At 38.8% G+C, this 57671-nt stretch carries 54 protein-coding genes and 1 riboswitch; of the genes, 34 read left to right on the forward strand and 20 right to left on the reverse strand.

The annotated features are described in order from the left end of the window. The first annotated feature begins 314 nt into the window (after positions 1–314). Together B0169_RS14385 and B0169_RS14390 are read left to right on the forward strand one after the other, a co-directional pair. Positions 315–1985, forward strand: coding sequence for a hypothetical protein (locus B0169_RS14385; RefSeq protein ID WP_077286976.1), 1671 nt, complete (start codon positions 315–317; stop codon positions 1983–1985). Positions 1986–2059: 74 nt separating this feature from the next. Then, on the forward strand, positions 2060–4753 hold the full coding sequence (locus tag B0169_RS14390) for a TonB-dependent receptor plug domain-containing protein (RefSeq protein ID WP_077286980.1): 2694 nt from the start codon (positions 2060–2062) through the stop codon (positions 4751–4753). 168 nt (positions 4754–4921) lie between these two features. Here B0169_RS14390 and bfr (B0169_RS14395) read toward each other — a convergent pair whose 3' ends face one another. The 4 genes from bfr (B0169_RS14395) to B0169_RS14410 form a co-directional block, all read right to left on the reverse strand. Further along, positions 4922–5389 (reverse strand): bacterioferritin, encoded by a 468-nt coding sequence (gene bfr / locus B0169_RS14395; protein WP_077286983.1) that lies wholly within the window; start codon positions 5387–5389, stop codon positions 4922–4924. Between the two features lie 38 nt (positions 5390–5427). Further along, positions 5428–5892 carry a bacterioferritin gene (gene bfr, locus B0169_RS14400; protein ID WP_077286986.1) on the reverse strand — a complete coding sequence of 155 codons (465 nt, stop codon included), beginning with the start codon at positions 5890–5892 and terminating at the stop codon, positions 5428–5430. A 152-nt stretch (positions 5893–6044) separates the two neighbouring features. Next, a complete protein-coding gene (locus B0169_RS14405) occupies positions 6045–6239 on the reverse strand; it encodes a bacterioferritin-associated ferredoxin (protein ID WP_077286989.1) in 195 nt (64 codons plus the stop codon). 668 nt (positions 6240–6907) lie between these two features. After that, positions 6908–7321: a hypothetical protein gene (locus B0169_RS14410; protein ID WP_077286992.1), complete on the reverse strand. Its 414-nt coding sequence runs from the start codon at positions 7319–7321 to the stop codon at positions 6908–6910. Positions 7322–7476: 155 nt separating this feature from the next. Here B0169_RS14410 and B0169_RS14415 point away from each other — a divergent pair, with 155 nt between their 5' ends. From B0169_RS14415 to arsJ, 3 genes are all read left to right on the forward strand, one after another. After that, a complete protein-coding gene (locus B0169_RS14415; RefSeq protein WP_077286995.1) occupies positions 7477–7827 on the forward strand; it encodes a metalloregulator ArsR/SmtB family transcription factor in 351 nt (116 codons plus the stop codon). A gap of 121 nt (positions 7828–7948) precedes the next feature. Then, complete coding sequence (locus B0169_RS14420) at positions 7949–8974, forward strand: ArsJ-associated glyceraldehyde-3-phosphate dehydrogenase (protein ID WP_077286997.1); 1026 nt, start codon at positions 7949–7951, stop codon at positions 8972–8974. A gap of 30 nt (positions 8975–9004) precedes the next feature. Beyond that, complete coding sequence (arsJ, locus tag B0169_RS14425; RefSeq protein ID WP_077286999.1) at positions 9005–10246, forward strand: organoarsenical effux MFS transporter ArsJ; 1242 nt, start codon at positions 9005–9007, stop codon at positions 10244–10246. 20 nt (positions 10247–10266) lie between these two features. Here the strand turns inward: arsJ and B0169_RS14430 are convergent, their stop codons facing one another. Together B0169_RS14430 and B0169_RS14435 are read right to left on the reverse strand one after the other, a co-directional pair. Next, a complete protein-coding gene (locus B0169_RS14430) occupies positions 10267–10896 on the reverse strand; it encodes a sulfotransferase (RefSeq protein ID WP_077287001.1) in 630 nt (209 codons plus the stop codon). A gap of 134 nt (positions 10897–11030) precedes the next feature. Continuing rightward, positions 11031–11774 carry a substrate-binding periplasmic protein gene (locus tag B0169_RS14435; RefSeq protein WP_077287003.1) on the reverse strand — a complete coding sequence of 248 codons (744 nt, stop codon included), beginning with the start codon at positions 11772–11774 and terminating at the stop codon, positions 11031–11033. Between the two features lie 310 nt (positions 11775–12084). Here B0169_RS14435 and B0169_RS14440 point away from each other — a divergent pair, with 310 nt between their 5' ends. The 6 genes from B0169_RS14440 (at position 12085) to B0169_RS14465 (ending at position 17345) form a co-directional block, all read left to right on the forward strand. Further along, positions 12085–12861, forward strand: a complete 777-nt coding sequence (locus B0169_RS14440) for a DUF3450 domain-containing protein (protein ID WP_235838582.1) — start codon at positions 12085–12087, stop codon at positions 12859–12861. Positions 12862–12873: 12 nt separating this feature from the next. Beyond that, complete coding sequence (locus B0169_RS14445; RefSeq protein WP_143323559.1) at positions 12874–14274, forward strand: MotA/TolQ/ExbB proton channel family protein; 1401 nt, start codon at positions 12874–12876, stop codon at positions 14272–14274. Positions 14275–14277: 3 nt separating this feature from the next. Further along, positions 14278–14805 (forward strand): MotA/TolQ/ExbB proton channel family protein, encoded by a 528-nt coding sequence (locus tag B0169_RS14450; protein ID WP_077287008.1) that lies wholly within the window; start codon positions 14278–14280, stop codon positions 14803–14805. A gap of 81 nt (positions 14806–14886) precedes the next feature. After that, the gene (locus B0169_RS14455; protein ID WP_077287011.1) at positions 14887–15300 is read left to right on the forward strand and encodes an ExbD/TolR family protein; all 414 of its coding nucleotides are present in this window, start codon (positions 14887–14889) and stop codon (positions 15298–15300) included. 122 nt (positions 15301–15422) lie between these two features. Then, positions 15423–15968 carry an energy transducer TonB gene (locus tag B0169_RS14460; RefSeq protein ID WP_412842143.1) on the forward strand — a complete coding sequence of 182 codons (546 nt, stop codon included), beginning with the start codon at positions 15423–15425 and terminating at the stop codon, positions 15966–15968. Positions 15969–16031: 63 nt separating this feature from the next. Then, a complete protein-coding gene (locus B0169_RS14465; RefSeq protein WP_143323560.1) occupies positions 16032–17345 on the forward strand; it encodes a tetratricopeptide repeat protein in 1314 nt (437 codons plus the stop codon). 241 nt (positions 17346–17586) lie between these two features. Here the strand turns inward: B0169_RS14465 and can are convergent, their stop codons facing one another. Further along, positions 17587–18189, reverse strand: coding sequence for a carbonate dehydratase (can, locus tag B0169_RS14470; protein ID WP_077287020.1), 603 nt, complete (start codon positions 18187–18189; stop codon positions 17587–17589). Positions 18190–18332: 143 nt separating this feature from the next. Beyond that, the gene (locus B0169_RS14475) at positions 18333–18500 is read right to left on the reverse strand and encodes a DUF2897 family protein (protein ID WP_077287023.1); all 168 of its coding nucleotides are present in this window, start codon (positions 18498–18500) and stop codon (positions 18333–18335) included. Between the two features lie 267 nt (positions 18501–18767). Between B0169_RS14475 and B0169_RS14480 the strand changes: the two genes are divergently transcribed. After that, positions 18768–19934, forward strand: coding sequence for a methyl-accepting chemotaxis protein (locus B0169_RS14480; RefSeq protein ID WP_077287026.1), 1167 nt, complete (start codon positions 18768–18770; stop codon positions 19932–19934). An 89-nt stretch (positions 19935–20023) separates the two neighbouring features. Here B0169_RS14480 and B0169_RS14485 read toward each other — a convergent pair whose 3' ends face one another. From B0169_RS14485 to B0169_RS14510, 6 genes are all read right to left on the reverse strand, one after another. Further along, the gene (locus B0169_RS14485) at positions 20024–20815 is read right to left on the reverse strand and encodes a substrate-binding periplasmic protein (RefSeq protein WP_077287028.1); all 792 of its coding nucleotides are present in this window, start codon (positions 20813–20815) and stop codon (positions 20024–20026) included. Positions 20816–21046: 231 nt separating this feature from the next. Further along, the gene (locus B0169_RS14490) at positions 21047–21913 is read right to left on the reverse strand and encodes a cobalamin-binding protein (protein WP_077287031.1); all 867 of its coding nucleotides are present in this window, start codon (positions 21911–21913) and stop codon (positions 21047–21049) included. A 30-nt stretch (positions 21914–21943) separates the two neighbouring features. Continuing rightward, positions 21944–22549: a cob(I)yrinic acid a,c-diamide adenosyltransferase gene (gene cobO / locus B0169_RS14495; RefSeq protein ID WP_077287034.1), complete on the reverse strand. Its 606-nt coding sequence runs from the start codon at positions 22547–22549 to the stop codon at positions 21944–21946. A 5-nt stretch (positions 22550–22554) separates the two neighbouring features. Then, on the reverse strand, positions 22555–23562 hold the full coding sequence (locus B0169_RS14500; protein WP_077287038.1) for a FecCD family ABC transporter permease: 1008 nt from the start codon (positions 23560–23562) through the stop codon (positions 22555–22557). Beyond that, entirely contained in the window at positions 23559–24389 is an 831-nt protein-coding gene (locus B0169_RS14505) for an ABC transporter ATP-binding protein (protein WP_077287179.1), read from the reverse strand. Before B0169_RS14505 ends, B0169_RS14500 begins: the two co-directional genes overlap by 4 nt. Before the next feature lie 227 nt (positions 24390–24616). Further along, positions 24617–24756: riboswitch (cobalamin riboswitch) on the reverse strand. Between the two features lie 210 nt (positions 24757–24966). Beyond that, on the reverse strand, positions 24967–27033 hold the full coding sequence (locus B0169_RS14510; protein ID WP_077287041.1) for a M13 family metallopeptidase: 2067 nt from the start codon (positions 27031–27033) through the stop codon (positions 24967–24969). A gap of 382 nt (positions 27034–27415) precedes the next feature. Between B0169_RS14510 and B0169_RS14515 the strand changes: the two genes are divergently transcribed. From B0169_RS14515 to lolE, 3 genes are all read left to right on the forward strand, one after another. After that, positions 27416–28636 (forward strand): lipoprotein-releasing ABC transporter permease subunit, encoded by a 1221-nt coding sequence (locus B0169_RS14515; RefSeq protein ID WP_077287044.1) that lies wholly within the window; start codon positions 27416–27418, stop codon positions 28634–28636. Positions 28637–28697: 61 nt separating this feature from the next. Then, a complete protein-coding gene (lolD, locus tag B0169_RS14520) occupies positions 28698–29471 on the forward strand; it encodes a lipoprotein-releasing ABC transporter ATP-binding protein LolD (RefSeq protein ID WP_077287181.1) in 774 nt (257 codons plus the stop codon). After that, positions 29472–30737, forward strand: coding sequence for a lipoprotein-releasing ABC transporter permease subunit LolE (gene lolE / locus B0169_RS14525; RefSeq protein ID WP_077287047.1), 1266 nt, complete (start codon positions 29472–29474; stop codon positions 30735–30737). Positions 30738–30819: 82 nt separating this feature from the next. Here the strand turns inward: lolE and B0169_RS14530 are convergent, their stop codons facing one another. After that, complete coding sequence (locus B0169_RS14530) at positions 30820–31335, reverse strand: DUF2062 domain-containing protein (protein ID WP_077287051.1); 516 nt, start codon at positions 31333–31335, stop codon at positions 30820–30822. Positions 31336–31351: 16 nt separating this feature from the next. Between B0169_RS14530 and B0169_RS14535 the strand changes: the two genes are divergently transcribed. The 8 genes from B0169_RS14535 (at position 31352) to B0169_RS14575 (ending at position 41617) form a co-directional block, all read left to right on the forward strand. Then, positions 31352–33967: a DNA internalization-related competence protein ComEC/Rec2 gene (locus B0169_RS14535; RefSeq protein ID WP_077287054.1), complete on the forward strand. Its 2616-nt coding sequence runs from the start codon at positions 31352–31354 to the stop codon at positions 33965–33967. 175 nt (positions 33968–34142) lie between these two features. Beyond that, a complete protein-coding gene (msbA, locus tag B0169_RS14540; protein ID WP_077287057.1) occupies positions 34143–35906 on the forward strand; it encodes a lipid A export permease/ATP-binding protein MsbA in 1764 nt (587 codons plus the stop codon). A 23-nt stretch (positions 35907–35929) separates the two neighbouring features. Next, on the forward strand, positions 35930–37015 hold the full coding sequence (lpxK, locus tag B0169_RS14545) for a tetraacyldisaccharide 4'-kinase (protein WP_077287060.1): 1086 nt from the start codon (positions 35930–35932) through the stop codon (positions 37013–37015). A 60-nt stretch (positions 37016–37075) separates the two neighbouring features. Then, positions 37076–37255: a Trm112 family protein gene (locus B0169_RS14550; protein ID WP_077287064.1), complete on the forward strand. Its 180-nt coding sequence runs from the start codon at positions 37076–37078 to the stop codon at positions 37253–37255. A gap of 41 nt (positions 37256–37296) precedes the next feature. Next, positions 37297–38061, forward strand: coding sequence for a 3-deoxy-manno-octulosonate cytidylyltransferase (gene kdsB / locus B0169_RS14555; protein WP_077287067.1), 765 nt, complete (start codon positions 37297–37299; stop codon positions 38059–38061). Positions 38062–38602: 541 nt separating this feature from the next. Then, complete coding sequence (locus B0169_RS14560) at positions 38603–39367, forward strand: AzlC family ABC transporter permease (RefSeq protein ID WP_077287070.1); 765 nt, start codon at positions 38603–38605, stop codon at positions 39365–39367. Next, on the forward strand, positions 39367–39684 hold the full coding sequence (locus B0169_RS14565) for an AzlD domain-containing protein (protein ID WP_164474806.1): 318 nt from the start codon (positions 39367–39369) through the stop codon (positions 39682–39684). Before B0169_RS14560 ends, B0169_RS14565 begins: the two co-directional genes overlap by 1 nt. A gap of 496 nt (positions 39685–40180) precedes the next feature. Further along, positions 40181–41617, forward strand: a complete 1437-nt coding sequence (locus tag B0169_RS14575; RefSeq protein ID WP_202971832.1) for a zinc-binding metallopeptidase family protein — start codon at positions 40181–40183, stop codon at positions 41615–41617. Positions 41618–41703: 86 nt separating this feature from the next. On the opposite strand, the gene B0169_RS14580 is transcribed toward B0169_RS14575, so the two are convergent. Beyond that, positions 41704–42801, reverse strand: a complete 1098-nt coding sequence (locus B0169_RS14580) for a 1-acyl-sn-glycerol-3-phosphate acyltransferase (RefSeq protein WP_077287076.1) — start codon at positions 42799–42801, stop codon at positions 41704–41706. A gap of 505 nt (positions 42802–43306) precedes the next feature. Between B0169_RS14580 and hpf the strand changes: the two genes are divergently transcribed. The 4 genes from hpf to nudC all read left to right on the forward strand — a co-directional run bounded on the left by hpf (position 43307) and on the right by nudC (position 45765). Continuing rightward, positions 43307–43663 (forward strand): ribosome hibernation-promoting factor, HPF/YfiA family, encoded by a 357-nt coding sequence (hpf, locus tag B0169_RS14585; RefSeq protein ID WP_077287079.1) that lies wholly within the window; start codon positions 43307–43309, stop codon positions 43661–43663. A gap of 206 nt (positions 43664–43869) precedes the next feature. Continuing rightward, a complete protein-coding gene (gene arfB / locus B0169_RS14590; protein WP_077287082.1) occupies positions 43870–44283 on the forward strand; it encodes an alternative ribosome rescue aminoacyl-tRNA hydrolase ArfB in 414 nt (137 codons plus the stop codon). 68 nt (positions 44284–44351) lie between these two features. Beyond that, the gene (locus B0169_RS14595; protein ID WP_235838583.1) at positions 44352–44726 is read left to right on the forward strand and encodes a winged helix-turn-helix transcriptional regulator; all 375 of its coding nucleotides are present in this window, start codon (positions 44352–44354) and stop codon (positions 44724–44726) included. Then, a complete protein-coding gene (nudC, locus tag B0169_RS14600; protein WP_077287088.1) occupies positions 44719–45765 on the forward strand; it encodes an NAD(+) diphosphatase in 1047 nt (348 codons plus the stop codon). Before B0169_RS14595 ends, nudC begins: the two co-directional genes overlap by 8 nt. 77 nt (positions 45766–45842) lie before the next feature. Here the strand turns inward: nudC and B0169_RS14605 are convergent, their stop codons facing one another. After that, a complete protein-coding gene (locus B0169_RS14605; RefSeq protein WP_077287091.1) occupies positions 45843–46619 on the reverse strand; it encodes a peptidylprolyl isomerase in 777 nt (258 codons plus the stop codon). Positions 46620–46889: 270 nt separating this feature from the next. Here B0169_RS14605 and B0169_RS14610 point away from each other — a divergent pair, with 270 nt between their 5' ends. After that, positions 46890–48668, forward strand: a complete 1779-nt coding sequence (locus tag B0169_RS14610; RefSeq protein ID WP_235838584.1) for a thiamine pyrophosphate-dependent enzyme — start codon at positions 46890–46892, stop codon at positions 48666–48668. A gap of 120 nt (positions 48669–48788) precedes the next feature. On the opposite strand, the gene lepB is transcribed toward B0169_RS14610, so the two are convergent. Both lepB and B0169_RS14620 read right to left on the reverse strand, forming a co-directional pair. Beyond that, the gene (gene lepB / locus B0169_RS14615; protein WP_077287094.1) at positions 48789–49454 is read right to left on the reverse strand and encodes a signal peptidase I; all 666 of its coding nucleotides are present in this window, start codon (positions 49452–49454) and stop codon (positions 48789–48791) included. Between the two features lie 165 nt (positions 49455–49619). Next, a complete protein-coding gene (locus tag B0169_RS14620) occupies positions 49620–50234 on the reverse strand; it encodes a hypothetical protein (protein WP_077287097.1) in 615 nt (204 codons plus the stop codon). 202 nt (positions 50235–50436) lie between these two features. Between B0169_RS14620 and B0169_RS14625 the strand changes: the two genes are divergently transcribed. From B0169_RS14625 to B0169_RS14650, 6 genes are all read left to right on the forward strand, one after another. Next, positions 50437–50949 (forward strand): RNA methyltransferase, encoded by a 513-nt coding sequence (locus B0169_RS14625; RefSeq protein WP_077287189.1) that lies wholly within the window; start codon positions 50437–50439, stop codon positions 50947–50949. Between the two features lie 291 nt (positions 50950–51240). After that, on the forward strand, positions 51241–51450 hold the full coding sequence (locus tag B0169_RS14630; RefSeq protein ID WP_077287100.1) for a cold-shock protein: 210 nt from the start codon (positions 51241–51243) through the stop codon (positions 51448–51450). Between the two features lie 105 nt (positions 51451–51555). After that, positions 51556–52719: a cell division protein ZapE gene (gene zapE / locus B0169_RS14635; protein ID WP_077287103.1), complete on the forward strand. Its 1164-nt coding sequence runs from the start codon at positions 51556–51558 to the stop codon at positions 52717–52719. A gap of 319 nt (positions 52720–53038) precedes the next feature. Then, complete coding sequence (locus tag B0169_RS14640; RefSeq protein ID WP_077287105.1) at positions 53039–53842, forward strand: DUF2884 family protein; 804 nt, start codon at positions 53039–53041, stop codon at positions 53840–53842. Between the two features lie 193 nt (positions 53843–54035). Beyond that, the gene (locus B0169_RS14645) at positions 54036–54806 is read left to right on the forward strand and encodes a tRNA-uridine aminocarboxypropyltransferase (RefSeq protein ID WP_077287107.1); all 771 of its coding nucleotides are present in this window, start codon (positions 54036–54038) and stop codon (positions 54804–54806) included. A gap of 99 nt (positions 54807–54905) precedes the next feature. Then, the gene (locus B0169_RS14650; RefSeq protein ID WP_077287109.1) at positions 54906–55343 is read left to right on the forward strand and encodes a DUF3010 family protein; all 438 of its coding nucleotides are present in this window, start codon (positions 54906–54908) and stop codon (positions 55341–55343) included. Positions 55344–55438: 95 nt separating this feature from the next. Here the strand turns inward: B0169_RS14650 and B0169_RS14655 are convergent, their stop codons facing one another. Beyond that, on the reverse strand, positions 55439–57586 hold the full coding sequence (locus tag B0169_RS14655; RefSeq protein WP_077287111.1) for a M3 family metallopeptidase: 2148 nt from the start codon (positions 57584–57586) through the stop codon (positions 55439–55441). Positions 57587–57671: the final 85 nt, after the last annotated feature.

Raw genomic sequence — 57671 nt, forward strand, 5'->3', positions numbered from 1 at the left:
GAGCAACTATGCTCGGTTTTTTTATACCACTAAATTTTGATGTGAATAAAACTATTGCTTTAACTCGCTAATGTTTCTTTGCCATAGTTCTTTTTTTAAATTTATTTTTTTGTTTAACTTATTGTATTTAATGCCTTTATTTGTCTTTTTGTTTTTTGTTTCTAGCGGGTATGATGATTTTTTTTATTTAATACTGTCATCTGCTTGTCAAACTAGTGAAATAAAAACTACACATTATTTCAACAATTTTGTCATTTTTCCTCCGTACTATTATCGCAAATTTTTTAATAATAAATCTGCGGAGCAGAACTGTAATGAGTATCAAAAATCTATTTAAAGTAAGTGTAATTGTAAGTGCTATGGCTTTAGTTGGTTGTGGTGGTGACATTAAGATTGAGCCAACCGTAAATGATAACAGTGTCGATAACAGCACTAATAACTCAAATAACACCGATGGTGGTACAGACACAGGTGGTACTAACCCTTGTGCAAGCCGTGGAGAGCTTCAAGGCTCATATGATGGTCGTGACTGTAATTATACGGCAGCCTTTGCTAGCAAAAACATTCAAGTTGAAACTGATTTAGTGTTCACTGAATTACCTAATGATGGCGTGCATGTTTTTAATGGCGCACTTCTGATGGGCAAAGACTGTGACACCACTACAGGTTGTACCGTTACTGCAAATGGCCCAACGCTTACGATTTCTGAAGGAGCTAACTTGGCTTTTACTTCAGGTGAAGCAATTATACGTATTGCACGTGGCGCGAAAATCAATGCTATTGGTACCTTAGAAAAGCCAATTACTTTTACATCAGCTAACGCTTATGAGCGCTTAGATGTTGTTGGTGATGGTGCTCAGTTTGCTGACTGGGGTGGCATTATTATTAATGGTTTCGGTATTACTAACCAATGCACAGACGCACAGCGTGCGGCGACAACCTGTAATGTATCAACCGAAGGTGTTACTAGCTACTACGGTGGTAATAACAATGCAGACAATAGCGGGACAATTGAATTTGCAAAAATTTGGTATGCTGGCTCTGGTCCTCGTTCAGGTGGCGAAGGGGATGACCTTAATTCACTGACATTAAACGGTGTTGGCTCTGCTTCAACATTTGATTATATTCACATTCATCAAGGTTTTGACGATGGTATCGAGTTCTTTGGTGGCGCGGCATCAATTAGTCATATTGCTGTAACTGATACACAGGATGACGCTATCGATGTTGACGCAGGTTGGCAAGGTAACGGGCAATACATTTTTGTTAAACACGGCACAGTAGAAACCAAAAAAGAAGTGATTATTCCAGCTGTCGTTGAAGATGGTGTGATTGTTGAAGATGAAAGAATATTCCCTGTCGGCTCAGAAGTTTTTATGGGTAACAACGGTTTCGAAACTGACGGTGAGAAAAATGGTGGTGCAGAATACTCAGAGGCGCCAACATCGAACCCTACATTTGCTAACGTTACTGTAATTACAACGGATGGTAAATCAGTACGCGATAACGACCCTTCACAAGCTTTTAAATTTGATGATGCAATCAAGTCTATGTACTACAACGTGTTGATTGTTAAAGAAGATGGCACGAATGGAACCAACTGTATTGAACATAAATCTGATGGCGAAATTAATGTTGATGCCGTCTCGTTCTCTAACTCTGTTATGGCCTGTGTTAATGAGTTTAAAGGCGAACAAACTTTTGTTTCAGGCCAAGAACCGGCTGCTTTAACGGGTACAGCTAAAGCGGATTGGTTTGATAACAGCGGTGCTAGCGTACGTATAGCTAGCACATCAAGTGTCTTGGCGAATGCCTTTGCTACTGATGTTGATTCTGCAGATATTACGGTTGCTGCCAATGACTTATCTGGTTTAGGTGCCTTCTTCCAAGCGGGCAATTACATTGGTGCAGTATCAGAAGCAGATACCAACTCTGATTGGTATAAGTGGGTTGAAGCCGCTGTTGCAGCAGCAGATCAAGATTAATTAACGCTAATAAGCAATAAGACGCAGCATAGGTTGCGTCTTTTTTTAACTTGATTTAGAAGCAGGATTTAAACATGACAACTCAACATAGACTTAAAAGAGTTTCTCTCGCTGTAGGTCTGGGATTATTAGCCAATATTCCAAATGTGTTTGCCCAAGAAGCACTCGCCGAGAACGAGGTAATGGAAGAAGTCGTAGTAAAAGCAACTCGATTACAAGGAAGTGCCGCGGCGGTTATTGAAGAACGTCGCAACCAAGCATTTGTTGCTGATATTCTCGGTTCAGAACAAATTTCGAAAACTGGTGATAGTGATGCGGCGTCAGCATTAAGACGTGTAACAGGCTTAACCTTAGTTGATGGAAAATATATCTATGTGCGCGGTTTAGGTGAACGATACTCAAGCGCACGCTTAAATGGCGCTAACATCCCAAGCCCAGACTTAACACGTAATGTCGTACCGCTGGATATTTTCCCTGCCAGTATTATTGAAAGCTTATCAGTGCAAAAGTCTTATTCACCTTCAATGCCAGCAGCATTTGGTGGTGGCGCTATTGATATTCGTACTAAATCAGTACCGAAAGATTTTGTTGCTAGTTTTGAAGTGGGTCTCGCTTACGACGAAAACTCACAAGACGGCTTTACTTATGAGCGCCAAGGCAATGGCTTATCCACTGAGCTAAAAAACGGTATTGTGCAATACAAAGGTGATTTCTCGCTACGTAATATTATTTTAACTGATAATTTGGTTGATAATGATACTGCGACTCGTGGTGAGCAAGCCACAACCTTGAATCAAAACTTATTAAAATCACTACCACGTAATATGGTGATGAAAGATGAGTCATTAGATCCCACTTATAATGTTAAAGCGAGCCTGGGCAACTCATTCGATGAAAGCTATTTTGGTGGTCAAATAGGATTTCTAGCCGCAGTTTCTTACGATAATAAATGGCAATTTGCTAATAAAAAGTCGGCAGTGGTAAGTGAAAATTTTTCTGATAACTGTAGTGAAACTTTGCTAACCAATGAGCAGATTGCAAACGCCTGTTATAACACAGTAAAAACATCGCAAGTCACCACTGAAAGTGAGCGCTTAAGTGCCGTGTTTAATCTCGGCTATCAGCTTGATAACCATAAGTTAGCTTGGAGTAATATTTACCTTGAAGATAACGAAGATGAGAGTGTTATCGGTATTATTGAAAGCCCAAATGGCAGTACGGTTGATACCATTTTTGGTAATGGCCAAGCGCAACGTTCACATGAGTTTAATTATGAAGAACGTTCGTTAAAAATCATGCAGTTTACTGGTAAGCATACCTTTACAGACTATGCCGGTTTAGGATTTGACTGGCAATATACTGAGTCGACAGCAGAAACGGATATTCCAACAGATGTTAAGTATAAATTTATTGATACTTACAGTGATGGAGCATATCAAAGCTCGGCAATTACAGGTGATGATAACCGGGTGGTTTACTCTTATTTATCTCTAGAAGATGACGTTAAGTCTTATAGTGGTAATGTGACTCTGCCGTTGTATTTTTCTGATATTGAACTTGAGTTTAAAGCTGGCTATGACTTTTCTGATAAAGGCCGTTATTACACCACATCAAGTTTTACGGTAAATAACGACAGCGGGGTTAAAATTCCGGTCAATAGTGGTGCAGATTCTGTGCTAGGTGTGACAAATTACATTAGTGATGAACTACTTGATGGCAATAGCATTTTGGTTGATTTTAATGAGCCAACAGCGCCTGATGCCGATGACTATATTGCCGGACAAAAAATTGATGCGGGCTACGGTGCTTTTGATTTGATTTATCAAAACACCTGGCGAGTAAGTGGTGGTATTCGTTATGAAGAGTTTAAACAAACGTCACTTGCGACATCGAGTTTAATCTTTAAAAAAGAAGATTTAGGTATTTTCTTTTCAGAAGAAAAAATCGAAAATGGTAGTATCATAGAAGATGACTTCTTTAGTGCTTTATCATTTACTTATATTGGTGGCGATGACTACCAAATTCGATTTGGCTATGGTGAAACCGTGGTACGCCCGGACTTACGTGAAGTAGTACCTGTTGCATACTATGATCCACTAACTGATATTCGCACTATCGGACGAGTTGGCTTGGAAAGTAGCCCGATCAAAAACTATGATGCACGTTACGAGTATTATGCTAATAATGGTGATAACTACTCCGTTGGTTTGTTCTATAAAGATATTGAAAAACCAATTGAGTCAGTACTTTCTATTGGTGACGAAGACTATACTTTGTCATTTGTTAACGGTAAAACAGCTGAAGTTTATGGTATTGAAGCAGAGTGGCTACATGATTTAACGTGGCTAGCCGACGGATTTTTTACTTCAGGTAACATTACTTTGAGTGACTCAGAAGTATCTATTGATCCCGCTTTTGCTGGCAACTTAACCAACCCAAAGAAACGTATGACCGGACATTCAAAATATGTGGTTAACTTACAGCTAAATTATGATGCCGCTAATGGTAATCACAGTAGTTCATTGGTTTATAATGTTTTTGGTGAACGAATTGTTGCGTCAGGTGTTGGCGGTAGGGAAGATGCACTAGAGCAGCCGTTCCATTCATTAGATGCTGTTTATACTTATTACCCAGACTTTAACTCAAAAATCAAAGTTAAAGTGAAGAACTTACTGGGCGAAGATCAAGAAGTGACGCAATCTGACATCATAGTACGTGCGAAGGAAGTTGGTACTATATTTAGTGTCAGTTACACTTATGATTTTTAACTAAGCTAATTTAAATAATAGCTTGCTTCAATCACGCTAAATCATAGTAAAAAGCCAGTTCAAAGAATGAACTGGCTTTTTTATTGCTTTCAATAGTATATGTTTGGTTAAAACATTGAACAGCTAAGCTTTTAGCTAAATAACCAAAGCCCAGGTTAAATACTAAGTTTATAACTGAGATTGAATGTAGTTTTCAAGGCCAATAGTTTTAATTAGCCCGAGTTGCTGTTCTAACCAGAAAGCGTGATCAACTTCAGTATCGTCTAATAGTTTTTCTAGCATCTCACGAGTAACGTAATCTTTTTCTTGCTCACATAAAGTAATCGCAGCTCTAAGCGCAGTCGCGACAGCGTATTCAACGTCTAAGTCACTTTGTAACATTTCAGGTACTGTTTTACCGATATGCAAACCGTGACGTGTCTGCATATCAGGGCTGCCTTCTAGAAATAATATGCGTTGGATTAGCATAGAGGCATGCAGTTTTTCATCATCAAACTCATGACTGATACGTTCAAATAACTTCATGATGCCCCAGTCTTCATACATGCTTGAATGAATGAAATATTGATCCATCGCCGCTAATTCATAAGCGAGCAGGCCATTTAATGCAGATATAACTTGAGTATTACCTTTCATTTTAACTTTCCTTCTAATTGAGTCGACTTATGTCTGCGCTATAGTTGAGCCTGAAGGTATTTTTCAATACCTATATTGTCTATTTGATACTGTTGGGTTTCTAACCAATCTAAGTGCTCTTCTTCGTCGTTCAAAATACTATCTAGCATTTCGCGACTAACATAGTCTTGCTCTTGTTCGCAGACCGTGATTGCGTTACGCACTACGTCAATTTGTGCAGTTTGAAAACGTGTATCACAGCTGATCATCTCTTGAGTATGCTCACCAATAGCAAGGGGGGCTAATTGTTGTAAGTTAGGTAAGCCTTCAAGAAATAATATACGCTCAATAACTTTATCAGCTTGTTTCATATCAAGAATGGATTTTTTATAGCACTTACTGTTCAGTGCATTGATGCCCCAATTTTTATACATACGGGCGTGAAGAAAGTATTGGTTGATGGAGGTGAGTTCACTGGTCAGCACTTTATTTAGTATTGCCAGAACTGTCGGGTTACCTTTCATTAGAGCCTCATATTTAAGATGATTAAATGTTGACTGTAATTATAGGAATAAAAATCAAGAAAGCAAAAGGTATCTAATAAAAAACCTTTAAAAACAAGTGTTTGAAAATAGGAATTGTTATCAGTTGCGATTAATGTTTAGCTAAGGCCTTGTTAACCAACTGCTTTAAATAAACTTTCATCGATAATGGTGTTATCGATAATATTTTGTGCTGTTTTGACACAAGTGCCACATTGCGAACCCAGCGGTAAGTGTTGTTTTAACTCACGCATAGAGCCAACGCCAGCTTCATTGACTAATTGCTTAATTTGATGATCTGTGATGCCTTTGCAAATACAAACAAACATGGTAAAAACTTCGCATATGATTGATAACGCGATTGATAATAGTTCTTATTTGATAGGCTTTCAACCATTAATTTTAACAAAAAAGTAGATCATTGAAATATAAAGAAATAAATATTAGCTGACATAAACTTTAGCTATACGAGTGGATAGTAAACAATTAATTAAGCTATTGCTCAAGAGTGAGTTTTGCCGTTCAACGATAAAATTCAATCGTTATGGTGATGCTTAAGGCAATGCTTAGCGGGCTTATTTAAGTTATTCACTTAATAGAGTAGATCATGAGATTGACTCGTGATAATGACTAAAATTGGAGAGTTCTGATATTGTACATTGTCTTGAATATTAGTGATAAAAACATCTAACATACTTAAAATAAATGATATTAGTTGCAGGGGCTCACTTAATAATTTACTAAGTGCTTTGTTATTACTCGATTAGTAAAAGTTCAGCGTAGAAATTTAAGTTTTTAACAAAGCAATGTTAGAGACTAGGTGCGAGTTATTGGGTGAGAGCACTGTACTGATAGGCGCTTAACTCATAATTTTGTACAGAATCAGCTGTTTTGAATCAGGTATTTCACTTGATGTATGGCAGCAAATAAAACTAACTTGCTGCTTAATCTTGAAGTTTTAACAGCAGAAAATATTAACACCAGAAATTGTATCGCTTTATATCGCGTCGAGTTTTTTACCTAATAGATCTAGCATACTGGCATTTAGTGTTGCTAATTGTAATTGCAACTGTCTACGCTGTTGGTCTGCGGCTTCACCTTTGTCATTCTTGATCCGGCTTAGTTTTTGTTTTACGGCTTCGATTTGCTCTTTAATTTTTTCTAATAATTTGTCGTTGGCGCTGTCTGATGTGCTAGTGGCCTTTTCTGCTTGTGCAGGATCTTGGCGGAACATAGCTAACGCTTGCTCAGATATTGTTACTTTTTCTTCGGCCAGAGCTTTTGATGTCGAGGTTAATTGCTTTTCAACGTACTTCATATGATCGAGAGAGTCATTATTTTTTTCCCGAACCGATAAAGACTGTGTTGGTGCTGATTGGGATGCAGCATTAGTGCTTGATAATGTATTCATATTAAAGGCCTTATTGTCGCTAGTAATGCTATCGGCCGATTAAGCAAAACATAAAGTAATTTTTAAATAATTTATCAAATTCACAATATAACTACTTTCATATATACGAAATATGTTATGTTAATTTTTGTTAATTACTATTTGATGAGCAGACAATGACACCAACAGATTTTTTTAAACATCTCGCCGATGATATTCGGTTGAAAAGTATATTGCTGATGGCGCAAGAGGGTGAGCTTTGTGTGTGTGAACTGATGACTGCGCTTGCTGAGCCGAGCCAGCCAAAAATATCACGGCACTTAGCGGTACTAAAAAATGCCAATTTGTTAGTAACACGTAAACACAAGCAATGGGTTTTTTATACGATTAACCCGAATATACCGACTTGGGCAAGTGAGGTTATTAGCTTAACGTTAGGTAAAAACCAAGCCTTTATTCATGACAACTTACAGGCCTTAGAAAATATGGGCGATAGACCAACACGTATTGCCAGTTGCTGTGTGTAATTTTATGTAGAGACTTGTTTTTACTAAAGTTGTTACAGTGCTTAACAATATATATACAGTACTTAACTATGCCGCGCAGCAGGTTGAAGTATCATTTTGACATACAAATAGGATATTTATCATGACGATTAAAATAGGTATTAACGGTTTTGGCCGTATGGGGCGCTTATCGATGCGTGCAGCATATGATTGGGATGATGTTGAAATTATTAAAATTAATGATCCCGCAGGTAATGCTGAAACTTTAGCGCATCTGCTGAACTTTGATTCAGTTCATGGTATTTGGCAGCATCAAGCTCAAGATGCCGAAGGTGATATCGTTATCAATGGTAAAGCCATTGCCTGTAGCCGTAATCTTAATATTGATGATACCGACTGGTCTGATTGTGATGTCGTTATTGAGGCTTCTGGGGTGATGAAATCTAAAGCGTTATTAAATGCATATTTAGAGCAAGGGGTTAAACGGGTAGTTGTTACTGCACCTGTTAAAGAAGATGGTGTGTTGAATATAGTTATGGGGGTGAATGAACAGGAGTATGATGCGAGACAACATCGTATTGTTACAGCAGCCTCATGCACCACTAATTGCCTTGCGCCTGTGGTAAAAGTGATCCATGAAAAAATAGGTATTAAGCATGGCTCTATGACCACTATCCATGACATTACCAATACGCAAACCATATTAGATGCACCCCATAAAGATTTGCGTCGTGCTAGAGCGTGTGGCATGAGCTTAATTCCAACTACCACTGGCTCAGCTACTGCTATTACCCATATTTTTCCTGAATTAAAAGGTAAACTTAACGGCCACGCTGTCCGTGTACCACTGGCAAATGCTTCGCTAACTGACTGTGTTTTTGAGTTACAGCGAGCCACAAGCGAGCAAGAGGTGAATAATTATCTACAAATGGCTGCTGAAGGAGAGCTGAAAGGTATTTTAGGCTTTGAAGAGCGCCCGCTAGTATCGATTGATTATAAAACGGATCCACGATCATGTATTGTTGATGCACCTTCAACTATGGTCATTAGTGGTACGCAAGTTAAGCTTTATGTTTGGTATGACAATGAATGGGGCTATGCAAATCGCACGGCAGAAATTGCTCGTATGGTGGCAATGTCTGATATAGAAAATCATAAGTTAACTTGATAAGTCGCCAACAAATAGCAGATATTATAGATGAAAACACTTAGCGGGTTACCCACTCAGGTAAAGCAGTATTTAATCATTACCGGCAATTATTGGGCATTCACCTTAACTGATGGTGCTTTGAGGATGTTGGTTGTGTTGTACTTCCATCAATTGGGTTATAGCCCGCTTAATATTGCATTACTGTTTATATTTTATGAAGTTTTTGGTGTTGTTACTAATTTAATTGGTGGTTGGCTTGGCGCTCGTTTAGGCTTAAATAAAACCATGAATATCGGTTTAGCACTCCAAGTGATGGCATTAGCTATGCTCTTGGTACCAAGTGATTTTTTGACTGTGTTTTATGTTATGGCTGCACAAGCTTTGTCTGGGGTTGCCAAAGATCTCAATAAAATGAGTGCGAAAAGTGCAATTAAACTGCTAGTACCGAGAGGTGAAAGTCATAAGCTATATCACTGGGTTGCTTTGCTTACTGGCTCTAAAAATACCTTAAAAGGTATCGGTTTTTTTCTTGGTGGCTTATTACTAACTTGGCTAGGGTTTGCGGGCGCAATTGCCGTGATGGTTATTATGTTGATCATGGTCTGGTTATTTAGCATGATAAAACTACAAGCGGATTTGGGTAAAGCGAAAAACAAGCCGAAATTTAATCATATTTTCTCAAAAAGCAGGGCAATTAATTTACTCTCTGCAGCCAGGTTGTTTTTGTTTGCCGCTCGAGATATTTGGTTTGTTATTGCCTTGCCTGTTTTTTTAGCGGCAGAGTTTTCTTGGTCGCATAGTTGGGTCAGTGGTTTTATTGCTGCCTGGATTGTGCTGTATGGTTTGATGCAAACGCTTGCACCTAAATTAACCCGAAAGCCTTCAGGTCAAGCACCGAGCAGCAAAGATGCGGCTAAGTGGGGGGCAATATTAGTGCTAGTGCCATTGGCTATGGCATTGCTTCTATACTACGGTGTAGCGGCTCAGTGGGTCATTATTATCGGTTTAATCGCCTTTGCGCTTTTATTTGCCATTAACTCTTCAGTACACAGTTTCTTGATTGTCGATATGGCTGATAAAGATGGTGTTTCACTTGATGTCGGTTTTTATTATATGGCCAATGCCTGTGGCCGATTACTCGGTACGGTATTATCTGGCTGGATCTTTCAGGTTTATGGCTTAGTTGTTTGTTTATTTATTTCAGCCATTTTTATTACTTTTGCGGTATTTTTTGCTGCGTTGATCAATCCCCTAAAAAAGCATACACCAGAGCAAACCCAATACCAGTAAAGTGAATGTTTAACTTTTGGTCAATAGGGTAACTTAGTGACTCTACCTTTATTGGTAGAGTCGACTTTTAAGGTGTTTTTGATATCTTTCCATGCGGTAACTTTACCGCCAACATTGAGCTTTGCAAAACTCACATTGTCGACTTTATTTTTATCAATATTTAAAAAATCGAGTAGTTCAGCGTAGCTGTGTTCGGCGCTAACATCTATTGCTAACAATTGGCTTGCACGGTTTTTAAAATACTGCTGCACTTGTTGCTCATGCTGCTGATAGCATTGCGTCAAAAACTCAAAGCTATTGATGTTATCCAAATTATAGGGTTTAAATGTTGCTTTATAACAGCGCTTTATTATCGGGTTAAAGCCGCCATCTTCACGTTCAAGGTTAATATGCATACGATTAAGTAACTGCTTAATCGAAGGTAACCATTTATCCATTGCTCTTGTTAAATAAATAAATTTCGCCTCAGGGTAAGCTTTATCTAAACGTTGATAATCACAAAATGCAGGTGTGTCGGCAATTACTTGTGCTTCGCTAAATGAGCGCTCGGTATAGGCGGTATGGGCGACCTTAAAGCCTAAGTCGAGCATGGCAGCACAGACACTTGTCGTACCGGTTCTAGGCAAGCCAATAATAAAAATTTTCTTCATGGTATGTGTAATACTTGTTAGCTAATAGGCATTGTATTATGCGTTGCAGGGCTGCATGTTCAAGCCGTATCTTTAACGCTGAAAAGATAGGTTTGTTGAGCGCCGATTTACAGCATCTGTTTAAGCATAATGGGTTATTGTTTTTGCTGACTATGCAGTACAGTTTTCTCAGCAGATTGAATTATTTTCGCTAATTGACGGTTATTTTTTAATTGCTTGATCATATTATCAACTTTATTCACTAGCGCTTGATGATCTTTATGGATGTAATGATAAAGCTCTAATTTCGCTAAAGGTCTGCTTTTGTTGATCTCATTTTCTAAGGATAATTTTTTTAACACTTCAATCCCGTCATGATAACTGGTTAGGGCTATATCGACATTACCTTGTTGCAATAACTTAAACATAGCTTCGGTTGAGGGACTATCGGACACTTTAATTAAATTATGGGTGATATTATTGGTATGCTTAACACCTCTCACGCGAGCAATTTTATAGCCAGCTAGATCGCTAGCATAGTTGATAGTAAGTTCACTTTCTTTACGCGTAAATGCTGTAGTAACTAGATGATAATAGGGCGTTGGTACCCGAATGAGGTTTGGATTTTCAGTACCGTAGGTCCAAATACGCATAATTTCACCGGCTTTTTGTCCTGAGTTTGCTTCATATTGCGCACGGTTACCGGAAAAAGAGCTGATATCTATATGCAGACCTAACTCTTGATATATTCGTGTTAACACGATTTTACCAATTTCTTGCTCAATCAGATGTTCAATGGCTGCAAAGTGATAATCTGCATGTGCTTTTGTGCTGACTTTTACAGCAGTGGCACTTGTAGCAGAAGCATACAACACCAACAAACAGCACATTAAGCGCATAGTTTTACCTAGAGTTTTTTCTTTATTATAGACTGAGTAAAGCAACAACCTCAACTATCGATAATAAAAGGGGGGGATTTAACCATACCTCACCTAAACTGACTTGAGCTGAACGACACCAAAGACTTTGAAGCTAAAGCTTAAACGATGAACACCTCGGTACAATTCTCTCATTTCATAAATCTGCAATATTTGTGAAACCCGATTGTCATATTGAAGCATTAAAATTTTGCCAAGTGATTAAGCTGCTGATGTTTTTTTAAACAACTTAGCACTTAATAATTCTCGCTTCTAAAAGGTTTTATGAACAATGAGACAAACTATTTTACCTCAATGTATGCAACTAGCATTAATCGCAGCAGCGATAGCGATGCCTGCATTTGCCCAAGACAGTCAATTAACCGATGTGGTAGCTGCGGGCCAAAAGATAAATCAATCGGCAAACCAATCACAACAAAAAGTCGACGCGATTAATAACAGTATTTTAACGAAACTTCAGCAGTTTAAAACCGTTAATAAAGAGCTTGATGGTTTAAATGTTTATAACAAGCAAATGAATAAACAAATTGAAAATCAACTAAAAGAGCTATCACAGCTTGATGTTTCAATGGAACAAGTCAGCATTATTGAGCGCCAAATATCGCCCTTGATGGCTAGAATGATCAGTACACTTGAAGAGTTTGTTGCGCTTGATATGCCATTCCTTGGCGCTGAACGTAGTGAACGTTTAGCTGGGTTGAAAGCCATGTTAGAGCGTGCAGATATTGCTGTATCTGAAAAATTTCGCCGTGTATTAGAGGCTTATCAGGTGGAAGTTGATTATGGGCGCACTATCGAAGCATATACCGGACTATTAACCGTAGAGGGTGTTGAACGTGATGTCGACTTTTTACGTATCGGCCGAGTGAGTTTGGTTTATCAAACGCGAGATGGTCAAAAGCTTGGTATGTGGCAACAATCTTCGCAATCTTGGCAACCGCTCTCTGGCGAATACCGTTTACCGGTAAATAAAGCCTTACGTATTGCCCGCAAGCAATTAGCCCCTGATTTAATCACTGTGCCTGTGGCACTGAACTCAGCTGAATAAGGAAGGATGAATATGATTTCGTTCAACAGAATAACTTTTATCAAGTCATCTCTACTATCAGTAGCGCTAAGTTCACTACTTGTCGTGATGCCAACGTTTGCACAAGAAACCAATAATTTAGATGAGCTATTGTCGCGTTTGAAGAATGGCCAGATAGCACAAACTAAACAAAATCAGGCTCGAGAAAAAGAATTTAATCAGAAAGTAAATCAGCAAGAGCGTTTACTCAAGCAAGCACAAAGTACCAGGGATCAAGCTATTGCTACGAGTACGCGTTTAGAAACTCAATTTCAAGATAATGAAATAAAGTTAGCTAATAAAACCGAGGCGTTAACCCGCCGTATGGGCGAGCTAAAGGAGTTGTTTGGGGTATTACAGCAAGTGGCGGGAGATACTAAAAGTAAGTTTCAAACATCAGTTGTTTCCGCGCAAATAGCCGGACGAGGTGAGTTTCTCGATGAACTGGCACAAAGTATGGGGTCATCATCTAAATTAGCCTCCATTGAAGAAATTGAGCGTTTATGGTTTGAACTACAGCGTGAAATGACTCAAAGCGGCAAAGTACACACTTTTACTCGTGACGTTGTTATGGCCAATGGTGAAAAGCAGCAAACACAAGTTACGCGAGTTGGCGGCTTTAACCTCATCGCAAATGGTAAATACCTTGAGTATATCGATGAAACAGGCTCTGTTGCCGAATTAATTCGCCAACCATCTGCTCGATACCTTAGTAGTGCTCAGGCATTAAGTTCGAGTAAGAATGAAGCGGTGCCTTTTGCGCTAGACCCAACCGGTGGTTCCATTTTAAGTTTACTTGTACAAGCTCCAGATACGCAAGAACGTATAGAGCAAGGCGGTCCGGTAGGTTATGTTATTTTAGCGATAGGTTTAGTTGGCTTGTTGATCGCACTTGAGCGTTTTGTAACTCTATTTTTGATTGGTGGCAAGGTAAGTCGTCAGTTAAAAAGTGATAAGGCTAATAGTGATAACCCATTAGGCCGAGTGATGTTAGTTAAAGAGCAGAACCCTAAAGCTGACACTGAAACGCTTGAGCTTAAATTATCAGAGTCTATTTTACGAGAAGTCCCGAAATTATCGAGTCGTTTGACACTGATTAAAATTATCTCCGTGGTGGCTCCTTTAATCGGTTTACTTGGTACAGTAACCGGTATGATCAACACCTTCCAGGCGATAACTCTATTTGGCACAGGTGATCCTAAATTGATGGCTGGTGGTATTTCACAAGCCTTGGTGACTACCGTATTAGGCTTGGTTGTTGCTATTCCTATGGTGTTTATTTTTACCTTGTTACATACCCGAAGTCGTTCAATTATCAATCTGCTTCAGCAACAAAGTGCCGGTATTATTGCAGAAAGAGCTGAATGGACGGAGCGCAACGAGCAAGGAGCATAAACCATGATTTGGTTTATCGAATTAATGAATACAATCGGTGAGTTTATTGACACCGGCGGTCAAGTATTAAGCGTTATTGCTGTTGTTATTGCGGTGATGTGGCTGTTAATTTTTGAACGTTTACTCTTTGTGTTTTGGGGCTATCGTCGTGTCAAAAAGCAGCTTAAAAATAATTGGCAAAGCCGAGATGAACAGCACTCATGGCATGCCGAGCAAATTCGCCTAGCGTTAATTGCTCGCGGTAGTGCCATGTTAAGCACCAACTTACCCTTGATTCAAAGTTTAGTGGTGTTATGCCCATTACTTGGTTTATTGGGAACCGTAACGGGAATGATTGAAGTATTTGACGTGATGGCAATTTCAGGCAGTGGTAATGCACGTTCGATGGCTTCAGGTGTTTCTCGTGCAACGATACCGACTATGGCTGGCATGGTGGGCTCACTATCTGGCGTATTTGCAGCAACCTGGCTGCAACGTAACGCTAAGCGGGAAACCGAGCTACTTGAAGATGCTATGGAAGTTGACCACTAATACTGAGCTTAGCTAACGGTCACTAGTTACCGTTAGCTAAGCAATTAGCAACATTGTACAAACTTTTATAAGAGAAAAATTATGCGTTCGCAATTAAATAAAGTATTACAAGAGCAGGAAGAAAGCGAAGAAATAAATATGACACCTATGCTGGATGTTGTCTTTATTCTTTTAATATTCTTTATCGTTACCGCTTCGTTTGTCAAAGAGGCGGGGATCGAAGTTAATCGACCTGAAGCCGCTACAGCAGTGAAAAAAGAACGGGCAAACATCTTAGTTGCCATCAGTGATAAAGGTGAAATTTGGATCAATAAGCGCCGAATTGATGTCCGCGCTGTGCAAGCCAATATAGAACGCTTAAAAGCGGAAAACCCACAAGGTACTGTGGTGATTCAAGCGGATAAAAAAGCGACCACAGATGTATTGATTAAAGTAATGGACTCAGCACGTGCTGCTGGTGTTTATGATGTTTCTATCGCGGCGCAAGAGGCATAGTTATGACAGCAGTAAATATGGCCAATGTCACATCGACACCGTCAGTATTTTTGCAAACCAGTAGTCGGTATTTGTTAGGTTTAATTTTGGCCGTTATCACAACGGTTGGCTTACTTTGGGGTATGCAAGCTTTGATTGCCGGAGGTAGTGAGGTTATGTCTGAGCCACCAAGAGGTAATGTACTTGACTTTATTCGCTTAAAAAAAGAACAACAAGTAGTAAAAAAAGAACGTAAGCCACAAAAGCCGGCAAAACCTAAAACGCCGCCACCGCCTTTGGCGCAACCTCAAATGGCGCAAGCTAACCCCAATGCTCAAGCGGTTGGCAGCAGTTTTAGTGCAGACATTGCACTTGATGGTGGTTTAAGTGGTGGGCTAAGTTTAGAAACGGGAGATGGTGATTACTTACCGATAGTGAAAGTCGCCCCTATTTATCCGCGACGTGCGCAGTCTCGTGGTATCGAGGGATTTGTTATTGTTGAGTTTACAGTGACCAAAACCGGTGCTGTCCGTGATGCCTTTGTCGTTAGTGCGGAGCCAGCGAATATATTTGACAGAGCCGCGTTAGATGCGGCCCTAAAGTTCAAATATAAACCACGTGTTGTTGATGGAGTCGCAATGGAAGTAGCCGGTGTACAGAATAAAATATCGTTTGCCATCGATGGCTAGCCATCTAACTTGCCAACGAAAGCATAACAATGAATTTACAAAAGAGGAGCGCAGAACATGCTAATGAAAAAAATAGCTGTAACCTTATTAAGTGCAGGATTTTTATCTAGTATTGCGGGAATTAACTTCGCTTACGGGCAAGTTATTGATAGCCCAGCAAAGACCCAAGCGGCGAAAGTGGCCAACAAGCGTACCGCTAAAAAAGTGCCAGCTATGCGTAATCGAGTTTATAGCCAACTGGCTCGCGCCCAAAAGTTGGCTGATGAAGGGGTTAAAATTGCCGGTTTTGAGGTGCTAGATGAAGTAAAAGAGCGTATCGATAGTTTAAACAGCTATGAGCGCGCCATGCTCTGGAACTTTTACGCTTTTATGTATTACGGTAACGATGATATTAGCTCGGCGATTGAACATTTTGAGTTAGTTATAAAAGAGCAAGCAATTCCAGATTCTTTATATTTATCTACGCTTTACTCTCTAGCACAGCTATCAATGCAACAGCAGGATTACCCACAAGCATTAACCTATTTACAACAATGGCAAGCGAATAACAGCAAAGCGTTAACCGCTTCACAGCATATTATGTTTGCGCAAATATATTACCAAGACAAACAGTTTGAGAAGGTGATAAAAGCCGTTAAGCAAGCGATCTCGCTCGCAGAGCAAAGCAATGCAACGGTGAAGGAGAATTGGCTGATTTTACAACGTGCAAGTTACTATGAGCTAAAGCAGCCTTTGCAAGTAGTTAAAGTGATTGAACAACTTGTTCGACTTTACGATAAACCTGAATATTGGCTACAGTTGGCTGGCATGTATGGCGAACTAGGGCAAGAAGATAAGCAATTAGCCGTCATGGAAGCCGCTTGGCAAGCAGGTCATATCAGCAAAGAAAGTGATGTAATGACATTGGCGCAGCTGTACCGCTTTCATCAAGTACCTTATAAAGCTGCGGTTTTATTGGAGCAAGCAATCGCTAACGGAACTGTTGTTGCCAGTGAAAAAAGCTTAGCAGCGTTAGCTCAAGCTTATGTTGCAGCCAAAGAAGATGAAAAAGCCTTACCCATTTTAACCCAAGCTGCCGAAATTGCAGACACGGGCAAGTTTGATATGCAACTTGCGCAAGCTTATTTAAATTTAGAGCGTTGGCAAGAGGCGATAACGTCGGCCAATAAAGCCTTGTTACGCGGCGGAATTAGCCGAGAAGGTGACATGTATTTAGTGATCGGTATGGCAAAATTTAACTTGCAAGCTTTTGATGATGCACTAATTGCTTTTACTCAAGCGCAGAAAATTCCCCAATCAGCAAAAACAGCAAAGCAATGGTTTCATTATGTTGAGCGCGAACAAGGGCAACATGAGCGTTTAGCGATGCTCAACTAATTTACCTTTGACATCACAATGTAAATTTATAACGGGCTTGATAAAATTAAAGGCGTAACTGAGTAAATCAGTTACGCCTTTTTAGATGTCCATATCAGCTCAGCTAAGTTGTTGCATGGCTAATGATACGATAGCTATGCTAGATGAGTAATAGCAAAAGCGGGCTCGATCAAGTGCGGATAAATTTTACTTAATATTTGCCCTTTGATGCACTATCGGCCTGTTTAAGCCTAGCGCAAGGTTACTTGTTGCTACCAACAGAAACATTTAAGTCTTTTAAAATACCGTCATGCAAATTATAAACAAAACCATGAACCGTAATATCTTGTTTTATTTTCCAAGCATTCTTTAAAATAGTGGTATTACACACATTGGCAACTTGCTCTATAACATTCAGTTCACATAATAGTTTTAAGCGAGCTGTTTTATCTTCCACAGCATCTAAGCGGGCTTTATGAAACCGGTAAACGTCTTTTATATGATGTAGCCAGTTGTCAATGAGGCCGTGGCTTTTGTCATCTAAAGAGGCAATAACACCGCCGCAACCATAGTGACCACAGACAATAATATGCTTAATTTTCAATACATCGACAGCGAACTGGATCACAGAAAGGCAATTGAGATCGGTATGGATCACTTGATTAGCAATATTGCGATGAACAAAGACTTCACCCGGTTGCATGCCAAGTAGCTCGTTAGCAGGTACGCGAGAATCTGAGCAACCAATCCAGAGGTATTCAGGGTTTTGTTGTTCTGATAAATGTTTGAAAAAATTAGGATCTTCTTGCTTTATCTTATCAGCCCATTGCTGATTATTATCAAATAAGTGCTGTATTGAGCTCATGAAGGAAACAACTTAGAAAAATATACAGTGATTTTAGGTTGTTATACCAACAAGTAAAGAAAAAACTGGTCTAATGATTAGCAAATAATGCAGTTTGTTACCGGCACATCTGACAGATACTACTAAGGCCTGCGCCCGTTGATTTATTCTTGTTCCTTATCTTTTTCTAGTTGCTGAGCTTTTCGACGCTCAACTTTGTCTTGCTGCGCTTTGGATAATTCAAATTTACTCGCTGATTGTTTTATTAATAAGATGCCGGCGATAACTGAACCTGTGGCGATAATAATGATTAATACAGTGGTGAAAGTCATATGCTTATCCTAAGAATATTAAATGAATAATTTCTAACCCTTTGCTGGTTTATTTTATGAATATTAAAAACAGATAGTAAAGTAACACAATTGCATGTAATTTATTTGTAAACTTAGTAAGGGTATGATGTTGTTGATAGTATTAATCAACTGATATTGTAAACCCTATTAACAATAACAATAACAATAATTTAGTGATGATGACTTTTTATGTGTCGCTTATTGCCCGCATAACATGGAACTGTTACTTAGTATTTGGAATAAATAATGTTAAATCGACTCAGTATTAAATTATTAGCACCGACCTTGTTCATTGGCATACTTAGCATGATTGCTATAGCGCTATTCTTTGATAGTTTTAGTAAAACAACAACGTTGACCTTAGTATTTTTGACGGTGATTACGCAGCTAGTGATAGGTTATTTATATACCGAAAACAAGCTTACTCAGCGGTTAGTGTTGCTACAAAAATTTATTGATCAGGTGGTCAGTGTTGATGAAGCACCAAGTAAGTTAGCCCGAGATAATCACCATGATGATTTGGCGAAAATAACCAATGATTTATCAAGTTTTATTGTTAATTTAGCTGATGTAATTCGGGATATTCGTAATGAATCCGAAACATTAAAACAAGGCTCTGCCTCCTTAACTATTCAAATGAATGACTCAGTTGCTAGCGTTGATGAATCTGCTAGCCAAATTGAGCAAATGGCTAACTCGATTGACCAAGTTGCTTTAACATCAGCGACACTCTCAGACAGTACCATGCAAGTCAGCGAAACGACCAGCCAAGTACTCGCCATCTTGACGCAAGGAACCCATGCTTCAAATACCAGTCAACATAGCGTTGAAAACTTTGCTAATGAAGTAACGACAATGGCCGCTGATTTAGCATTGTTACAAGAAGAATGTTCACGAATTGGCTCAGTACTAGAGGTCATTCGAGGTATCGCCGATCAAACCAACTTATTGGCGCTAAACGCAGCGATTGAAGCTGCGCGAGCCGGAGAGCAAGGCCGAGGTTTTGCTGTTGTTGCTGATGAAGTGAGAGCTTTAGCCCACCGAACACAAGAGTCAACGGTTGAAATACATGCAATGGTTGAAGGATTACAAGAAAAGTCGACTAATGCGGTTAATGCTATCAATCGTGGTCAAAGTTTATCACAAGAGAGCTTAACTCACTCAGAGCAGGTGGTTGATGCACTACAACAAATTGGCAGAGTTTTTTCTGAAGTTGACACTTTAACCTCGCAGATAGCTCAAGGAACGAATGAGCAACAGCAATCAACGGCGTCAATAAACGATAATATGTCTAAAGTGGTTAAACTAAGTCGAGATCTTAATTGTAGCTTATTATCCGTTGCAGAGTTGGCTGAATTACAGCAAAAAACAGCGGTTGACGTTGATACAACATTAAATCGAGTTTGCGTATAAAGCTTTATTATTGTTAAGTGAGTAGTGTTAACTAAATGTTTTAGCTCAATAGCGTTAGTTCAGTCGCGCTGATTTTTATACCATAAAAATCAGCGATAATATTCAGGATAATTTAATTTAAATTCATGGATGATTTGCTTAAATTCGCCGTTTTCATACATAGTTTTTGATAATTTGGCAAACTCTGGCGCGAGATGGGCGAATTTAGATTTTTTTGATAGCGCGGTAAATAATAACGCATGATTATCTAATTTAACTTTAATTTCTTCAATATTTTGATTTTCTTTAGCTTGGTTTTTTATTTTATTCAGATATAAGAAGTTAGTTGAAATAAACACATCAACTTTGCCTGCCGCTAATACCCGAATAGCAGCGTCGAGATCACTGACATAGACCTTTTCAAAAAAACCATCAGGAGCATTATCAAATTGTTTAAATTGTTTAATGTCTCTTATCACAGCTATTTTTAAGCCTTTGAGGTCAGCGAAACTACTGATTTTCAGGTTCTTATCATTTACGTAGAATGATTTTTTATTCAATGAGCTATAAGCAAATAAGTGTGCAAATTCTCGGCGCTCTGGCGCATCTAATAACCCCGACATAATATCGACTTTACCTGCTTCTAACATTGCTAAACAACGCCAAAAAGTATTGTTTTCGGTATGCTGAATAGTAAAGCCCTGTTGCTTGAAAAAATAATGGGTTACAGCAATATTTTCACCAATAGGATTTTTACCTGGGGCTACCACTTGATAGGGAGGATAATGAGAAACACACATAGTCAGTTGTTTATTTTCATTATTGTTATCATTAATAGGTAAATTATTCGCTTGCGCTAAGCAAGATACAATGTATAAACCTAAGATGAGTATTTTTAACAACAGTGCACCTGTAAAGCGATAAAGAACTAATCTTCCTAGCGTAAAATAAATAACTAGACAAGTAAATACAATAAAGTAAAGCGTTATAGGCTTTGCACTATGTTCATTGTACTGTCAGGCTCACATGACGCTATGATGTTAAATGTGATTTATTATTTTTAGTGCTAGCAAGTGTTTTTAGCAAAACACTTGCTAGCACTAAAGACGATAAAATGTCATTTATTACCGTGGCTAACCTCGTTGGTAATACTGTCGACTTATATCAGTCTGCTGACATAAGTCGTTTAAAGCATTTAAACTACGTGTCGTCATTCGGTGTACTACATCGGCATCGAGTTTGATAATTTGTTGGTGCTTTACTGCCGGTAAAATCGGCCATTGCTGCCAAGTGTATCCTTCTCTAGCTGCTTGGTTTTCTGATAAGGGTTGGATAATTATCTGGGCATGGGTTTGTAATATTTGCTCAATGTTCACCTGTGGGTACCTAGCATCTGATTGATAAAATGGGTTACTTATACTGCAAATATCTAAAAACTGCTGTGGCCAACTGCCTTTGGCAATAGTGGTTAATGGTCGAGACCACACTTCATAAAAAGCGGTAAGTGGTTTTTTTTGTCCATATTGCTGCTTTATTTTAGCTAAGTCAGATAGAAATTTATTTGCTACTTTTTCAGCTTGTTCACTGTGACCAGATAATTTTCCGAATAAACGTAACTCTTTGGCAACATCATCAAAGGTGTCAGGTTGAGAGTAGACAACATTAAAACCAAGCTGTTTGATACGCGCTAAATCATCACTCGGGTTACCACTTTGCCAGGCAATAATAAGATCGGGCTGCAATTCAATAACGCGCTCAAGTTGAATACGTAAAGAGTTGCCTATTCTAGGTATCTCCCGAGCTGATAATGGATAATTGGCATGTTCGGTTGTCGCAATGATTTGCTCACCAGCACCAATGTCAAAAAGCATTTCAACAATATGAGGCGCCAAAGCAATGATGCGAGGTTTGTTTTGTGTGATCTCGGTGCCACTTTCATTTGCAGTGACCGTAAAAGTAAAGCAAAGAAAAAACACAATAAAATAGTGCATAAGTTTCATTCTAGTTCCAATTTATCAGGGTGTTTTAGGTTACCAGTCAATACCTTTTTGCGCTTTTATACCATTGTCAAAGGCATGCTTAAGGGGTTGTACTTCACTGACGGTATCGGCAAGTTCAATAATACTTCTATGGCATGCTCGGCCTGTAATGATGACATGTTGCATGGCTGGTCGATTAACGATAGCTTCAATGACTTCGTCTAAGTCTAAATATTTGTATGACAGCATATAAGTTAACTCATCAAGCAAAACAACGTCGATACTTTCATCTTTTAGTAAGCGCTTTGCTTGAGCCCAAACCTTAGTTGCTGCTGCGATATCTTTTGATTTATCTTGAGTGTCCCAGGTAAAACCGGTTGCCATCACATGAAACTCAACGCCATTTTTTTCTAATAAATTACGTTCACCGCACTCCCAATCGCCTTTAATAAATTGCAAGGCAGCAGCGGTATAGCCATGACCAACTGCGCGAGTTAACGTGCCAAACCCTGATGTTGACTTACCTTTACCATTGCCGGTAATAACAATAAGTAAGCCTCGCTCTTCTTGTGCTGAATTAATGCGCGCATCAACTTTGTCTTTAATACGTTGCATACGCTCTTGGTGTTTTTGGTTTTTATCTGCATCTGTTGTCATAATTTTTATCCTGTTTTACGCGTGCGATACATGATCGCTAAAAAGAAAATACTGCCGATGGCTGAAGTAATAATACCAATGGGGATTTCTACACTGCTAAGTGCGCTGCGAGCTAGTACGTCTACCCAAACTAAAAAGCACCCCCCAATGAGTGCTGACCCAACAATTAAAGGCATGGTTGTTACACCAACAAGTTGTCGTACTATATGTGGGATCATTAAGCCAACAAAGCCAATACCACCGCAGTAAGCAACAATGGTTGCCGTAACTGCGGCGCACAAGGCTAGCAAAATGATCCGTAACTTATCGACATTAACCCCAAGGCTTGCTGCACTTTCATCGCCCAATAACAGCGCATCGATTTGTCGATGAAAAGCAAAAATGGTCACTAACGTCAGCAACACCATGATGCTGATCAGATAAAAGTGAAACATTTCAACACGAGTTAAGCTACCCATAAGCCAAAAAATAACCCGATTGGTGGCAAAGGGATCACCCAGATAAAGGATAAAGTGGCTAATAGAACCGAGCATAAAAGATACTGCAACGCCTGTGAGCAATAGATGATTCATATTACGCAGTAGAGTTGCGATGCCAAAAACAATAATAACTGAAAATAAAGCGCCTAAAAATGCTGCCAATGGTAACGCAAGCATTTGTTCTTCACTTAATATTAATGTCGCAATGGTTGCGCCTAAGCCGGCACCTGAAATAATGCCAAATAAATAAGGATCGGCAAGCGGGTTGCGGGTTACATTTTGCAAAATTGCGCCGGCGCACGCTAAGCCCATTCCAGCGACGAGCCCGACTAAAACCCTAGGAATGCGTATTTGCCAGATCACCATGTCATGCATGGGAGATGCACATTCATTCACCACACACTGAAATATATCGTTGCTGGTAATTGTCGCTGGACCAAAGGTGATCGACATCACAATGGAGAAAAGCGTTAAGATAATCATGCCCGAAAATATCCAAGCATTCTTTCCTTTAATTACACGAAAAAAATTCATGAAAGCTGACCAATATTGTTAGTGCTTAAATTCGACATATGAGTGATGCTTTCGTCAGGTGCAGGGCTAAAATAGACTCTTGGAATATCACTATGCTGAGCATCGTCTCGATAACAGGGTAAACCAAAAACTTTTGTTAATAATTCGGGGGTTAGTACGTCGTTAACGCTACTGTTGCTAACTAAATTACCTTTATTTAACAGTAGTAGTCTATTGCAATATTGAGCCGCTAAATTTAGGTCATGTATAGTCATGATCACGGTTATATTTAAAGCCTTAATTAATTGCAATATTTGATGTTGGTAGAATATATCTAAATGGTTGGTCGGCTCATCAAGCACTAAAATTTTGGCTTTTTGTACTAAAGCTTTTGCAATTAATACCCGTTGTTGTTCACCGCCAGACAGGGTGTTGAAAAACTTATTTTCGTTGGCGGCTAAACCAACCTTGTCTAACGCTAGCATGATTTCTTTTTTATCAATATCGGTATCACGAGCAAAAAGTGTTTTATAGGGCAATAAGCCCATCCTTACCACGTCATAAACTTTTAAATCAAATATGGGCGGAGATTTTTGAACAACTAAGGCAAAGGTTTGCGCTAACTCATGAGGTTTGTATTGACGAATATTTTTATGTTTAAGTTTAATGCTTCCTTGCCAGTTTTTATATTGATTTAACAAGCATTTAAGTAAAGATGTTTTACCTGCTCCATTAGGGCCAATAATGCCAATAATGTCTCCGCGGCAAACATCAAAAGATAGGTTATTGAGAATTTTTTGCTGCTCGACAGCCCAAGACACTGATTCAACAGCGAGTAACGTTGACATTAAAGTATACTCATTTGAACATTTTTCTGAAGTGAAATGTGTTTTGTGATGTAGCAAGGATATCTTTTCATTATCGCCTAAAGGTTCATTCAAAAAAACAAGTATTGAATAATGCTATTTACGACGGGCAGAAAATTAGATACGAATGTCTTCTCGACAGTGTAACTCACGTGTATTCCCGCACGGTGTTAACATTATTAGTGTTGTACAAAATTAGTTTGGTACAAAATGTTGATACTAGGTGTCCTGACTTATAGCATTTGAAATACGCTATTTACAGTTGCGGGTACAGTCACGGCATTGAACCGTGTTCCCTATAAATTAGCCAAAAAAACAATAAAGTGTGTGGCTAAAGGTATCATTTATAGCAGGAGAGATTTTACGGTTAAGTCTGCAGTTTTACAATGAAAACCTTATTGAACTGACATTGATTAGATAATCGTGATGAACTGATGAATAGCTGTAAAAAAAGGAGCCGAAGCTCCTTTAATACTTTTTACTGTTGCCAGTCACTTTTACTGTGCTGAGCTAAGCTAATCAAAGTTAAGCACTTAGGGATAACTTTGATCTTAGTGCTTTACCAAATTTTAACGCGCTTTTCAGGTGCAATGTACATAGCGTCACCTTCTTTAACATTAAAAGCTTTGTAAAATTCAGGCATGTTAGATAAAGAGCCTAAAGCACGGAACTCACCAGGTGAATGTGGGTCAGTTGCAACACGGTTACGTAATGATTTTTCAACCATTTTTCCACGCCATACTTGAGCAAAGCCCATGAAGAAACGTTGATCACCGGTTAAGCCGTCAATTACTGGTGCTTCTTTACCATTTAATGAGGCTTTATAAGCTTTATAAGCGATAGTCACACCTGATAAATCACCAATGTTTTCACCTAGTGTTAGTGAGCCATTAACGTTTAAGTCATCAAATACCGCGTAGTTGTCGTATTGAGAAACTAAGTTATCAGCACGTACTTTAAAGGCAGCTAAATCGGCTTCAGTCCACCAGTTACGCATGTTGCCGTCACCATCATATTTACTACCTTGGTCATCAAAACCATGACCCATTTCATGGCCAATAACCGCGCCAATACCACCGTAGTTTACAGCGTCATCAGCATTTAAGTTAAAAAATGGTGGTTGTAAAATGGCGGCAGGGAAAACAATCTCATTTTTTGTTGGGTTGTAATAAGCATTAACGGTTTGTGGTGTCATGCCCCATTCTTGTCTGTCGATTGGACCACCAAGTTTAGCGACTTCTTTTTGGTGAGCAACTGTGCCAGAGCGAATTTTATTCCCCACTAAATCATCGCTTTTTATAATAAGTGCAGAGTAATCTTCCCATTTGTCAGGGTAACCAATTTTAGGATCAAAACTAGCTAATTTAACCTGCGCCGCTTTTTTCGTGGTATCTGACATCCATTCTAATTCATTAATACTTGCGCCGTATGCACCGCGTAAGTTCTCAACTAATTGTGTCATACGTACTTTTGCTTCTGGTTTGAAGTGACGGCCTACATAAACTTTACCGATCACTTCACCTAAGTTGCCATTAACCACTGAAACACCACGTTTCCACATTGGACGTTGTTCTTCACGACCGCTTAACTGTTTAGAGTAGAAATCAAAGTTTTCATTATCTAAAGCGGTTGTTAAGTAACTAGAGAAGTTGCTTAGGGTGTGGAATGTTAAATAAGTCTGCCAATCTGCTAGTGATGTTTCAGCGAATGTTTCGCCAAAACCTTTAACAAATGAAGGTTGGTTAATAATAAGATCTTTCTGTGCAGCAACACCTTGTGCTTCAAGATAAGCCGTCCAATTGAAGGTATCTGTTATCGTATTTAATTCACTGACGTTGAATTTGTTATAGCGCTTAGTGCTGTCACGAGATTCAACTTTTGACCAATGATAGCCAGCTAACTTGGTTTCAAGTGCCATGATGGTTTGTGCAGCAGCTTTACCATTTTTCAAACCGGCTAAATTAAACATGTTTTCAATGTGAGCTACGTAGCCTTGACGTAATTTAGCAAAACGTTCAGCTTCATTAAAGTAGTAGTCTTTATCTGGTAAACCTAGGCCACTCTGCCATACATGTGTGGCATACCGTGTTGAGTCTTTTGCATCAACGCTGATGTAAAAAGCTAACGGGCTACCAACACCAATTTTTTGGCTGCTACCAAAAAATGTTGCTAGCTCATCTTTATTTTTAAGCGTGTTAATGTCGTTAAGTATTGGCTTTATAGGGGTAATGCCTGCAGCATTACGTGCCTCAGTATTCATAAATGAGCGGAATAGATCGGCAACTTTTTGCTCATCACTGCCCATTTTTAAGTTTTTAGTGGCTGCTAGCTCTTCGATAATGGCTTTTACGTTGTCATCAGCTTCATCACGCAAGTCGTAAAATGCACCAATTGAAGTTTTGTCGCCAGGGATCTCGTTCGCATTTAACCAGGCTCCATTTACATAACGGTAAAAGTTATCTTGTGGACGAACAGATAAATCCATATTCGCTTTATCAATACCTGATGCTAAAGCGGTTTTTTGCATTATTGGTGCCTCAGTAACTGTTTTTGTACTCAGGTCATGACTACACCCAGCAATGAACAGTAAAGATGTGCAAACTGCACCTGTTATTATATTCTTCATTTTATACTCACGATTTAATTTTTAGTAGACTGTAGCGCTTTGATTTAAAGCACACGATATTAAAGCCAAACATTTAAATTTACTAGGCTAACGTCGATTTTTATAACAAACTATTAACTTTTTCTTGTAGCTATAAATTTACAAAAAACAAAATATAACGTTATTAAGGCGTTAACGTGACGATAATTTGTAACATTTTCCCCACATTGTTTTGTAAAATAGTTAAATTTAACTATTTTACAAGGAGTTAAGTATACATTTAACTTATTAAGTTAAATGTATAAAACTTCATAAAGTCAGGAGCTATATGCATATTAGCTGTGTTATTATTTTAGGCAAAATAACCTTGGTGTTATAACCATTTACAATAAAGAAAGAGTTCATGTTTCAACCTGTTAGTGTTTACATCGGCTTAAGGTACAGTCGCAGCAGCCACGGCAAAGGCTTTGTTTCCTTTATCACCTTCTTTTCAATAATCGGCATTGTCTTAGGTGTTGCTTCCTTAATTACTGTCGTTTCTGTCATGGATGGACTAGAACAGGAACAAAAAAGGCGTGTGCTTGGTTTAGTGCCGCATGTGCTTATGTCACATCAAAAAGCACATATCAGTAATTGGCAAACGTTGCAGCAAGACATCCTCTCGCTTCCTAAGGTTAACAAAGTCACACCTTTTCAAGAAAGTGAAGCCTTGATTCAATCAAAAAAATCCCTGCAAGGGGTTTTAGTGCACGGCATTATGCCTGAATTTGAACAACATAATATTATCAATAGTTCAATGGTTGCTGGGCAATTAGAGCGCTTAGAAAGCGTGCCCTTTAGTATAGTATTAGGCCAAGCATTGGCGCGTAATTTAAAGGTAAAACTGGGTGATGAAGTTCGTTTAACCTTGCCTAATAAGACCTTATTTACCCCAATGGGACGCGTTCCTGTACATCGTACGTTTACCATTGTTGGTGTGTTTAATGTTGGCTCTCAAGTTGATGAAGCAATGGTTTATATCAACATCAAAGATGGAGCAAAGCTACATCGAAAAAAAGGTGATGGTGTTAATCAGTTACGCTTGTATCTTGATGATGCTTTTCATGCTCAAGATGTTATTTCACAGTTGTCTGTAAAATATCCCAAATACCAGTTTGTCAGCTGGCAAGAAAGCCAAGGGGCATTGTTTGCAGCTGTGAGTATGGAAAAAAATATGATGTGGTTGATGCTCAGTTTAATTATTGCCGTTGCAGCTTTTAATATTGTTTCAGCATTAGTGATGGTGGTCATAGATAAGCAAGGTGAAATCAGTATTTTACAAACCTTAGGTTTAGATCGCAGTGGCGTAGTGAAAATTTTTATCACTCAAGGGTTAACCAATGGTATATGGGGCGTTGCTTTAGGTGTTATTTTGGGCATGTTGTTGACGTTAAATTTAAATAACATATTCAGTTTACTTGGCGTTACTTTATTGGGAGCGGGTCAACAACTACCGATTGCTATCGATGCATTAAACATTGTTATCATTATTGTTTCAGCGTTGGCAATGAGCTTTATTGCCACACTATACCCGGCCTATCGTGCAGCACAAACTCAGCCAGCCGAGGTGCTTAGAAATGAATAGTAAGGTCAATAATGAAATGGCAAATAATTTGAACAATAACCAGGTAAAAAAGAGCACAACGATGAACGCCAATGAAAATACTAGTAAGCCTGAAGCTGCACTGAGTTTTGAGTGTCGTCAATTAAGTAAATCATATCAACAAGGACCGATAACAACGCAAGTGTTATCTCATCTTGATTTGGCGGTTAAAGCCGGTGAGTTGGTAGCAATTGTCGGGAGCTCAGGTTGTGGTAAAAGTACTTTTTTACATTTAGCCGGTGCGTTAGATACTCCCAGTACCGGAGAGGTTTTTATTAATGGTGTGAATATTCATCAACTTTCTGAAAAGCAAAGAGCAAAGTTTCGTAATCAGCACATTGGTTTTATATACCAATTTCATCACTTGATGATGGAATTTAGTGCTCAAGAAAATGTTGCAATGCCACTGTTAATACGTGGTGATAGCCCTAAAGATGCGCTTGCTCAAGCGCAAGTTATGCTTGAACAGGTTGGCTTATCACACCGTACTCACCATCGGCCTTCAGAATTATCAGGTGGTGAGCGTCAACGTGTAGCCATTGCGCGTGCCTTAGTCACTAAACCTTCATTGATTTTAGCTGACGAGCCAACAGGAAATCTAGATTTTGATACTGCAGAGCAAATTTACCAATTGCTGCAAACATTAAATCGTACGGTAAATACTAGTTTTGTCATTGTTACTCATGACTTAACTTTAGCCGCAAAAATGGATCGTCAATTACGTTTAGAGCACGGACACCTTAAGCCATTAGCTGATATTAGCCCAAGTAATCTTGAATCAGTTCAGAATGAACAACGCCAAGCTGAGGAAAGTTAAGTGTTAAAACCGTTAAGTGTCTTTATCGGCTTGCGCTATGTACGTAGTCGTCAAAAAAAGGGGTTCTCTTCATTTATCTCAGCATCATCTACTATTGGTATTGCTATTGGTGTAACTGTTCTGATTGTTGTGTTGTCAGCAATGAATGGTTTTGAGCGAGCACTGGCTACACATCTTCTGTCTGTTGTGCCTCATGGTGAAGTTGTCGCGGTCAATGAACCAATTAATCAATGGCGAAAAAATGTTGATAAAATAGCACAAACACCGGGGGTTGTTGCCGCCGCGCCGTTTATCAAAACTCAAGGCATGATGCAGAAGTCAGCGGCTCTAAAAGGCGTTGAGATACGTGGCGTTGATGTCATGCTAGAGCAACAAGTTTCTGCTATCGCAAGTTATATAACGGCAGGTAATTGGCAAGATTTAGCTCGCGACAACGCGATTGTTATCGGTGCCGGTATTGCGCGAAAATTGTCATTGCAAGTGGGCGATAACGTTCAGTTGCTGTTACCGCCTAGCGATGCTGCAACTCGCTCAGGCAATAAAATCACACAATTTCCTGTACCGACTAAGCAGCAAGCGACAATTGTTGGAGTGTTTAAGTTCGGTGGTACTATCGATGACAGCCAAGTTTTTATTAATTTAGCGAAAGCAGGGCAATTGCTAGGGTATCAGGCTGACGAAGTTCAAGGTATTCGATTAAAAGTCAGTGATGTATTTTCGGCTCCGCAAATCGTGCATGACGCTGCCTACAGTTTTGACTTTTATGTTTATATGCTTGATTGGACCCGAAGTCACGGGCATTTGTTTAATGATATTCAGCTGGTGCGTTTAGTCATGTTTATTGTTCTGGTGTTAGTTATTGCCGTGGCAAGTTTTAATATAGTGTCGACCCTAATTATGGCGGTAAATGAAAAAAAATCTGATATTGCGATATTGAAAACTATGGGGGCAAAGCCAAGTACAATCATGGCAAGCTTTATGTTTCAGGGGCTAATGAATGGTATTATTGGCTGTATACTCGGCGCAAGTTTAGGTATTTTAATTTCATTAAATTTAACGGAAATCATCCGTGCTATGGAAGCAATGCTGTCGATGGAGTTTTTATCTGCCGATGTATACTTTATTGACTACTTACCGACACTATTACGCCAACAAGATGTTATTAATACTGTAACTACCGCTTTGTTAATGAGTTTATTGGCCACTATTTATCCGGCATGGCGCGCTACAAAAGTTGAGCCAGCACAAGTGCTAGGACAATCTTAACCCGTATCTGTGATAAAAAAATCAGACGTTAAGTCTGATTTTTTTTTGTAAATACTCTCACCGATCACACCTTTGGCTAAACTTAATCTCTGCGAACTTTGCGTTTTTTCCATTCTTTTGCGACTGAAAAACGCCAGAGCGTGTTTATGGTTAAATAACCTAAAATAGAGAAAATGGTCGCAAGCACGCCACAGCCAAGAATAAATGCTGGACCGATAGTTGAAACACTTTCAACTAACCATTGCCAACTTGCTTCAAAGGCAAATTGTTTGGTGGGAACGCCAACAATCCAGGTACCAACTAAATAACAAAAATAGAAAATAGCCGGCATAGTTAAAGGGTTAGTGATCCATACAAGTGCTACAGAAAGCGGTAAATTTGCATGTACTATAATAGCAAGACCGGCAGCCAAAACCATTTGAAAAGGTACAGGGATAAAAGCAAAGAATAACCCAACCGCAAATGCTTTACTGACCGAGCGACGGTTAAGGTGCCATAAATTTGCGTTATGCAATAGCGTACCGAAAATTTGTAAATGCTTGTTGTTTTTAATCGTTTGATGATCGGGCATCAGGCGTTTAATCATTTTTTTCGGCATAAGTTCTTAACTTTAAATGGCTAATTGGAAATTGATCACTATGGAATGGTGGCTACTTACATTTTTTTTCAGTGCTATTTTGTCATTATTCATACCTATAGTGCCAGAGTTTTCTTTGCTATCGGTAATATTGTTGTTGGCTTTATTTTTTATCTTACGGCAAAAATATCACTTAATCGCTATTGCCATATTCGCTTTTACTTGGGTTTTGATTGCAGCGAGCCAATATCATAATACCCTGAATCAAAATAATATTTTGTTAAAAAAGCTGCATAAGCAAGTTTATTTAATACAAGGTGAAGTGATAAATATTGCTAATATTGACTCAGATAATAGCCGTTTTAATTTTCTTATTACCCATTGGCAAGGCGAAAAGGTTAATAACAGCTTTAAAGTTCGTCTCAGTTGGAAAAAACCAAAGCAACCTATATTACAAGGTCAGATATGGCAGCTTGCTGTGAAATTAAAGCCTGCACATGGTTTAGCAAACATAGGGGGCTTTAATTACCAATTGTGGTTATTGCAACAGCAAATTATCGCAACGGGTTATGTGAAAGGTGATCCTAGCGCTAAAACACTGTCAGTGCCTAAAAAGCGTAATATATTACGACAAAAAAAAGCAACCTGGCGACAAGCATTGTATCTCAAGCTTTCGCTAATGTTAGCAGATAAATCCATGCGTGCTTTAATTTTGGCATTAGGTTTTGGCGAGCGAGGAGAGTTAACTCCTGAACATTGGCAGGTGCTATCAGCGACCGCCACCCAGCATCTTATTGCCATTTCAGGTTTGCATATTGGTATTGTGGCTTTTGGTAGTTTGATTTTCATACGGACTATTTTTCGTCTACTACCACTGAAGTGGCTTTTGTCTAAGAAATGGCAATTTAGGTGCATGGAAAGTAACTTTAGATATTTACCGGTGTTATGCAGTTGTTTTATGGCATGGTATTACGCTTATCTTGCAGGATTTTCTATTCCGACATTGCGCGCTTTGGTGATGTTACTGTTGCTTTGGTCATTTAAATTGTTGTTGGTTAATGTCACGTTATTGCGCTGGTTGTTACTGACCGTTTTAGTTATTTTACTTGTTTGGCCGTTAAGCTTACTCAGTGCTAGTTTTTGGCTGTCTATATCTGCTTTGGTTATTATTTTTTCGACACTGTCTCGTTTTAATATCACGATGAATACCGCAGATAAATCTAAGCCAATGAGTAAACCTCAGTCAGCATTAACGGGGGGATTAAAAGCTGAAAAATTATTAACCAGCCATTGGCTGCAGGTTAAGGCGCGGGCATTACATTGGCTAAAAACGCTATTGCTGGTGCAATTGTCGTTAACGCTTGCCATGTTACCAATAGCGGCATGGCTAAATTATCAGCTGCCATTGGCGGCCTTTTTTGCCAATATCTTGGCTGTGCCTCTGATGAGCGTAACGGTTATCCCATTGACATTGCTTGCGGTGATTTCACTGCCGATAAATACTTGCTTAGCTGGTGTTTTTGCTGACTTAGCGCAATTGAGTATGTCGTTAATTTGGCAGTGGTTAAGTTATCTAGCGAGCAATACGTGGCTAGTTGTTGCCGTTTCTGCCCAGCAAATTCAAGTTTTATTACTGTTTTTTGTTGTTATCGCTTTAGCCTTATTTTTTCGTCTCAGTAAAAGAAAGGTTATTGCGACTTTATGTTTATTTATAATCTCGCTAGCTACCATGCACTTTAAGCGTCCAGCATTAAATGAATGGCAGTTATCTGTGCTTGATGTTGGCCATGGCCTTGCCATTTTGATTGAAAAAAATCAGCATGTTTTTCTTTATGATACTGGCGCAAGCTATCCCAGTGGTTTTAATATGGCTGATGCGGCAGTATTACCTTACTTAAAACATTATGGATATAAAGCTATTGATACTGTCATGATCAGCCACAATGATAATGATCACGCAGGTAGCTTGCAGCAGTTACAAGCCAGCATTGCAGTCAACAATGTAATTGCTAATGAGCAAAAATTAAAGCCGGATACACATTGTATTTCAGGTCAATACTTTACTTGGCAAGGCTTAGTGTTTGAGGTGTTGTCGCCTGCTGAAGTCAAAGGTGATAAAAATGATGACTCTTGTGTTATCACCATTAGTGATGGTACCCATCGCGTATTATTACCCGGCGATATCTCGATAAAGCAAGAAAAGCTTCTGCTAAATATTTCAGGGATGCGTAATAAACTTCGTAGTGACGTACTTATTGCGCCGCATCATGGCTCTAAATCTTCTTCTAGTCGTCGCTTTTTAGCTGCTGTTTCACCTCGTTTCGCTGTTTTTAGTACCGGGTATTTAAATCGGTGGCAAATGCCATCGACAGAAATTTTAAAGCGATATCATGATGTCGATATTACTACTTTTAATACCGCTGAGCTTGGCATGATCAGTTTTAAGTTTAGCCAATCTAGAGCTGATAGCCCTGACATTAGCCAGAGTGATAGTAATGCACAGGCTAGCTATTCAGCGGATAATGCAAGTAGTCATGCAGCAAATGATAGCGAAGATAAAGCAGCGTATTACCATAGAAATCAACATATCAAAGGTCATATTGAGATCAAAAGTTATCGCAAAGATATTCGACCATATTGGTTTGTTAATTAGCTAGCGTGCTGTTTTTTGTTGCAGATGCCGTCAAATGATGTGATTAATTACTGTGATAAAAGTTTATCAGTTGGTTGATTGGCAAAATAACGCTAAAATAGTCAGGCAATTTACTAATACAATTAAAAAATCCCTTAAATGAGCGGGACTTTTTAATAACGCATTGAGAGTATTAATGTCGACAAAATCATCATCAACGACTAATGAAAGTAACACTAAGCAAAACTTTAAGCGTTTAATGGCATATGCGAAAGCGTATAAAGCCGCTGCGTTAGTGTCAATTTTGGGCATGTTAGGCTATGCAGCCATCGACAGTTTTGTGTTTTCACAGCTGCAGCCGCTCATCGATAAAGGCCTAGATGGTCAAGACCCCGAGTTTATGAAATGGGCACCATTTGTCATTGTTTTAATGTTTGTACTTCGTGGTATATGTCACTTTGCCGGTAACTATACCTTAGCTTGGTTGGGTAATAATGTTGTTGCTAATATTCGTCAGGAATTATTTCAGCATGTCATGTCCATGCCTGTTGCTTATCATGATAAAGAATCAACGGGCAGTTTAATTTCAAAATTAACCTTTGATACAGAGCAAGTACTGAGTGCGGTTTCCAAAGCTTTGTTAACATTAGTACAGCAGGGCGCTTTTGTTATTGGCTTGTTGATCGTGATGTTTTATAACAGCTGGCAATTAGCCTCAATTTTCTTGCTGATCACACCTATTATCGCCGGTATAGTGACGGTGATTTCTCGTCGTTTTCGTAAAATCAGTAAGGGTATACAAAATGCGATGGGAGAGGTGACCACAGCCGCTGAACAAACCTTTAATGGCCATAAAGTGGTATTAACCTTTGATGGTCAACAACGAGAATTTGAACGTTTTTCAGACATCAATAAGCACAATCGTCAACAACGCATGAAAATGGTTGCAACACAAGCTGCCAGCGTACCTATCATCCAAATTATTGCTTCATTTGCTTTAGCTTTTGTTTTGTATGTTGCTAACCTAGACTCGATGCGTACAGAAATCTCCGCGGGGATATTTATGACTGTATTGATGTGTATGGTGACATTGCTACGACCATTAAAACTTCTAACGACAGTCAATAGCGAGTTTCAAAAAGGTATGGCGGCCTGTGTCAGTATTTTTGCCGTACTTGATCAAAAAACTGAACGTGATACCGGCACAATAGCAATCGAGCGTGCGAAAGGTACTTTAGCATTTGAACATGTTAATTTCTTCTACAACGATGAAGAAAACAAGCAGGCACTTACGGATTTAAGTTTTACGGCTAATGTCGGTGAAACGGTTGCATTAGTTGGCCGCTCAGGTAGTGGTAAGTCAACTGCGAGTGCTTTATTACTGCGGTTTTACAACGCCACTAGCGGTAGGGTTCTTGTGGATGGTCAAGACATTACCGATTACAAATTAAAAGATTTGCGTAAGCAGTTTGCCTATGTTTCTCAGCAAGTGGTGTTATTTAATGACTCTATTGCGAACAATATTGCTTATGGCAAACCGCAAGCAACGCGCGAAGAAATAGCAGACGCCGCACGCAAAGCGCATGTTATGGAGTTTGTTGAAGCTTTACCTGAAGGCTTAGATACCAATATTGGTGACAATGGAGCTATGTTGTCGGGAGGGCAACGTCAACGCGTCGCTATTGCACGAGCATTATTGTGTGATGCTCCGTTTCTTATTTTAGATGAAGCGACCAGTGCATTGGATACTGAGTCTGAACGTCATATTCAAGATGCGCTGAGTATTTTACAAAAAGATCGTACCTGTATTGTCATTGCACATCGACTATCAACCATTGAAAGTGCCGATAAAATAATTGTCATGGAACAAGGGCAAATTAAAGAACAAGGCGATCATCAAACCCTATTGGCGAAAGATGGTGCTTATGCGCAATTACATAAGTTTCAATTTGGTGCTTAGCTTTAGCTAAGTGGTAATAAATTATGCGCTTAATTGAGAAAGTTTGGTTTCAAGGGCACTCTGCTAAATGGTGGATGGTGCCTATATTATTACCACTTATGGTGGTGTTTGCCGGGCTGAGTTTTATCCGCCGTTTAGCTTACAAAATAGGGCTGTTGCAAGCGGTAAAAGTGTCAGTGCCCGTCGTTGTAGTCGGAAACATTGGTGTTGGTGGCAATGGTAAAACCCCAGTAACACTTTATTTAGTTGAAAAGCTGACCGAACAAGGCTTAAAGGTTGGTGTAGTAAGTCGCGGTTATGGTTCAAATGCGCCGTACTACCCCTATCAAGTACACGCAGAGAGTACTGCAGAACAAGCCGGTGATGAGCCACTACTTATCTTTCAACGCAGTGGGGTTAATGTCGTTATAGGCTCAGATAGGGTGGCGGGTTGTCAATTACTGATTGAACAAGGCTGTGATTTGATTATTGCTGATGATGGCTTGCAACATTACCGCTTAGCACGAGACTTTGAATTTGTGGTAGTTGACGGTAAGCGTTTATTTGGTAATGGCTTATTACTGCCTGCTGGGCCACTGCGTGAAACAAAGCAGCGAATCAATCATGCCAACTGCGTTATCGTAAATGGCGAAAGTTCATGGCTAAAACAAGCACATAATTTAGATATTCCGGCGTTAACCATGCAGTTAACAGCCAATAAAGTGGTGAATGTTAAAACCGGCGAAAGTGTTAAATTATCGGACTTTTTGGCGCAATATCTTGTTAGTGAATATAAAGTAAATGCTTTAGCAGGTATTGGCGATCCAAAGCGATTTTTTAATACCCTCGAACAATATGGTTTTACAATAGCAAGGGCGCAAGGTTTTGTTGATCATCAAACATTTACCGTCGATGATTTACAGTCATTTTCTGAAGATTTACCACTATTGATGACTGAAAAAGATGCGGTAAAATGTGCCAGCTTTGCGCAAGAAAACTACTGGTATTTACCCGTCGACGCGGTATTTTTACACACTTCGAATGTTGAAAATATTACGGCAGTAATAACTGAGCTTGTTAAGCTAGTTGATGAGCATGACGCAAGAGACTCTTATGAGCTCAAGCGATAGAAATTTAACACTTGATGCACAGGTATCAAGTTATTGGTTTTACATTTAAGAGAGATAATTATGGCGTTTGATATTAAATTAATGGAAATTCTTGCCTGCCCAGTATGTAAAGGAAAGTTAGAATATAATAAAGCACAGCAAGAATTGATTTGTAAGTTTGACCGTTTAGCTTACGCGATAGATAAAGATATTCCAGTGCTACTTGAGAGTGAAGCTCGTCGTATTACAGAAGATGCTTAACCTGGTTAGATTTATAATAAAACAAGATTAATGAGGTCTATATGTCGTTTGTAGTAGTGATCCCTGCGCGTTTTGAGTCATCTCGATTACCGGGCAAAGTACTGGCCGATATCGCAGGAAAACCTATGATCCAATGGGTTGTAGAAAAGGCCTTAGCCAGTGGTGCTGAACAAGTTATTGTGGCAACTGATAATGATGATGTTGCCAAGGTGGTAAAAAGTTTTGGTGGTGAAGTATGTAAAACCCGTGCTGACCATCAATCAGGTACTGAGCGATTAGCTGAGGTGATGGAAACTTATCAGTTTTCTGATCAACAAGTGATTGTTAATGTGCAGGGTGACGAACCTTTTATCCCAGTGGAAAATATTGTGCAAGTTGCGGGTAACTTATCTAACCAAAGCCAAGCCCGTATGGCAACATTAGCGATGAAAATTACTGATGTTAATGAAGCATTAAATCCGAATGCTGTAAAAGTGCTCTGTGATAAAAATGGTTACGCCATGTACTTTAGTCGCGCAACAATCCCATATGATCGTGAACGCTTTCTCAATAGTAAACATATTGACACCATTGGTGATTTTTACCTTCGCCATATTGGCATATATGCCTATAGAGCTGGATTTATTAAAGACTATGTACAATGGCCGACAAGTCAATTAGAGCAAGTTGAGTCATTAGAGCAATTGCGAGTGCTGTGGCAAGGAGAAAAAATTCATGTTGCCGTAGCAAATACAGCTTTAGAAGTAGAAGGTGTTGATACACCAGAAGATTTAGAGAAAGCTAGGCTTTACGCAAATTCGTTATAAAAAGCGACAACAGCAACAATAAAAAGAGGCTATCAAGCCTCTTTTTTAATTATAAAGCGCTTAGTAAAACGGTTATTCTGATTGCTTGTTGTTTACTTTAGCGCCATTGAATAATGTTATTTTAGTTTGCTGGTAAGAAAAACGTAAAGCCATCTTACTCATGATGTCAGGTTAATAAATGTTATCCACTTTATCAGTTAGAATGTAAGGTACTTTATTTAAATAACCTGAATTCTGGATAATGAGTGCTTGATATTCAAGTGATTCAAAAGCTTAGGTGGCAAGGTAAATGCTGTAGCAAGGTGAACATCACTAATAGACATCATCAATGCTTCATTTTATGCCATTTCCAAGGCAAAACGTTTATCAATAGCGGGCTATTTATCGACGTTTTAACGCAGACAATGGGTTAAAAAGGAGGATTGAGCAAGTGCTGCTTATCCAGAATTCAGGTTAAATAATTGATATTTCTGATCCAACCCGTTATTAATACTGAGCTAGTTTTTTAATTTTGTCGCTCGTTAGTTTAGGTGAATAGTTGATGGTACTGACCAAGAAACAAGCTCGTTTGCTTATGGTAAAAAAAGGCTTTTTAGATATGTTACCGCTTAACTTAGCGGTGTTACCTTGGGGCATTCTTTGTGGCTCATTGGCGATTCAACGAGATTTTTCGGCATTTGAAGCTATTTTGATGCCATTGATAGTGTTCGCTGGCTCGGCCCAGCTCGTTGCAATTGAATTAATTGCTAATAATGCCTCGCTAGCAACGATTTTATTTACCACTTTTATAATCAGCTCTCGGCATTTTCTATATGGTTTAGCCTTACGTGATAAATTAAAAGTTTTACCAACACCTTGGCGTTATGGCTTAGGTTTTCTATTAACCGATGAATTGTTTGCTTTATCGGGGCACTCTAAAGCCTTTGTTGGGCAATTACGTCTTGTTTATGCCTTAGTAGCAGGCGGCAGCTTTTACTTGTTTTGGTTACTGTGGAATGTGACAGGCGTTATCGCCGGTAGTTATTTACCCGACTTAACACATTTAGGTTTAGATTTTGCTATTGCAGTAACTTTTATTGCACTGGTGATCCCGACAATTATTAATTTACCCATTTTAGTTACTGTGATTGTGGCAGGATTATTATCTGTGCTGTTTAAGTTAATGGCATTTGAACTAGACTTGGTTGCTGCGGCTTTAATTGCCATGTATTGCGGTTACCTTACCGAGCGTTTCCAGCAAAAATACTCTGCAGCTAGCAGCGATGGTCATAATGGTGATACTCGTCAAATATTGAAGGATAAATAATGACATTGCTAACGATTATTTTGATGGCCTTGATCACTTTCACGACCCGATATTTATTTATTCACCCTAGGTTACCTGTTCGCCTCGGCGCAAAAATGGCAAAGCTATTAAGTTTTAGTGCTCCAGCCGTATTGACCGCTATTTGGGTACCGATCATTTTTGTGCAACAAGGGCAGTTAAATGTGTCTTTAAATAACCCTTATTTGATCGCGGCTAGTTTTGCGGTGTTAGCTGCGGCAAAAAGTAAGAGCATTTACCTAACCATGTTGGTTGGGTTGATCACGTTTATCATCAGCCGTTATTTTTTTGTGTTGTAAGCTTTTTAGTCAGCGCTAACTTGTAATACCTTCTTAACCATTTAAAAACTCATGAAATGGTTGGGGCTCATGAAACTTATACCCAAACCACTTGAAAATGCAGGATTGTGCAAGTCGAAAAAGGGTTAGCACCAAGGCATTGATTGAAAGGAATGGTTGTTCCATTGTTAAAATCAATAACGCCGGAGATAACCCTTTATCGACTTGCCCTTCGGGCGCTAAGCTAGAAAACCAGTGCAGCGTTGCATACATGGATGGATGTACTGAGCTTTTGTCTGGAGCAAAAAAGCTGTGCAGCACTTGATAAGGGAATAACCATTATCTGCGTACTGTGCCTTGCGCTGATTTCCTAGCTTAACGCTGAAACTGCATTTTCAAGTGGCTTGGGTATATAGCTAAAAGTACACCAGTTATCGAATAAAGCTTGTCAGTTGATAACGTTAGCTTTTATGATGGCGCACGCCTTTTATCTCAGATGAGCATTGTAAATATTATTATGAAGTTAACTAAATCATTAACCGCCATCGCTATTGCGAGTGCGCTGACTTTTATCCCAAGTACTTTTGTACAAGCAGCAGGCACTCAAGCGAAGCAAGAATCAGCTTCTAGCTGGTTAAACTTGAGCGCCAAAGAGCTTAAAGCGGTAGAGCGCTACGCGAGTGAATATAAAGATTATATTTATAAAACCCCAACCGAACTTACTTTTGTTACCGAAACCATTAAACGTGTTGAAAAACAAGGGTTTAAAATATTAAACGAAAAAAGTAAATTAACACCAGGGGCACGTTTTTATGACGTGAACCGAGACCGAGCAATTACCTTAATGGTGATTGGAGAAGAGCCGTTGGAGCAAGGCACGCGGATCGTCGGTGCTCACATTGATGCGCCACGTTTAGAGCTTAAGGGGCGACCATTATTTGAAAAACAAGAATTTGCCATGTTTCAAACTTATATCCATGGCGGTATTAAGACTTATCAATGGGTGAATATCCCACTAGCCTTAGTGGGCAGAGTTGATAAAAAAGATGGTACAACGGTTAATATTTCTGTTGGCTTTGATGACAATGATCCTATCTTTTTGGTTACTGATTTAGCTCCGCATGTTGACTCACCCAATCGTAAACGTACTAGCCGAGAGGTGATTGGCAAAGAAGAGCTTGATGTTATTGTTGCTGCTAAACCTGAATTAGATAAAAAAATCAAAGATCAGGTCAAAGACTATTTAATGTCTGAATATAATATTGCTGTTGAGGACTTAGTTTCCGCTGAATTGGCGTTAGTGCCGGCAACTAAACCGCGTGATGTTGGCTTTGATCGCAGTATGATTGCCGCTTATGGTCAAGATGATAAGGCTTCATCAATAGCAGCAGTGAAAGCGTTAACTGAGCAAAAAGTTCCTAAATATACTGCTATTGCTTATTTGGTTGATAACGAAGAAGTCGGTAATATTAATAATACTGGTGCAAGCTCTACTTACTTAGTGGATTTGATCAGCGGTTTACTCTACAACGAAAAAGGTGATCGTTACAATGATTACCAATTGCGTAAAGTGTTACGCAATACCAAAGTTATTTCTGCCGATGTTAATCCTGGTGTCAACCCAACATGGTCAAGTGTTTGGGAATTAGGTAACGCGCCACGCTTGGGTAATGGCGTTAACTTAAAGCTTTACGGTGGTGGTTTTAACGCAAACTCTGAGTATATGGCATGGACACGTAACTATTTAGATAATGCTGATATTAAGTGGCAAACCTCAACGTATAAAGGTAAGGCATCAGGTGGCACTATTGGTAGTGACCTATCAAACGATAATATGGAAGTAATTGATTTTGGTATTCCTATCTTATCTATTCACTCACCTTATGCAGTAGGTTCAAAAGTTGATTTATATTCGTTGTATAAAGCGATGTCAGCATTTTACCAAGAAAAATAAAGGTTAAAAGTTATTACAACTAAAATCAAAAAGCCGTATTAATACATACGGCTTTTTTATCAAGTTAATCGCATGTGCTGATTTTGTTAAAGCGTCTGTTTTGCGATAACCGGATTAGCATACATAGTTAATAACCAGTGTTGCTGCTCTGCTGTCAGATTTTCCATACGCTTGTTAAGTTGCGCCAACATTGAATTATCAGTATCTTGCTGATTCAAAGCTGCGTGAGCAACTAAATTACTGTCATAGAGTTTATAGTTGCTGATGATCTCTTTATCAATGGCTGCTGCGATAGCTTTGCTATCAGCGTAATCACCAATGATAGGCTGGCAAAACTCAATATGCACTCGACCTTTTTGCCCGACTAAACCTTGAGTGATACTTTTCAGATCTTCACCTTCTTGCTTTTTATAGCTGCCAGTGGCTTCTTTTTCTGCAAGTTCAATGGCTTTATCACTATCACAGGGATCAAATTCATAGGAAATAGACACGGGCACTATATTTAATTCTGCTAGATAATCAGCGATTGGAGTTTGTTTATCTTTATTTAGCAGTAGCATAGAGATTAAAGCAGCATTTGTTTTATCTATACCGTCTTTAGCTCTGCCTTCACGTTGGGCAATCCAGATGTTCTGTTTACGATTAGCAACGGTGTCATGAATGTAAGCTGATAATTGCTTTGATGCATTAAGCATAGCGCGTTTACTTTCTGCACTACGTTTAACAATAAAACTTTTATTAATACGCATTAAGTCAGCCACCCAAGGCTGGTGTAATAAATTATCACCAACGGCTGCTTCAACAGTGCTGATACCACTTTTATACAAAGCAAGGTTTACTAATGCAACATCTAATACAATATCACGATGGTTACTGATAAATAGTGCGGGTTTAGTATTATCAAAATTATCAATCCCACTAAAGCTGAAACCAGCGGTACTGTTTTTAATTAGGTGATGTAAGTATTTTGCAACTTCCATTTGAATTTCATCAATACTATGAAACTTTTGGGCACGAAACTTTAATGACCACTTAACGATTGAACAGGCAAGTGCGGGCAGTGATTGGTACAAGCGGGGCATTTTTAAACTAGCAATAGAGGCTTGCAAGCCTTTTTCGTTAATTAAACTTTCAATTACCTTAACTACCTCATCATCACGATAAGGGCGTATATCATCAAACATTCAAAAATCTCTTCTATTACAGAAAACAAATAATAAGCCAACAACGATTATAACTGAATCATATTGAAAAATGCGCATTTTGTTTGTTCGTTTAATGCTTTAAATTTGAAATAATAACAATAGGACATTCATTATTGTTAACGTAGTTACGTACTGGGCTCTTGTAAAGCATCAGATGATTTCAGTTAAATATTCAATTGTAGTTGCTTGGTGAATCAGGGCGTAACGAGTTATTGGTCTTTTTACTACTTTTATAGTAGCCAGCCTAGCTATGCTTTTTAGGTTTATCGAGGAAAAATTTAATTGATAGTGAACTTGTCGCCATCTTTTCGTTCTGATGTTATTAAAGCGAGATTAAGTTAAGCTCGAAAGACAGTAAGATAGCGTTGTTAGTATTGATTTAAGCAGTCGCTAGTCGATTAATCGTAATATTTACTAAATTAACTTGCGTTTTTAACATTTAACCCCAACTATTGATATGAGTAGCTAATAAAAAGGAATACCTATGAAAATAAATCTTTCAGGTCATCATGTTGACGTTACTGATTCAATCAAAGAACATATCAATGAAAAGTTTTCAAAAATAGCGACACACTTTCCAACCCTAATTTCACTCGATGTTATTTTATCGCACGAACATAACCAGCACAGTGTTGAGCTTCGAACCACTTATGAAGGTGGACGCATTTCTGCATCAGCAAGCGATAGCGTCATGTATCCGGCTATTGCCACAGCTGCAAAAAAATTAGATGCCGCATTAAAGCACCGTAAAGGTTTATTAAAAGCTAATTTGCATAGTAAACCAGAGGTAACGGCACCAGAAATTGCCCATGAAAAGGTTCAAGAGATGAATCTCAACTAATTCAACAACTGATAAATGTCAGATTTTTAACCAGGGAGGCTACCGCCTCCTTTTTAATGCCAAGTTATCCTACTTCATCACTCAAAGATGTAAAAATCAACGTCAAATCACCCAGCAGCTCAATGAGAGTAAAGGTGAATTTAGTTTGGTATAACACGCAAATATGCTTAAGATAGACATTTTAATAACATGTCATTAGAGATAATATGCTAGAGATTTCCAATAACGTTGTCATTGCTGACTGGGAAATTGAGCTTACAGGTATCAGAGCCACAGGTAATGGCGGTCAGCGAGTTAATAAGGTCGAAACGGCTATCCATTTACGCTTTGACATTAAGCGCTCGTCTCTACCCGCTCTATATAAAGAACGACTGCTAAAACTATCGGACAGTCGAATATCAACTGACGGTATTGTCATCATTAAAGCGCAATCTTATCGAACGCAAACCATGAATAAAGATGACGCACTAAAGCGTCTAAAAGCATTAATTTTGTCTGCCATGATAGTACAAAAAGCGCGACGAGCCACCAAGCCGACGAAAGGTTCGAATCTTCGACGTTTAGATGCAAAAAAACGGCTTAGCTCTAACAAAGCCTTGCGTGGCAAAATAAACCATTAATCATCAATTACTATTTGCTTCTTAACTACACTTTATGTACTTTACTACATAAAGTGTAGTTAGGTTTTATGAGAGTAAATTCTATGTCATTGCCGATCCCCGGTTCAGCTGTTCGTGGCTCAAAAACAGGTAAGCCGATTATGGCTTTACTTGATTTACTTGGTCGTACTTGGTGTTTGGGGGTTATTTGGCAGTTACGCCAAGGAACCTTGAGTTTTAGTGAGTTGCAACTGCGCTGCGAAAATATTTCACCCACATTGTTAACCAAGCGGTTGAAAGAGTTACAACAAACTAATTTAATTGAAAAAAATTTACAAGGCTATCAATTAACCGCTATTGGTTTTGCGCTGTTTCAAGTAATTGCACCCTTAAGTCAATGGTCGAAACTATGGCAATTATCATTCGAAGAACAGTCAATGTTACAAGAGAGCGAAAATGAATAATGATTTAACCTTTTCTCAAATGCCACTTGATCGTGCTTCAACACTGAGAAAAGATCAAACTTGGATGCAAGATAAATTAAGCTCAGAAGATAGTTGCTTCTATTTTTTTTGGCGAGGTAAGTTTCTTTATTATCAGCAGAAGTTAGCCGTATACACTAGAAAAAACGGCATTAACTCTGCACGTGAAGTTAATTATGCTGATGTGTTTACCGAACTTTCACAGACAAGCGATGCTGTTTTTTTGGGCACAAGTGCTGATATTGCTTATTTTGTTTGTGATTTATCGATAATGAATGACGATGAAATAGCGGGGTGGCTGAAAAAACTTAATATTGATAATAGCAAGTTTATTGACTTTAGGCGTTCACTGTCACTATTAAGCCCATCACAGGCCGCTATTCTGAGCTACGGTAAAGCCTTAATACATTGGCAGCAAAGTGCTTTACATTGCGGTTATTGCGGCGCAAAAACTAAGGCATTAGATGGTGGTCATCGGCGTGTTTGCCTTTGTGAAAATTGTCAAAAAGAGCATTTTCCGCGCACAGACCCTGCTGTTATTATGCTGGTGGAATATCAACCAAAATTTGGCCCAGCAGTTTGCTTATTGGCTGAACATCATCGAACACCAGAACAAGCATTTTCAACACTTGCTGGTTTCGTTGACCCTGGAGAGTCATTGCAGGAAGCTGTTGCAAGAGAGGTTCTTGAAGAGGCAGGGGTGCAAGTAAATAACGTTCGTTACGTCGATTCACAACCTTGGCCATTTCCTAATTCCCTTATGGTAGGTTTTATTGCACAAGCTAGCAGTTTGGATTTGTGTCTTGAAGAAGAAGAGTTGCGAAGTGCCGCTTGGTTTACTGCTGAGCAACTAATGAACTTTAAGGATTGGGGAGACGATGCTGCAGGCCCTAAACTACCACGAAAAGAGTCCATAGCAAGGTTACTCATTGATACTTGGTGCAAAAGTCAATTTGAAGCTAATGCCAAGACTGAAAAAATGGCTGTAGAAGTAAAGACTGCGCTTTTAGCGAGTTCGTGATGTTAACTTAGGCACTATGATAGCAATAATGATAAACAATATAGCATAGTGCCTAAATGTAAATGAACGAGAGCTGATTAGTTAAAGCGTCTTCTTAGCGCAATTAAACCGGCAAAAAACAAACCAAACCATGCGATAGTGCCGCCACTGCTACTTGACTTTGGAGGCTCTGGAGTAACAGGTGGTGCCACAACTAAAGAGGTGTTTTTTACTGGCGTTAAGCTATTGGCGGAGTTAACCGTTGGATCAGAAATTGTAACTGATTCAATAATGACAAAGTTGTTAGTGCCCGGAACAAAACTACTATCCGCGCATTGCTCAGCACTGTAATCAGGCATAGGTATGCTTGAACACAAAGGTAACGCTGCAATAGCGTCAATATTATCCATACCTTCGATAACTTCACCAAATACTGTAAAACCGCCATTTTGCGTGTCTAATTTTGGGTCTCCGCCACTATTATCTGATAAGTTTACAAACCATTGGCTTGTAGCGCTATTCTCATTGTTTGCCACTTTCGCCATAGCAATTGTACCGCGAACATTAGAATAAACCGGTTCATTTTTTATGCTGTTATCCGTTGGAATTGCCGTTAAAGGTAAGTTACCGGTAAATTCAAAACCACCTGCTTGCATCACAAAATCAGGTACAACACGGTGCACAACGGTGTTGTTATAATCTTCATCGGTAACGTATTTAAGAAAGTTGCGTACAGTTTCAGGAGTAGTTTCATCATGCAGATTAACTTTAAAATTACCATGAGATGTTTGGAATTCAACTATAGTGGCGGAAGTTGAAAGGCTAATAAAGGTAAGTGCTGCAAGTGATATTTTTGATAATTTTGAGAAGTTCATAGGTATATTCTTATGGCTCAAGCTGTTAAAAATTACAAGAATCATAAGTTGCTTTAAGGAAAACAACAAGACCAAGCAAGCTTTTAGATTTTTCAAATATGGTATTGCTCGTTAATTATCAACTTTACATTGAGTGTAACGTAGTGCTGACAATGGAAAACTTAGTAAGTGTTTATGACCAAAGATAAACATGATCTTGATCAGTTGAAGCATCGATTTTTCTTAGTAAAGTCGCTGACTTATGTAAATTAATCTCAAGGTTAACTGACGATGTCGTATGAAATGAATTTAGGTAAGGCATATAATGATAGCTTGCCAACTTTAGGAAATGTTATCACTGAGGTGATCCAATTTTTTGGCGCTGAAAGAGTTTATGGTGTAGGAGGGGATTTTGCGGCCAATTTAATTGCTGCTATCGCGCCAAAAGTAACTATATGTCCATCAAGTAACGAAATGCATGCCGGATTTTCTGCTTGTGCAAAAGCTGAAATTGATGGTATTGGCTTTTGCCTATCGACCTATATGGTGGGCAGTTTACCCTGCACCTCTGCTGCTGCACTAGCCGTTACTGAAGGCTTGCCTGTGGTGTTTATATCAGGAGCACCTGCAGAGTCGGAAGTTGCTAACCTAGCAATTCATCATACTTTGCATCCCAATACCGCTTGGAAAACTGAGTATGATAATGCCTTAAATACTTTTGCGGCCTTAGGTGTAAAAGTTGAACGATTACAGGGGCAAAGAGCAGCAGGGCACCCCAATGTTGCGGGTGAGCGATTTTATCAACTTGTGGCACATGCATATAAAACTAAGCAACCCGTTTTTATTGAAGTGCCTCGTGATCAAGTGTTTCAAAAAACGCAGCCAATTCAGTTACCACTAAGCACAAGTCATATTTGTGAGTGTGAGCATGTTTTAACGGGTGCTGAACTTGTCGTTAGCGCGATTATAGAAAAACTTAAACATGCTCAGTTTCCATTGTTATATCTGGGCGATAGGTTGAAGCATAATCAAGTACTGCAGCAACTGCTGATGGCGTTTGCTGAGCAGTTTAGTATTCCCTATGCTACCAGTTGGTTTGCAAAAGGGCTTTTTGATGAATATCACAAGCTTTGTTTGGGCTCATATAACGGTGTATTCACTCAAACATCGGGCCGTCATTATATCGAGCAAAAAGTTGATTACATTATAGATGTTGCTAGCAGTATACTGCCGCAAGACAGTAATATTGCTTTTGCCACTGGCACGCATAAAATTGAAACTTTTGAAAATAAAACCTTACTTAAAGGTGGCACATTATTAGAAAAAGATTTAGTTGAGATATTCCAGCTACTATTACAGCGTAATAAAAAAGCCTTCAGCTTTAACCCGCCATCTGTTGAACCACAAAAGATACAACTTCACCATGAGCTTGATTTTAATAATTTGGCAAGCACATTAAATTACATACAAGCTGAGAGTAAGACTAAGTTTGTTTATTTACCAGAGGTCGGTAATTCTTATTTTGCTAGCTATAGTTTAAAAGTAAAAGCGTCATCTTTAGGTCGTAGCTGGCTGACAAACCCTTGGTATGGCGCTATGGGGACCGCACTGCCTTATGCGCGCGTGGTTGCTCAGCGTTTGCAAGATAACGCACATGATGAAAGGGCTGTAGTTATCATTGGTGATGGCGGTTTCCATTTTCAGCTTAACGATTTAATACATTTCTTGAAAGATAACACGGACGTCACGATTATTTACATGCGTAATAATGTTTTTCATCTAGGTAAAAGCGGTGACGATGCGATCTATCATTGTAATGATGAAAGGTTTGATGTTCATCAAGTCATTAAAGGCTATCAAGGAAGTTCAACGACGATAGAAACCGTTGAACAGTTCATTGCTGCATTTACAACAACACTAAAGCAGACGGGGATATCTTTGATAGAAGTGCTAGCAAAGCCTATTGAGAGTAAACAATGCCATGAAATTAGACTGTTGAATTTATATATTAAAGCTAAAAATGGTCAAGCCGAAGCGCTTAAAGAATGGCAGTCGCTAACGTTAGCCTAGTCGCTAAAGGCTAATCAGCTAAGTGTGACAGATAGCGAAATGAGTTAACTATCACACTTTAGCTCTACTACTATGATATTTGTTTAATGTTTTGCTAAAACGAGACTGATTTAAACTTTATTAAATAGCTTTCAAAAATCGTTCGCTGCGCGGCATTAAATATTGCTGATAATTTAAAGAGAATGCGACCGTATTAGAGCGCCCGATAATCTCTTCACGGGGCACTAAACCAATTGAGCGTGAATCAGCACTATTGTCGCGGTTGTCTCCCATCATGAGGTAAAAACCAGCGGGAATGGTTATTTCATTAAAATTTGCTCTATGTGGTTGGTTATTATTGCCCGGTTGTACTTGGGTACGTATTAAGTGAGTATGGTCGGCAATGTGCTCTTGGCTCAGAGTATACTCTTTTTGCTGAGAAACTACTGTATAGTCAGCGACTTGATGATTAATAGAGAGTTGATTGTTCTGCATGGAAATAGTATCACCAGGAATACCAATAACGCGCTTTACTAAGCGCTTTTTTGCCACTTTTGATTCAAAAATGACAATGTCATTGCGCTCTGGATCAGCAAACTTTATTAATGTTTTCTGACTAAAAGGTAGTTTTAAGTCATAAGCCATTTTATTGATAATAATACGGTCACCTTCAACTATTGTTGGTTTCATTGAGCCGGTGGGAACATCATTCCAATCAGCGACGGCGCTACGAAAAACCAACATCAAGGAAATGAAAACGAGTAACGAGGTATTGCTTTTACAGAAATTTGTAATAATTTTTTTCATAATATTCCCTTTAAATTGTAATAAAATAACGACTTAGTTGTTGACTAAGCCGTTATTTAAAAGTTCCGCAATTTAAACAGGATTTAAATGAAATTAACGGCTATAAATGTAAGCTTTTATTTCTATTTCTATTAAAAAATCAGCAGATAACTTAACCATAATGGTTTATTTATCGCTATAGCCCCAGGGTGCATCTGGTGTCTGAACAGCCTGGGTTAAATCGAAATCAACACGAAACTCTCGTCCTTGGCGAATCAAGCGATAGCTAAACTTTTCAGGGTAGATAAACATTTGCCAAGTATTGCCTACAGACTGTGGAATACCAGATTTGACGAATAGCTGCTTTGAATATTCATCAGCAGGAAAAGACTGTACTTGGGCCCAACCCGCGTCATTGGTGTGTCCGCCATACATAGTTGATTCATCGAAACTACCATCTTGATGACGGTGATCATGTTTTAATGAAAGCCCAGAGCCTGTTTTTGTTATTATCCAAGTACGAGAAGCGTCATCACCGACATGAAAAGGAATTTCAAGCCTTTCATCGGAACATTTCCTAATATGCATAATAAGTTTTTTATTACTAAAACCACCACCACTAGCGTTATCGACCGTCACTTGACCTTCAAATGCTTTATGACATAAGGCTTTTATACTATTGAAGAAACTTTCATGGCTTGGCACGGAAACTAATGGAGCAGCACTTATAGTTGCCGCATTAGCAGAACAAAAGATAGTACTGGACAGTAACAAGGTTAAAATATTGGTTTTTGCTTTCATGAAATAGGCCTATAAATTGACTAACATTAGAAAAAATTTAATATTTGATGCTATCAGATATTAATTTAATAGAAAGCTGTAATAGTATTTTGCAATAAAAGTTAGGCTTACACTGCAAAAATAATTTACTTGTAGTCTGCGCACTTGCAGCGCAAAATCAGACAAAATTAAGACCTAGCGTATGAGAAAGCTGGAAATGAAATTGAAGAATGAAAATGTAGTAATTGGTTTAACTGATCCCAAAAGTCCGTCAAATGTTGGCGCTGTTATGCGTGCTGCAGGTTGTTACCAAGCAGATGAAGTTCGCTACACAGGTGTTCGCTACGCAAGAGCGGCAAAGTTCCATACTGACACTAAAGATGTATCTCAAAAAATTCCTTTACATGCGGTTGAGTCCTTAACGGGTAACTTACTATTAGGGCAAAAAATTATTTGTGTTGATTTGGTTGAGGGCGCTATACCTTTACCTGAATTTGAACATCCTGAAAACGCCATTTATATTTTTGGCCCTGAAGATGGCACGATTGCTCAAGAGGTAATTAACAAAGCTGATGCTGTAGTTTATGTGCCAACCATTGGCTGCATGAACTTAGCAGCAAGTGTAAATGTTTTACTTTATGATCGGTTGGCGAAAGCAAAAAATACGTTGTTAGGAGACGAGTTAATTAGACGTAGTAGAGATACTAATAACAAGGTAAAAGTAAAATCAACTTAAGCGGTAAAACAGTTGTAGCGTCAGTTCGTGTGTATAACCAGCGTAAGTTGATTAACAATGCAGCGATTACATTTTTTATTGCTACAATTGATTCTTTTCTGTGAAACGGCTTGACTCTTGATAAAAAGTCGGTAGAATCCGTCTCAGCTAGAAAGTAAGACCTATATTTATGTACAAAGTTTCGAAGTTATATTAGTAAGTAGCTCGTCCTGTTTAATAAGTAATAGCAACACTTCCTGCAACATCGCCTTATTTTTGAGGCATCAATTACGAATAAATAGGATAATACAAATGTCTAATACAACTACTGGTACAGTAAAATGGTTCAACGAGTCTAAAGGTTTTGGTTTCATCGAGCAAGAATCTGGTCCAGACGTTTTCGCACATTTCTCTGCAATCTCTGGCGACGGTTTCAAAACTCTTGCTGAAGGCCAAAAAGTACAGTTTACTGTTACTCAAGGTCAAAAAGGTCCTCAAGCTGAGAACATCGTAGCACTTTAATTAATATTGCTAGTTAGCTTAAATTTTTAAGTAAACTAATATATTAAGAGTGTTGAAAAGGGGAGACATTAGTCTGCCCTTTTTTGTGTCTATAATAAAATAATTATGTCGGTTACTGGCCAATATAAACAACTTGTTGAGCAAAAGTCACTTAAGCTCGATAATGAGCAACTCCAAGCAGCTATTGCTTTGGACAAGCTTGCAGAAAAACTATTCCTTAGACAAACAAAAACACCTCTATTCACTTCATTTAAAAAACTATTCACCAAGCCGGTTGCTATTCATGGCATCTATTTTTATGGCAGAGTAGGGCGTGGCAAAACTATGTTGATGGATTTATTTTATCAACAGGTGAATATAACACGCAAAAAGCGCATACATTTTCATCACTTTATGGAGAGTGTACATCAGAAGCTGCATGACTATAGCGGTAAAGACAACCCGTTAGTGCTGATTGCTCAAATGTGGGCAACAGAAGTTGACTTACTATGCTTTGATGAGTTTTTTGTTAATGATATTGGTGACGCTATGTTATTAGCGGGGTTACTCGATGCCATGCTTTCAAGCGGTATTACTTTGGTTGCTACATCAAACTGTAGACCAGAGCAGCTATACCTAAATGGTTTACAGCGGGAAAGGTTTTTACCAACCATTGATATTATTCACCAATATTGCCAAATTATCTCTATTGACGGAGCCAAAGATCATCGATTACGCGAAAGTGATTCTCTGAGACATCAATATCGAGATTTTCATGTTGGTGATGAAAACGCAGATAACTTTTTGTCTCAACATTTTTTAGCTTTAGCTAGCGATAATATCCAATATAATGACAGCATTATGATTCATGGTCGAAGCATTAACTTTAATGCTCGTAGTGAGAGTGTTATTTGGTTTGATTTTATGGCTATTTGCTCATGTCCGCGTAGCCAAAGAGACTATATTAAATTAGCAGATCAATACGTAAGTGTGTTGATCAGCGATGTACCTCAATTTAGTGGTAAACTTATTCCTGCGGTTTTCTCTGGTGTAGAAGATTGCTACCAGCGTAGTGGTGTGGTGATGGGGCAATTAAGAGGGCTTGATGATGAAGCTCGACGTTTTATTGCCCTTGTTGATGAGTTTTATGACCGAGGCATTCGTTTAATTATCGCTGCACAGGTTGATATTTCGGAGCTATATCAAGGTAGTCAACTTAGTTTTGAATTCGCACGTTGTCGCTCACGGCTGTTTGAAATGCAAAGGTTAACTTACCAGTCAAAGTCATAATAACTACTCAGACAAAATATATCAGTTAAATTTCTCCAACGAGCATTAAAATTACAAAGTTAATCATGTTCTCATTTCCTTTTAATGGCACAGCCACCTATTTATGCCAGTCAATTTAACTTGTTAAATTGACTAATTATTTAGCTATAACACTAATATTTAGTTTTACATTATTTTAGTAATGTTATGGTTTTTATCTTAGTTGTTGATATTTATATGGTTTTTATGTTGGCACTCGTTTTGTAAAGAAGAGTAAGTAATAGAGGCTTATTTTCGCTCTGATGATGGCTAATCTGTCTAATTTGTAAAGGAAGGTAATATGAAAACTTTGATCGCAACAGCATTAATTATGGCAAGTACAGTAAGTTATGCACACGAAAATTCTTTTTCTAGTGAATCATGTAACGTTGACTTAACTGGTGGGGTTAGTATTACTGCCGAAAAAATTACCTTTTCTAAAAATAAATCACCTTTATATACCATCAGCAATAATGATGTTTTATTGATTGATGGTGAAGAAGTGGCTTTGAATGCTAGCCAGCGATCTTTACTTCATGAATATTCAACCAATATTCGTGCGGTTGTACCTGAGGTTAAAGTGATTGCTTTAGATGCGATTGATTTAGCAATCGATGGTGTAAATTTAGCGTTTAACGAGTTATTAGGTGAAGGTAATAATGTTAGTTCAGATCTAACTACGCAATTAACTAGCATTCGTGCTGAAGTCAATGCAGAGTTTGACGGCAGTAAAGATTTTTATATTGATGAAGATGGCTTTGCTGGCGAGGATTTTTTTGGTGAAGACTTTGAGCAAAGAATCGAGTCGGCAGTTGAAACGACTATCCAAAACTCTTTAGGAAGTTTAATGATTGCTGTTGGCCAACAAATGCTGTATTCAGGTGGTGATATGGATGCTTTTGGCAGCAAAATGGAACAATTTGGTCAGCAAATAGAGCATGAAATGGAAGCGCGCGGTGCTGGACTTGAAAAGCGTGGCGAGGCGTTATGTCAGTCGATGATTGTGATTGATAATTTGGAAGAGCAATTGAAAGCAAGTATTGATGAACTTGCTGATTACAACGTTATCACAGCCAGTAAAAAGACTTCTCATGGTGAAATTTAATCTTTAATCGCTTGATAACTTCGTTTTCATTTTAAAGTGCTAAATGTGTAAATACATTTAGGACCGGACATGACTTTCAATAAAGCGCTAGGGGTATCCCTTAGCGCTTTTTATCGTGTTTTATCTTATTTTTATTGCTAAGGCATAAAGTGCACGTTACAGTAGCGCCCCAAAATCAGCCGATAGATTATATATGCACGCAGTTCAACGACTTCATCAATACCGTAAAAGTTTGAGTACAACGACCTACAAGTCGAGAGGCCAACGTGTGGTCCGTTGTGAGCTTTGTCGGTTGGCTGAAAAATTTTGTATTTGTTCGCTAGCGCCGAGTGTCAAATCTAACGCTGGCTTTTTATTATTGATGTACGACACGGAAGTGTTAAAGCCAAGTAATACCGGTAAACTCATTGCTGATTTGATCCCGGATAGTTTTGCGTTTCTCTGGTCAAGAACAGAAGTTAACCCAGAGATCCTTGCTGTTTTAAATGATCCTACTTGGCAACCCATGATAGTATTTCCTAAAGCCTATGCCGGTGAAGAAAGGGAAATTTTTGATAATAAAGTTACATTAGCAACAGGTAAAAGACCTTTATTTATTATGCTTGATGGCAGTTGGCGTGAAGCTAAAAAAATGTTTCGTCGTAGCCCTTATTTACAAAACTTACCAGTGGTTTCATTTACGCCAAAAACACCTGAAGATACAACAAAGCTCAGTTCTCGTTATCAAATTCGTTTAGCGGCTAATAACACCGAATTAGCCACTGCTGAAGTTGCAGCACAGATATTGTCGCTAGCAGGTGAGCAGGTCAATGCAGATTTACTTGATCTTTGGTTTGATGTTTTTAGCTACCAATACCAACGCGGGGTTTGCCAACAAAATAAAGCTAACCCTCATGCGGTATTCGAATATACAGAATTTGCTAAGTTGCATGGCATTACGTTAGCACAAGATAATATCAGTTAAGTGACTCAGTGTTAGCAGTAAACTTTAAATGCATGAAAACACTGCAGCTTAAGCAAAACTATTTTATAATAATGAACATTATAGTAACGAGGTTAATTTATGAAAATATGTGGTGTTGAGTTAAAAGGTAACGATGCAATTATTTGTATCATGTCGCGGGAAAATGGGTTGTACGACATACCAAAAACGCGCGTACAAAAAATTAGTCTGGTTGATGCGGGTGATGCCGAGCAAGTACAATACTTTCAATTTGCTTTCGCTAAGCTGATGGAAGACTATAAAGTTGATAAAGTGGTTATCAAAGGGCGTGCATTAAAAGGTAAATTCGCCGGTGGACCTGTTGGCTTCAAATTGGAAGCTGCTATTCAGCTTATTAAAGACTTACCTGTAGAAATACTAGCAGGTAGCTTTATCAAAAAAGCGCTAACACGTAGCCAGGTTGATATTGATTTTCGTGATACGGGTTTAAAGCAATACCAAGAAAATGCTTTTGAAACTGTTTTTGCATTTTTTGAAGGTAGTATGTACCTTCAGTAATACCAATGACTTGGTGGTGAATATCAAATTATAAAAAGGGTCGCGATTTGCGACCCTTTTTAATAGACAAAAGATAATATTTTAGCCTTTCAGTCTTACTTACTGATTAAACCTCTACGCTCAAGTAATGGTTCTACTTTCGGATCTTGGCCTCTAAAACGACGGTACATAATCGTTGGATCGTCTGTGCCACCGCTTTCAAGCACGTGCTTACGATATAGTTCAGCCGTTTTTTGGTCGAATATGCCATTTTCTTTAAAAGCTAACCAAGTATCAGCATCATAGATATTTGACCAGATATAGCCATAGTAGCCAGCAGAGTAGCCACCAGCAAAAATGTGCGAGTAGTAACCTGTTTTATATCTTGGTGCGATCTGTTCAATTAGCCCTATTTCTTTTAACACATTTTCTTCAAAACTATTAGCGTCTTGTAATTCAGCTGTTTCTAATGAGTGCCAGCTCATATCAAGCAATGCTGCTGCTAAATATTCTGTAGTACCAAAACCTTGATTGAACTTGCCAGACGCTTGAATTTTTTCAACAAGTGCTTGTGGAATAACTTCACCAGTTTGGTAGTGCTTAGCAAAGTTCGCTAATACCTCAGGCTCAGTCATCCAGTTTTCCATCACTTGTGACGGGTATTCAACATAATCTCTTGGTAATGACGTACCGGTTTGAGAGCGGTAATATCCGTCAGATAATAAGCCTTGAATAGCGTGACCAAATTCATGAAATAACGTTGATGCTTGATCAAAAGTTAATAACGTTGGCTTGTCGCCAATTGGGCGAGGGTAGTTTAATACGTTATAAATGATCGGCGTTACGTCTTCACCGTTCATGCGGTACTGTTTACGGAAACTGCTCATCCAAGCACCGCCACGTTTACTTTCTCGCACGTAGTGATCAGCCATGAATACGCCAATATAGCTGCCATCACGGTCGTAAACTTCATAGGTACGCACTTCAGGATGGTATTTAGGTAGGTCATCGCGCTCTTTAAATGTTACGCCCCACAGTTTTTCTGCAGTGTAAAATACGCCTTGCTGTGTCGCTTCTAATGAAAAGTAAGGTTTAGTTTCTGCTGCATCTATATCAAAACGTTGCTTGCGAATTTTTTCAGAATAATACCACCAATCCCAGGCTGCCACTGTAAAGTCGCCGCCTTCTGCATCAATCATTTTTTGAATGTCAGCTGTTTCTTCTTTTGCTCGCTCTAAAGCCGCAGGCCAAACTTTGTTTAATAATTCAAAAACATTTTCAGGTGTTTTTGCTGTCGCATTTTCAAGCACAAAATGGGCATGCGTTTTGTAACCTAAAAGCTGAGCTTTTTGGTAGCGCAGGCTAGCAATTTCACTGGCAATTGCTTGGTTGTTATTGGCATTGTCATTATTACCGCGCATGGTGTAACCCTTATAGATGGTTTCACGTAGTTTGCGGTTGTTTGAGTAAGTTAAAAAAGGATTTTTACTTGGGCGATGAGTAGTAAATACCCATTTTCCTTCGTGACCTCGGGCGGTCGCGGTTGCGGCTGCTGCTGCAATAATATCAGCAGGTAAGCCGTCTAGATCGGCTTTATTATCAATAACCATTTCAAAGTTATTGGTTTCAGCTAGCAGGTTTTCACCAAATTTTAAGCTTAAACCACTGAGCTTTTCGTTTAGTTCGCGTAGTTTTAATTTATCAGCATCGTTAAGGTTAGCACCACCTCTGACAAAGCCTTTATAGGTTTTTTCCAATAGGCGCATTTGATCTGTGCGTAAGCCTAATTTATCTTTGTTATCATAAACCGCTTTAACGCGTTGAAATAAAGCATCATTCAATGCAATGTCATCACCTAAGGCTGAAAGTTTTGGTGAGATCTCCTTCGCAATAGCACGCATTTCATCATCAGACATTGAGCCGGTTAAACCATAGAAAGTATTGCTGACTTTATTTAGAAAATTACCAGATTTTTCCATCGCTACAATAGTGTTTTCAAAAGTAGGGCGTGATTTAACTTTTGTTATCGCATCGATTTCAAGCTTATTCTGTGCGATACCGTGATAAAAAGCCGGTAAGTAATCGCTTTTTTTAATTTTATCAAACGGAGGGATACCATGAGGAGTATCGTAATCAGAAAAAAAAGGGTTGTTTGCCGTATTTTCTGCTTGTGCTACAGCTACCACATTCGCTGTGGTGGTATTTTGTTGGCAACCGGCTAATGCGATAGCAATGGCCAATGGTGCAAGATAACGAATTTTCATTAAATGACCTTGTTAGTTTTATTAGGATGAATGATGTTATTTAGCCAACAATATAGCTAAATAACAGTGAAACTTGTTCTGATTC

This window comes from Cognaticolwellia aestuarii (genome assembly GCF_002000025.1).
Lineage (GTDB): Bacteria > Pseudomonadota > Gammaproteobacteria > Enterobacterales > Alteromonadaceae > Cognaticolwellia > Cognaticolwellia aestuarii.

Bases quoted from the DNA above. Each gene is read 5' to 3' on its own strand.
- zapE (WP_077287103.1), top strand. From the start codon at position 51,556: ATGTCGGTTACTGGCCAATATAAACAACTTGTTGAGCAAAAGTCACTT.
- B0169_RS14405 (WP_077286989.1), bottom strand. From the start codon at position 6,239: ATGTTTGTTTGTATTTGCAAAGGCATCACAGATCATCAAATTAAGCAA.
- B0169_RS14610 (WP_235838584.1), top strand. From the start codon at position 46,890: ATGTCGTATGAAATGAATTTAGGTAAGGCATATAATGATAGCTTGCCA.
- B0169_RS14490 (WP_077287031.1), bottom strand. From the start codon at position 21,913: ATGAAACTTATGCACTATTTTATTGTGTTTTTTCTTTGCTTTACTTTT.
- B0169_RS14390 (WP_077286980.1), top strand. From the start codon at position 2,060: ATGACAACTCAACATAGACTTAAAAGAGTTTCTCTCGCTGTAGGTCTG.
- lpxK (WP_077287060.1), top strand. From the start codon at position 35,930: ATGCGCTTAATTGAGAAAGTTTGGTTTCAAGGGCACTCTGCTAAATGG.
- B0169_RS14455 (WP_077287011.1), top strand. From the start codon at position 14,887: ATGCGTTCGCAATTAAATAAAGTATTACAAGAGCAGGAAGAAAGCGAA.
- B0169_RS14510 (WP_077287041.1), bottom strand. From the start codon at position 27,033: ATGAAGAATATAATAACAGGTGCAGTTTGCACATCTTTACTGTTCATT.
- B0169_RS14410 (WP_077286992.1), bottom strand. From the start codon at position 7,321: ATGAATACATTATCAAGCACTAATGCTGCATCCCAATCAGCACCAACA.
- B0169_RS14630 (WP_077287100.1), top strand. From the start codon at position 51,241: ATGTCTAATACAACTACTGGTACAGTAAAATGGTTCAACGAGTCTAAA.
- B0169_RS14645 (WP_077287107.1), top strand. From the start codon at position 54,036: ATGCACGCAGTTCAACGACTTCATCAATACCGTAAAAGTTTGAGTACA.
- B0169_RS14450 (WP_077287008.1), top strand. From the start codon at position 14,278: ATGATTTGGTTTATCGAATTAATGAATACAATCGGTGAGTTTATTGAC.
- lepB (WP_077287094.1), bottom strand. From the start codon at position 49,454: ATGAAAAAAATTATTACAAATTTCTGTAAAAGCAATACCTCGTTACTC.
- B0169_RS14385 (WP_077286976.1), top strand. From the start codon at position 315: ATGAGTATCAAAAATCTATTTAAAGTAAGTGTAATTGTAAGTGCTATG.
- B0169_RS14460 (WP_412842143.1), top strand. From the start codon at position 15,423: ATGCAAGCTTTGATTGCCGGAGGTAGTGAGGTTATGTCTGAGCCACCA.
- B0169_RS14655 (WP_077287111.1), bottom strand. From the start codon at position 57,586: ATGAAAATTCGTTATCTTGCACCATTGGCCATTGCTATCGCATTAGCC.
- B0169_RS14465 (WP_143323560.1), top strand. From the start codon at position 16,032: ATGAAAAAAATAGCTGTAACCTTATTAAGTGCAGGATTTTTATCTAGT.
- arsJ (WP_077286999.1), top strand. From the start codon at position 9,005: ATGAAAACACTTAGCGGGTTACCCACTCAGGTAAAGCAGTATTTAATC.
- B0169_RS14565 (WP_164474806.1), top strand. From the start codon at position 39,367: ATGACATTGCTAACGATTATTTTGATGGCCTTGATCACTTTCACGACC.
- B0169_RS14575 (WP_202971832.1), top strand. From the start codon at position 40,181: ATGAAGTTAACTAAATCATTAACCGCCATCGCTATTGCGAGTGCGCTG.
- msbA (WP_077287057.1), top strand. From the start codon at position 34,143: ATGTCGACAAAATCATCATCAACGACTAATGAAAGTAACACTAAGCAA.
- B0169_RS14580 (WP_077287076.1), bottom strand. From the start codon at position 42,801: ATGTTTGATGATATACGCCCTTATCGTGATGATGAGGTAGTTAAGGTA.
- B0169_RS14500 (WP_077287038.1), bottom strand. From the start codon at position 23,562: ATGAATTTTTTTCGTGTAATTAAAGGAAAGAATGCTTGGATATTTTCG.
- can (WP_077287020.1), bottom strand. From the start codon at position 18,189: ATGAGCTCAATACAGCACTTATTTGATAATAATCAGCAATGGGCTGAT.
- B0169_RS14535 (WP_077287054.1), top strand. From the start codon at position 31,352: ATGGCTAATTGGAAATTGATCACTATGGAATGGTGGCTACTTACATTT.
- cobO (WP_077287034.1), bottom strand. From the start codon at position 22,549: ATGACAACAGATGCAGATAAAAACCAAAAACACCAAGAGCGTATGCAA.
- nudC (WP_077287088.1), top strand. From the start codon at position 44,719: ATGAATAATGATTTAACCTTTTCTCAAATGCCACTTGATCGTGCTTCA.
- B0169_RS14415 (WP_077286995.1), top strand. From the start codon at position 7,477: ATGACACCAACAGATTTTTTTAAACATCTCGCCGATGATATTCGGTTG.
- B0169_RS14435 (WP_077287003.1), bottom strand. From the start codon at position 11,774: ATGCGCTTAATGTGCTGTTTGTTGGTGTTGTATGCTTCTGCTACAAGT.
- B0169_RS14530 (WP_077287051.1), bottom strand. From the start codon at position 31,335: ATGCCGAAAAAAATGATTAAACGCCTGATGCCCGATCATCAAACGATT.
- B0169_RS14560 (WP_077287070.1), top strand. From the start codon at position 38,603: ATGGTACTGACCAAGAAACAAGCTCGTTTGCTTATGGTAAAAAAAGGC.
- B0169_RS14430 (WP_077287001.1), bottom strand. From the start codon at position 10,896: ATGAAGAAAATTTTTATTATTGGCTTGCCTAGAACCGGTACGACAAGT.
- B0169_RS14475 (WP_077287023.1), bottom strand. From the start codon at position 18,500: ATGACTTTCACCACTGTATTAATCATTATTATCGCCACAGGTTCAGTT.
- kdsB (WP_077287067.1), top strand. From the start codon at position 37,297: ATGTCGTTTGTAGTAGTGATCCCTGCGCGTTTTGAGTCATCTCGATTA.
- B0169_RS14595 (WP_235838583.1), top strand. From the start codon at position 44,352: ATGAGAGTAAATTCTATGTCATTGCCGATCCCCGGTTCAGCTGTTCGT.
- B0169_RS14550 (WP_077287064.1), top strand. From the start codon at position 37,076: ATGGCGTTTGATATTAAATTAATGGAAATTCTTGCCTGCCCAGTATGT.
- bfr (WP_077286986.1), bottom strand. From the start codon at position 5,892: ATGAAAGGTAACCCGACAGTTCTGGCAATACTAAATAAAGTGCTGACC.
- B0169_RS14620 (WP_077287097.1), bottom strand. From the start codon at position 50,234: ATGAAAGCAAAAACCAATATTTTAACCTTGTTACTGTCCAGTACTATC.
- B0169_RS14480 (WP_077287026.1), top strand. From the start codon at position 18,768: ATGTTAAATCGACTCAGTATTAAATTATTAGCACCGACCTTGTTCATT.
- B0169_RS14640 (WP_077287105.1), top strand. From the start codon at position 53,039: ATGAAAACTTTGATCGCAACAGCATTAATTATGGCAAGTACAGTAAGT.
- B0169_RS14420 (WP_077286997.1), top strand. From the start codon at position 7,949: ATGACGATTAAAATAGGTATTAACGGTTTTGGCCGTATGGGGCGCTTA.
- bfr (WP_077286983.1), bottom strand. From the start codon at position 5,389: ATGAAAGGTAATACTCAAGTTATATCTGCATTAAATGGCCTGCTCGCT.
- B0169_RS14605 (WP_077287091.1), bottom strand. From the start codon at position 46,619: ATGAACTTCTCAAAATTATCAAAAATATCACTTGCAGCACTTACCTTT.
- B0169_RS14445 (WP_143323559.1), top strand. From the start codon at position 12,874: ATGATTTCGTTCAACAGAATAACTTTTATCAAGTCATCTCTACTATCA.
- hpf (WP_077287079.1), top strand. From the start codon at position 43,307: ATGAAAATAAATCTTTCAGGTCATCATGTTGACGTTACTGATTCAATC.
- B0169_RS14505 (WP_077287179.1), bottom strand. From the start codon at position 24,389: ATGTCAACGTTACTCGCTGTTGAATCAGTGTCTTGGGCTGTCGAGCAG.
- arfB (WP_077287082.1), top strand. From the start codon at position 43,870: ATGCTAGAGATTTCCAATAACGTTGTCATTGCTGACTGGGAAATTGAG.
- B0169_RS14650 (WP_077287109.1), top strand. From the start codon at position 54,906: ATGAAAATATGTGGTGTTGAGTTAAAAGGTAACGATGCAATTATTTGT.
- B0169_RS14515 (WP_077287044.1), top strand. From the start codon at position 27,416: ATGTTTCAACCTGTTAGTGTTTACATCGGCTTAAGGTACAGTCGCAGC.
- lolD (WP_077287181.1), top strand. From the start codon at position 28,698: ATGAACGCCAATGAAAATACTAGTAAGCCTGAAGCTGCACTGAGTTTT.
- B0169_RS14440 (WP_235838582.1), top strand. From the start codon at position 12,085: ATGAGACAAACTATTTTACCTCAATGTATGCAACTAGCATTAATCGCA.